At 42.6% G+C, this 42,390-nt stretch carries 39 protein-coding genes, 1 tRNA gene and 1 riboswitch; of the genes, 27 read left to right on the top strand and 13 right to left on the bottom strand.

What is annotated here, in order from left to right:
- From ACYVRA_RS09535 to ACYVRA_RS09510, 6 genes are all read right to left on the bottom strand, one after another.
- On the bottom strand, positions 1-1,655 hold a 1,655-nt coding region (locus ACYVRA_RS09535), incomplete at its 3' end, for a transglutaminase domain-containing protein (protein ID WP_461252460.1).
- A complete protein-coding gene (locus tag ACYVRA_RS09530; RefSeq protein ID WP_461252459.1) occupies positions 1,652-2,995 on the bottom strand; it encodes a DUF58 domain-containing protein in 1,344 nt (447 codons plus the stop codon). The genes ACYVRA_RS09530 and ACYVRA_RS09535, both read right to left, overlap by 4 nt.
- A 2-nt stretch (positions 2,996-2,997) precedes the next feature.
- A complete protein-coding gene (locus ACYVRA_RS09525) occupies positions 2,998-4,002 on the bottom strand; it encodes an AAA family ATPase (RefSeq protein WP_461252458.1) in 1,005 nt (334 codons plus the stop codon).
- Positions 4,003-4,052: 50 nt separating this feature from the next.
- Entirely contained in the window at positions 4,053-4,601 is a 549-nt protein-coding gene (locus ACYVRA_RS09520; protein ID WP_461252457.1) for a TlpA disulfide reductase family protein, read from the bottom strand.
- 49 nt (positions 4,602-4,650) lie between these two features.
- Positions 4,651-5,451 carry a cytochrome c biogenesis CcdA family protein gene (locus tag ACYVRA_RS09515; protein WP_461252456.1) on the bottom strand — a complete coding sequence of 267 codons (801 nt, stop codon included), beginning with the start codon at positions 5,449-5,451 and terminating at the stop codon, positions 4,651-4,653.
- Positions 5,452-5,459: 8 nt separating this feature from the next.
- Positions 5,460-5,816, bottom strand: coding sequence for a helix-turn-helix domain-containing protein (locus ACYVRA_RS09510; protein ID WP_461252455.1), 357 nt, complete (start codon positions 5,814-5,816; stop codon positions 5,460-5,462).
- Between the two features lie 129 nt (positions 5,817-5,945).
- Here ACYVRA_RS09510 and ACYVRA_RS09505 point away from each other — a divergent pair, with 129 nt between their 5' ends.
- From ACYVRA_RS09505 to ACYVRA_RS09460, 10 genes are all read left to right on the top strand, one after another.
- Entirely contained in the window at positions 5,946-6,173 is a 228-nt protein-coding gene (locus ACYVRA_RS09505) for a hypothetical protein (RefSeq protein ID WP_461252454.1), read from the top strand.
- Positions 6,174-6,321: 148 nt separating this feature from the next.
- The gene (locus ACYVRA_RS09500; RefSeq protein ID WP_461252453.1) at positions 6,322-6,714 is read left to right on the top strand and encodes a hypothetical protein; all 393 of its coding nucleotides are present in this window, start codon (positions 6,322-6,324) and stop codon (positions 6,712-6,714) included.
- A 113-nt stretch (positions 6,715-6,827) separates the two neighbouring features.
- Positions 6,828-7,850, top strand: coding sequence for a hypothetical protein (locus ACYVRA_RS09495; protein WP_461252452.1), 1,023 nt, complete (start codon positions 6,828-6,830; stop codon positions 7,848-7,850).
- 10 nt (positions 7,851-7,860) lie between these two features.
- The gene (locus tag ACYVRA_RS09490) at positions 7,861-8,376 is read left to right on the top strand and encodes a hypothetical protein (protein ID WP_461252451.1); all 516 of its coding nucleotides are present in this window, start codon (positions 7,861-7,863) and stop codon (positions 8,374-8,376) included.
- Between the two features lie 17 nt (positions 8,377-8,393).
- Entirely contained in the window at positions 8,394-9,467 is a 1,074-nt protein-coding gene (locus ACYVRA_RS09485; protein ID WP_461252450.1) for a hypothetical protein, read from the top strand.
- Positions 9,468-9,585: 118 nt separating this feature from the next.
- A complete protein-coding gene (locus tag ACYVRA_RS09480; protein WP_461252449.1) occupies positions 9,586-12,159 on the top strand; it encodes a hypothetical protein in 2,574 nt (857 codons plus the stop codon).
- Between the two features lie 136 nt (positions 12,160-12,295).
- Positions 12,296-12,526, top strand: coding sequence for a hypothetical protein (locus ACYVRA_RS09475; RefSeq protein ID WP_461252448.1), 231 nt, complete (start codon positions 12,296-12,298; stop codon positions 12,524-12,526).
- A 236-nt stretch (positions 12,527-12,762) separates the two neighbouring features.
- Positions 12,763-12,915, top strand: coding sequence for an SUMF1/EgtB/PvdO family nonheme iron enzyme (locus ACYVRA_RS09470; protein WP_461252447.1), 153 nt, complete (start codon positions 12,763-12,765; stop codon positions 12,913-12,915).
- Positions 12,916-13,211: 296 nt separating this feature from the next.
- The gene (locus ACYVRA_RS09465) at positions 13,212-14,057 is read left to right on the top strand and encodes a TylF/MycF/NovP-related O-methyltransferase (protein ID WP_461252446.1); all 846 of its coding nucleotides are present in this window, start codon (positions 13,212-13,214) and stop codon (positions 14,055-14,057) included.
- Positions 14,058-14,241: 184 nt separating this feature from the next.
- Complete coding sequence (locus tag ACYVRA_RS09460; RefSeq protein ID WP_461252445.1) at positions 14,242-14,451, top strand: DUF3791 domain-containing protein; 210 nt, start codon at positions 14,242-14,244, stop codon at positions 14,449-14,451.
- Between the two features lie 383 nt (positions 14,452-14,834).
- Here the strand turns inward: ACYVRA_RS09460 and ACYVRA_RS09455 are convergent, their stop codons facing one another.
- Together ACYVRA_RS09455 and ACYVRA_RS09450 are read right to left on the bottom strand one after the other, a co-directional pair.
- Positions 14,835-15,215, bottom strand: a complete 381-nt coding sequence (locus ACYVRA_RS09455) for a type II toxin-antitoxin system VapC family toxin (RefSeq protein WP_461252444.1) — start codon at positions 15,213-15,215, stop codon at positions 14,835-14,837.
- A complete protein-coding gene (locus ACYVRA_RS09450; RefSeq protein ID WP_461252443.1) occupies positions 15,212-15,499 on the bottom strand; it encodes a type II toxin-antitoxin system Phd/YefM family antitoxin in 288 nt (95 codons plus the stop codon). The genes ACYVRA_RS09455 and ACYVRA_RS09450 overlap by 4 nt, the downstream gene beginning before the upstream one ends.
- A gap of 132 nt (positions 15,500-15,631) precedes the next feature.
- Positions 15,632-15,747: riboswitch (TPP riboswitch) on the top strand.
- Positions 15,748-15,850: 103 nt separating this feature from the next.
- Between ACYVRA_RS09450 and ACYVRA_RS09445 the strand changes: the two genes are divergently transcribed.
- The 5 genes from ACYVRA_RS09445 (at position 15,851) to ACYVRA_RS09425 (ending at position 22,325) form a co-directional block, all read left to right on the top strand.
- Entirely contained in the window at positions 15,851-16,900 is a 1,050-nt protein-coding gene (locus ACYVRA_RS09445) for a thiamine ABC transporter substrate-binding protein (protein WP_461252442.1), read from the top strand.
- Entirely contained in the window at positions 16,864-18,561 is a 1,698-nt protein-coding gene (locus tag ACYVRA_RS09440) for an ABC transporter permease (protein ID WP_461252441.1), read from the top strand. Before ACYVRA_RS09445 ends, ACYVRA_RS09440 begins: the two co-directional genes overlap by 37 nt.
- Positions 18,554-19,252 carry an ABC transporter ATP-binding protein gene (locus tag ACYVRA_RS09435; RefSeq protein ID WP_461252440.1) on the top strand — a complete coding sequence of 233 codons (699 nt, stop codon included), beginning with the start codon at positions 18,554-18,556 and terminating at the stop codon, positions 19,250-19,252. The genes ACYVRA_RS09440 and ACYVRA_RS09435 overlap by 8 nt, the downstream gene beginning before the upstream one ends.
- 254 nt (positions 19,253-19,506) lie before the next feature.
- A complete protein-coding gene (locus ACYVRA_RS09430; protein ID WP_461252439.1) occupies positions 19,507-20,505 on the top strand; it encodes a DUF6675 family protein in 999 nt (332 codons plus the stop codon).
- A gap of 95 nt (positions 20,506-20,600) precedes the next feature.
- Complete coding sequence (locus ACYVRA_RS09425) at positions 20,601-22,325, top strand: Na/Pi cotransporter family protein (protein ID WP_461252438.1); 1,725 nt, start codon at positions 20,601-20,603, stop codon at positions 22,323-22,325.
- A gap of 39 nt (positions 22,326-22,364) precedes the next feature.
- Here ACYVRA_RS09425 and ACYVRA_RS09420 read toward each other — a convergent pair whose 3' ends face one another.
- Positions 22,365-24,605, bottom strand: a complete 2,241-nt coding sequence (locus ACYVRA_RS09420) for a DNA translocase FtsK (RefSeq protein WP_461252437.1) — start codon at positions 24,603-24,605, stop codon at positions 22,365-22,367.
- A gap of 159 nt (positions 24,606-24,764) precedes the next feature.
- Here ACYVRA_RS09420 and ACYVRA_RS09415 point away from each other — a divergent pair, with 159 nt between their 5' ends.
- Positions 24,765-25,670, top strand: a complete 906-nt coding sequence (locus ACYVRA_RS09415) for a PDDEXK nuclease domain-containing protein (protein WP_461252461.1) — start codon at positions 24,765-24,767, stop codon at positions 25,668-25,670.
- 229 nt (positions 25,671-25,899) lie between these two features.
- Here ACYVRA_RS09415 and ACYVRA_RS09410 read toward each other — a convergent pair whose 3' ends face one another.
- On the bottom strand, positions 25,900-26,160 hold the full coding sequence (locus tag ACYVRA_RS09410) for a helix-turn-helix domain-containing protein (protein WP_461252436.1): 261 nt from the start codon (positions 26,158-26,160) through the stop codon (positions 25,900-25,902).
- Between the two features lie 1,146 nt (positions 26,161-27,306).
- Here ACYVRA_RS09410 and ACYVRA_RS09405 point away from each other — a divergent pair.
- From ACYVRA_RS09405 to ACYVRA_RS09385, 5 genes are all read left to right on the top strand, one after another.
- A complete protein-coding gene (locus ACYVRA_RS09405; protein ID WP_461252435.1) occupies positions 27,307-27,495 on the top strand; it encodes a hypothetical protein in 189 nt (62 codons plus the stop codon).
- 14 nt (positions 27,496-27,509) lie between these two features.
- Positions 27,510-28,496 (top strand): OmpA family protein, encoded by a 987-nt coding sequence (locus ACYVRA_RS09400; protein ID WP_461252434.1) that lies wholly within the window; start codon positions 27,510-27,512, stop codon positions 28,494-28,496.
- A 10-nt stretch (positions 28,497-28,506) separates the two neighbouring features.
- On the top strand, positions 28,507-30,315 hold the full coding sequence (locus tag ACYVRA_RS09395; RefSeq protein ID WP_461252433.1) for an InlB B-repeat-containing protein: 1,809 nt from the start codon (positions 28,507-28,509) through the stop codon (positions 30,313-30,315).
- A gap of 715 nt (positions 30,316-31,030) precedes the next feature.
- Positions 31,031-31,303, top strand: a complete 273-nt coding sequence (locus ACYVRA_RS09390) for a type II toxin-antitoxin system Phd/YefM family antitoxin (RefSeq protein ID WP_461252432.1) — start codon at positions 31,031-31,033, stop codon at positions 31,301-31,303.
- A gap of 6 nt (positions 31,304-31,309) precedes the next feature.
- A complete protein-coding gene (locus ACYVRA_RS09385; protein ID WP_461252431.1) occupies positions 31,310-31,639 on the top strand; it encodes a type II toxin-antitoxin system RelE/ParE family toxin in 330 nt (109 codons plus the stop codon).
- Positions 31,640-31,696: 57 nt separating this feature from the next.
- Here the strand turns inward: ACYVRA_RS09385 and recQ are convergent, their stop codons facing one another.
- On the bottom strand, positions 31,697-33,766 hold the full coding sequence (recQ, locus tag ACYVRA_RS09380) for a DNA helicase RecQ (RefSeq protein WP_461252430.1): 2,070 nt from the start codon (positions 33,764-33,766) through the stop codon (positions 31,697-31,699).
- Positions 33,767-33,793: 27 nt separating this feature from the next.
- The gene (gene ychF, locus ACYVRA_RS09375) at positions 33,794-34,897 is read right to left on the bottom strand and encodes a redox-regulated ATPase YchF (RefSeq protein WP_461252429.1); all 1,104 of its coding nucleotides are present in this window, start codon (positions 34,895-34,897) and stop codon (positions 33,794-33,796) included.
- A gap of 111 nt (positions 34,898-35,008) precedes the next feature.
- Here ychF and ACYVRA_RS09370 point away from each other — a divergent pair.
- The 6 genes from ACYVRA_RS09370 (at position 35,009) to ACYVRA_RS09345 (ending at position 41,543) form a co-directional block, all read left to right on the top strand.
- Positions 35,009-35,080, top strand: a tRNA-Gly gene (locus tag ACYVRA_RS09370).
- A 311-nt stretch (positions 35,081-35,391) separates the two neighbouring features.
- On the top strand, positions 35,392-36,483 hold the full coding sequence (locus ACYVRA_RS09365) for a class II glutamine amidotransferase (protein WP_461252428.1): 1,092 nt from the start codon (positions 35,392-35,394) through the stop codon (positions 36,481-36,483).
- Positions 36,483-37,988 carry a glutamate synthase-related protein gene (locus tag ACYVRA_RS09360; protein WP_461252427.1) on the top strand — a complete coding sequence of 502 codons (1,506 nt, stop codon included), beginning with the start codon at positions 36,483-36,485 and terminating at the stop codon, positions 37,986-37,988. The genes ACYVRA_RS09365 and ACYVRA_RS09360 overlap by 1 nt, the downstream gene beginning before the upstream one ends.
- 10 nt (positions 37,989-37,998) lie before the next feature.
- Positions 37,999-38,844 carry a phosphoribosylaminoimidazolesuccinocarboxamide synthase gene (locus ACYVRA_RS09355; RefSeq protein ID WP_461252426.1) on the top strand — a complete coding sequence of 282 codons (846 nt, stop codon included), beginning with the start codon at positions 37,999-38,001 and terminating at the stop codon, positions 38,842-38,844.
- The gene (gene purB / locus ACYVRA_RS09350; RefSeq protein WP_461252425.1) at positions 38,837-40,264 is read left to right on the top strand and encodes an adenylosuccinate lyase; all 1,428 of its coding nucleotides are present in this window, start codon (positions 38,837-38,839) and stop codon (positions 40,262-40,264) included. Before ACYVRA_RS09355 ends, purB begins: the two co-directional genes overlap by 8 nt.
- 10 nt (positions 40,265-40,274) lie before the next feature.
- Positions 40,275-41,543, top strand: coding sequence for an adenylosuccinate synthase (locus tag ACYVRA_RS09345; RefSeq protein WP_461252424.1), 1,269 nt, complete (start codon positions 40,275-40,277; stop codon positions 41,541-41,543).
- 235 nt (positions 41,544-41,778) lie between these two features.
- Here the strand turns inward: ACYVRA_RS09345 and ACYVRA_RS09340 are convergent.
- On the bottom strand, positions 41,779-42,390 hold a 612-nt coding region (locus tag ACYVRA_RS09340; protein ID WP_461252423.1), incomplete at its 5' end, for a CPBP family glutamic-type intramembrane protease.

The raw sequence follows: 42,390 nt of genomic DNA, 5'->3' as shown, positions 1-42,390 counted from the left end.
ACGGGAAGTTTGTCGCGTAAAAGAGCAAGCCCGCGAAGATGGGCGTCTGTTTGCAAATTTTCAGCCACAAGATAACCTGTAACGACACGGGAGGGAATACCCGCCAATCTTCCAAGAAGGGCTAGAGTGTTGGAAAACTCCACGCAATCCCCTTCATTGGAATCTGTAATAAAATCTTTTAACGAGGCAATGGAATGATCATCGTCGGGATTAAGATTGTACTGATACTTTGAGAAACTGACCAGTAAAGCGATAATATTTTCCAGCAGTTCATTGCCGCCTTCGCCCTTTACAGGTTGATCATTTTCAGTCTGATTGGAAAATATTGAATTTAAATACTGATCGCCGCTAATAATTTCATTTCTGTCAGACTGCCACATTAACCATGCGTTATGCAAATATTCTTCAAATAGTTTTTTATCGTCTTCATCAAGCGGAATTTCAAGATAAGTAGCAAGAGCGGATTTTTCAAGCGCGGTAAAAGGGCGTGATTTTTTGTGAACAAGCAGAAGAGGATCGCGAAAATGCGTATTTGACACCACCTGATGAATGTAGCGAAGAGGGCCGGTGTCATCGCTTAAAATTACAGGATCAATAGTTATTGGACGGTACGGCAGATATTTTTGATGCAGAGTTGAAAGCGAAAAAACTTCCTGCTTTTCCCTGCCAATGTCATGCTCCTGATCTTTACTGAACCATGTGACAAAAAAACGCTGATTCGCCAAATCATTTAACGGTTCATTTTGACTAACAAGAAACCCTTTAACTGGATCAAGCTGACCGCGGAACACGTTTCCCATGTAGACCGGCTCTCTATCGGACGCGACAATCATCACCATGTATTGTCGCCTTTCTCCCGCACCGTCTCCCCTGCCCGACCAATCATGTTCTGATAATCCGCGTAATTCTCCTTTGCCTTCGCCTTTCGGCCTGGTTCTTCTGCCCTTGCCTCTTTGCGGAAGACCGCGATCGCTATCGGACTGTGAAATTTTTTGCGGTATTCGTTCCGAAGTTAAATTTGTAATTACAGTATTGCGGACAAAATCGGCGGGCAAAACAAACAGCGTAACAATTAATACCGCCAACGCCGACAGAAAAAAAACAAGCCCTTCTTTCCATGATTTGACGCGGCTTTCAGGATACAGGCATAAATAAATAACCACATTGTGAAAAAGAAAAACTGCCGCAGTCCAAACCAATATGAATTGCGTCAGAGCGATACTCTGCCCGGCAATATCTTCTCCTGAGCGCGATAGGGACAGAAGACGCAAACCCACCCACGCTAAAAAGAAAGGCTCAATCGCGGCAATTTTTGCCAGCCTTGAAAAAATAGGCCCCCGGTTAAACAATAAATAAGTAAGCGTAAAACTTACAAGCCCAGCCGCGAAGGGGGCAAACGCGTTGAAATTAAATCCTCCCGCAGTTATTGAAAGCAGCATTAACAGCGAAGCGGAAAGAATCGCCCTTGTACGAAGTTTAATTTTATTATCGGGAATAAAAGCAAGCACGGCCATTAGCGGAATAATTAAAAACCACTGTACAATGCCGATACGGTCAAAAGAAACGGTAACTCCCGGATGAATCAGTATCAACGCGATTACGCTAAAGTAGAAAAATAACCTTAACCAAAATAAAAATGTTAAAGATTTTTTCATATTTTTATCTCCGCGTAAAACATTTCAATTTTTTCCGCTTGAATATTTAACGGCTTTACTTTCTGTTTCATAAACCAGCGTGAAGGAGGAAAAAAACCTTTTGAAACAAAATCTTGAATATGGAGTACTTCAAAATTATCTTCATTGGTTTTTGTTTTCTTTATCAACGAATCAGATAAATCCTTTGAGCTTGTTCGCTTTTTTTCAGCATAATTAGCGGTTGAATCTCCCGGTTGAGTTAAAAAAAGAGTTACAGGTCTTGGGTTACAGGAAAGGAGAAAAGAAGACAGCATAAGATCGCAGGCGGTAGAAAAAACGTACATGTCTCCCGCGCCGGATTGAAGCGCTGTTTCATTTTGCGGAGATACAAAGGATAGGCAGGCAAGCTCTTCAAAAAAAGCGTCAAGGTCATCCTGATCCTCTATTTCCCAATTTTTGCCCGCGCTGTGGACATCAAAAATAAAAGAAGAATTTTGCTCTAAAAGACTGCGAAGAAAATACGAAAGCCTAGCTTTAGAACGGTCTAAAAGCCACAACGATTGAAGGTTATTGTCCGCGTAACCGAAATTGCGAAAATGAACTTCTATACGGCTTACCTTTTCCTGATTATCAGTGGAAATTCGCGTTATAAGCGCGTCAATTTTATCCGAACTTTTCCAGTTAATGTCGCGCAACCGATCCCCCGGCGTATACTCCCTCTGGTAATAGCGCTCAACATCGGCGGAAGGTTTATTGCGCTGGTCTTCCGCTCCCGACTGCGCGTTAATGGCAATTTTTTTCCCAAAACAAGGAGCGCACCTTACATTCACAGTTGAATGTCTTATCTGCCCGCAGGGAAAAGCAAAAAAGCCAAAAATGTCGCGTAACTTACAAAAACCGTCCCCCTGAAAAACTCCAGACATTGGAAAATCAAACGGTATCTGCGCCGTCGTCTCTCCGCGCGGGATTGCCGTCTCAAGCGACAAATGGCAGCCCTTTTTTACTCCGGTAGCCCCGCCGGGAAAAAATTTCCCTCTGATATAAAAGTGCAGGCGGAAAAAAAGCGGGATAGCCGCGTCAAGACCGGTCACAGCCGTATGACTTTCAGTCATGCGCTGACGCTCATCGTCCGCCGCGTTAGCTGTCATTGGAAAAGGCGGCTTCCAACCCGGTTCCATCGATTTTAATTTGCGCGATTTCCACGCGCCAAAAAAGCCAAGAATTAGCAGAAAGAGCAACGCGAAAGAAGCAAGGACTATTTCATAAGAATTGCGGTTAAGAAGCGAGCGGATTAATCCGGCAATGGCGATAACAAGAACGGCTCCGCTGACAGGCGTAAATGGCCGGATAAGTGAAACCACGGCTAACCCCGTTTCGGCTCGACAGGGACTGTGTTTAATATGCTTTCCAACGGCGCTTCCGGCGGTATGGAAGGATCGCGGGTAATTATTCGGTGCGCCATTGAATGTATAAAAATTTCTTTAATTATATCGACTGGAACATAGTCCATACCGCGGCAAAGAGCGAGAGAACGCGCCAGCCGCGAGATGCGTACGCCCGCCCTCGGACTTGCAGGGCTTTCAATGTCGGGATGAACCCTTGTTTGACGGACGCAATTTACAAGGTAGGAAGTAACATCGGGGTGCATCTGCACGGTGTCCACCATTTTTTTCCAGCGGATTAAATCCGCGCTGTCTATGACGCTTGTAAAACTGTCCCACGCGTCAATCTTGCCGTGCCTGTTTATAATTTCAGTTTCATCTTCTTCGCTTGGATAGCCCAGAGAAAGGCGAATCATAAAACGGTCAAGCTGCGGCGTAGGCAGGGGGAATAAATGAACGCCTTTTAAATTCATCGTAGCGATGATAAAAAACGGATCGGTCAATCTATACAATTTCCCTTCGATAGTCACGCTCTGTTCTTCCATCACCTGAAAAAAACTTCCCTGCGTTTTCGGCGTAAGCAAATTAATCTCGTCGCATAACACAAAATGCGCGAACACCGGCCCCTTGTTAAAAATCATCTCTCCCGTATGCCCGATGAAGCGGTTAAACCCAAGTATATCCTGCGGAAGAAGATCGACGGTACACTGGATACGGCTAAACCCTTCCATTTTAACATCGTCACTATTAGCGCCATTTTTTTTCGCGCCGCTTTTCGCCGCTGAATCCTCTGGCCGCCACTTGATAGACTGCGCCAACGCCCGCGCGAGGGAAGTTTTCCCCACCCCGTGCGAATCCGCCAGAATAACATGGCCGCCCGCTATTTGAGCGGCAATAATGTACTCCAATTTTTTCGCGTCTACAGATATTAACTGCTTGATGTGGTTTATCAATAGTTCGATTGATTCTTGTATTTTTGATTCCATGCCTAATAATAGCGTATATTGAAGGGAATGAAAAGATACAAGGAATTTTATTAATTCTGTAAAACCGTTTCAAGGGCGGATATTATTTTGGGCGTGTTCCAATTAATTGAACCGATAATCCGGGCGACTATAAGCCCCCGCCTGTCAATTATGTAGGTTGTGGGGATAGCCTGAACATTGTAATGGTAGCCTGTCGCGCTTTTTTCATCCAGAATTGCCGGAAAACTCAATTTATATTCGTTCATAAAGGCGGATACTTCGCTTCTTGAATCACCAAGGTTTATAGCAAGAATTTCAAATCCTTTGTCTTTCAATCTTTTATAAACCGCTTCCATTGAAGGCATCTCTGAACGGCATGGCCCGCACCAAGTCGCCCAAAAATTAAGAAAAATCACTTTGCCTTTAAACTGAGAAAGAGATATTTTTGTCCCGTCAAGAAGAGGCAAATTAAAATCTATCGGATCAATACCTTCGGACACAACTTGAATTTTGGTTCCTTCAAATGCCTTTATTACCGCGTCAGGAATCTTTTTATTTTGACCGTATGCGCCAACAGCCATAATACAAGCCATTATCAAAATAAATATGCTCTTTTTCATAAATTCTCCCTTAAATATATTATATCAAATAAAATGTTAATTTTCATTATTAATTATCATTTCTTTCTATTTCTTCCTCAGGCTGAATAAACTCGCCATTATCCGTATCATAAACAGTTGATTCCGCATAAGGGGTTTTGCCGGAAAGTTTTGCTTGCCATTTTGACGCTAATATATTAAATGTTTTATAATCTCCTTTAACAATCAAAATACCAATAACAATGAGCAATATTCCGCTGATACGCCGTATTAACGGAAGATAATTTCTTAATTTTGCTGAAACTTTAACAAATGAATTAAAAAAGAACGAGGCCAATAAAAACGGAAGCCCCAACCCGGCGGAATAAAAAACAAGATAAATAACGGCAAGCGGTATGCTTCTCTTATTTGTAGCTAACAGCAAAATGCCCGCCAGCACCGGCCCCACGCATGGTGTCCATCCCGCTCCAAACGCGCCGCCCGCCAAAAAAGCGCCAATAAAACCTTTTGGTTTATTTTTAAGATGGAATCTTTTTTCATAGTTTAATAAAGACAGAAAATCAAAAATGATATTCAACCCAAGTATAATAACGACAATACCGGAAATCAAATTAATATAGTTAAAGACCCCGCCAATTAAAATTATTGTTGAAGAAAAAATAACGCTTAAAACAACAAAAACAACAGTGAAGCCTAAAATAAAACTTACCGTTCTCGCGACAAGTCTGGGCCTATTATTGTCATCACCGGTCATTGGAGAGCCGCCAATAACACAAAGGTATGAAGGGATTAGCGGTAAAACGCAGGGAGATAAGAAGGACAGCACGCCGGCGCCAAAGGCTATAAATATTGACATGGTTTCAGGATTCATAATAATTTTTAATCCTGCTCGTTCTTTAATTTTTCCTGATACTCTAAAGCAAGACGAATCTGTTTTAGAACATAATCCTGTAAATGTTCATCAAGTTTTTTAAAATTGGCAATAACCTCTTCCAGTCTAAAATCACGTCCCTTTTCAAACATTTCCCCTTTTCCGGTTTTAAGCCAGTTCTCGTTTACACCGTAGGTGAAGCAGATCATTTTTAATGTCCGGTCTTGAATTGTGCGAGAATTATGTTCAAGAGCGCTTGCATGAGTTTGGCTTATTTTGAGACCTTCGGCAAATTTTTGTTGAGTTAACCCTAGAGTTTTACGGACTTCGCCTATTCTACGGCTTATCTTTACGTCGCTATCCAACGATAACTTCCTATATTTTACTACTATTCATACTATCAAATTTATGCTTTTTTGGACAGGCTTTTTATTTTCGGCACTTGACAAAATATTACATTGTAATATATTATATATTTCAATGGGTTATATAGAATGAAAGCTATTTCTGTTAAAAAACGAACAAAAGGAGCATCTAAAGATGAACAGGAAAAACTGGATATTTTAACCAGAGATTTTGAAAGACTCGAAGAAAACTGGAAGGAGTATATTTGGGAATTAACCCGAAAACTGGTTGATATTCATTGTGGGGGAGGATTTTCTGTTGAATTTAACGGAAATAATCTTGCGCATGGTGAAATTTCGGGAATTATCCGGCTTTAGCCGGTTTTGGGGCGTATGCCCGGAAAATAAAGTATTTGAGATAAGGAGGTCAAATTAGAGGATAGGTCCTATTTTACCTCGGGCCATAAAAGTCGCCTTGTGGTGATTTTATTTTTATAAGCTCCTAATGGGGCAACAGGAGAAATCGATGAAAAAGAAAAAACTTTTTGCGGGAATAATTAGCTTTTTGTTATTATTCGGATTTGTCGGTGTTGATTTTGCTCAAGCGCAATCGTCTCAAAGTCGTGATCCGCATCATCCATCAAACTCACCTAGAGATGAAAGTGAATACGATAGACGAATTCGGATACAGGAAGAGAACAATGCACGAGAGCGGCAACAACGGCAGCGTGAGGCCGAGCAACAGCGACAAGAAGCCGAAAGACAACGGAAACAACGTGAGGCTGAACAACAACGGCGGGAAGCAGAGGAAGCACAACGACAAGAAGCACAACGACAACGTGAAGCTGAGGCGCAACGGCAACGTGACCGTGAAGCTCTGGAATGGTTTTATAGCTTTACTCCTGATGAGTACAAGTAACGCATGGTGTTAAAGGCAACGTAAAATGTGCCTGTCACATTTGCAATGCCTCACACCAACCATGTGTCAGGCATTGTTTTCTGTCTGACACATGGTTTGAAAAAAGACTCAAGATGAAACAAAAATATTTTTTATTAATAGTACTTGTTTTAATTTGTACTGGTTGTGGTACATTGATTGAAGAAGCAATAGACACTTATAATTATGGTGGTGAGATATTCATCATCACTTTTATTAATAATAGCGATTACGATATATCTTTTAAAAAAAAGTGGTTTATGAAAGATTCTGTCTTAGAGAAAAGGTCTTATGATTGGAAAGGTCCAGTTCCAAGAGTAAAAGAAGTTAAAACTTATGGTAAATATAGAGAGGCTTCAGATTATGATTTTACTTATGATAAAACAAAAGTAGAAATCTACGACAGCCACAGTAATACTCACAACTACCTTGATTATGATCCTTATGGAAGGACAATAGCATTTGTTAATATAGAAGATGCTCGTCCTAATAATTATGGTTATAATAATTATAATTATGATAATTATAATGCTGATAATTATTCTGATATTGATAATTATTCTGAATTTGATAATGATAATCCTATTGATACAAGACTAACAACGCCGGGAGAAATATCCGATCTTGATGAGTTAAATTACGAGCAAAGCAATACAAACACAGGACAAACTAATACAAATACAAGACAAACCGTAAAAACAGTCTCAATACCGTTATATTTAACAGAAAATAGTTCACTAAGTCATAATACGATAACAGCGTATATAATGTCAAAAAACCCGTCAATGTCAAGACAAGATGTTGAAAGGCTTATCAATACATATATTTTGGAAGCGCAAAAAGAAAGTATAAACTACGAGATTGCCATTGCTCAAATGCTTTACGCGACCAAATTTCTTAAAAACAGAAAATTATTAGTTACCCATGATTACATGGGACTTAATAATGGTAATAAATATAACAATATGACGGAAGGAGTTCGCGCGCATATCCGGTATTTAAAAGAAATGATTTCAAATCTTGATGAATCATTGACAACATGGGCGTCCAAAAACATTCAGTATACTAAAAATATTGTAATTATTCTTTATGAGTTAAACAATTATTCTATAAATTAGGAGGAGAAACATGCGCCGTATTTTGTTTGTAATTTGTTTTCTGTTAGTATCATTTTTTAGTTATGCGCAACAAGCGTTACCGGGAACAATAATCGGAAAAATTCCTGATAAAGAATCTGCAAAAACATTCCAAATTCAGGTAGGCGCGTTTAAACTGGATACAAATGTGAATAACACTTTTTTTAGGCTGCAGATTAACGCGCTAAATCCGGTAATTGAAAAAACAAATGAGTTTACAAAGGTAATGATAAGGGGAATTCCCGCAAACCAGGTGTTAAATTATCTGGCAATAGTCAAACAAGCGGGATTTAACGAAGTGATTATCCGTGAGGATGCTCCTAATATTCCCACTATTGAAGTTTCATTGTCTGATGAGTTTTTTAATTCTGAAATTGAATCTTTAATAAATTCCCTTTCAGACGAAGAATTCTTAACATTACTTTCGTTAATAGGAGAATATCCTGAAAAAGATATTTTAGATTTAATTACTTCTATAAACAACACCGCGTATACGGTGAAAAAATAAATTAAGAGGAGTTTTTTATGAGAAAGAGACAATTTACAGCCATGTTCGTGTTATTTTTAATCATGGTGGCAGTATTCGGCATGACAGTTGTTGGGTGTGAGGAAGACCCTGACACCAATCCCGGTGATCAGATACCGGCGGCTTACACTGGTTTTTACAATTACCCTACCGGCAGGCAGGATAACTCCGCGTTATTAACGGTAACCAATAATTATAATGCGCCAGTGCTGTTGTTCCATACGGATTTTACAGCGGATAGCGGGCCGAATAATTATATAGGAACTGTTGGAAATTTAAGCTCAATCAAGGTTAGATTGCCTGATGAAAAATTTTATACCATTGTCGCGGTTGATAAAGCAGACTTTGAAGAAAGGCGTTATCAAGCTTCTCAGTATAGCAGTCTCACGTATCATTCACGCACTCAGCCTTTCGATGTTAAGGTTAATTCCGGCCTAACAAGCGGCAGCCGGCAATGGGTTTTGAATAACAATACTAAATATTGGTGCAAAGTAGTTAAAGTCAGTAATCCGGCAACGGTCTATGCGGTGCTTGCCCCCGGAACAATTCGGGTAACCCTGCCTCTAAATATTGGTGATTATTATGACTATGAACCTATTTTCTTACAAGAAATAAAGTATCAGGGAAAAGTTATCACCTTGTCAGAATTTTCCGACCGCGCTTCAGGCGGTACTACCAATGTGGATACTAATCCTATTTATACATCTAACTTTCCGCTCACCCTCACATTTACAAACCTGAAACCAAATGTTCTGTTAATCAATAATAGCGGACAGACAGTGAGAATCTATAAAACAAAAGTTACACAGTTGACCAATGGAGCAATCGGCGCAGACTGGACAATCGGTTCCGGCTCCAGGGCATTGGTTACAGGTTTTGATGAAGGGGATAAGACTGATGACATCTATTTATGGGCCGTCTCCTGGACTGCCAATAATCAAGACGGCTTTAAACATGTCAGCCAGAGTGTAACGATGAATAAAAATAAAGTATATCAGATAACGGTTGGGGATGGGGCAAACACGATTACGGTTGAAGAAAAAGACGCATCTACAGTTTACGATACGAATTAACAGGTAAAAATAGCGGTTGTATCAATTATACAATCGCAACTTTTAATTTTGGCGTTTAATAATAACCTGCCTTGTCTTTATTGTCAGGACAGGTTTTTAAAATATTGAAGGGGTTATTGTGAAAAAAAACGGACGATTCTTTGTTCTTGATGTAATATGCTTTTTCTTTTTTTGTTTTTATATGCTTGCTTCCTGTGAAGATCCGGTAAGTGATAATGCCTCGTCAAAAGAAACTTTAATAGAGTTCAAAAATCTTGAACAGTTTCCGGTAACCATATACAGCGATTCTTTACGGAACAATGCATTTGCCGATGTTTCAGCTAACAGTACAAAAATAGTCCCTTCAAACATATCGTCAACAACGGCAACGGCTTTTTATCCTACTTTTAACCTTATTTATCCTGTTGGCACTCCTGTTATAAATACCATCACGATTCCATACAACGGGCCGTCTTTTGTGCATAATATTGAAGCGAATAAAACTACAACTGTACCCATTCCCAAACTGGAATCTATTTACGTCAATTCTTCATATTTATTGATAATAAATAAAAGTAATCATTCATTGGCGTTAAGCGAAGGCGGCCCCAATGAAAAAGCCCCTCTTAACGGCGGCTCAACCGTTATCAATTCTGGCGGGAATGCGGCGTACAGTGTTAATCCTGGCGCTGTTTCAGGTTATTCAGTGATGGTGAATACAACTACGCCTATCGCTTTTCCCGCTGACTTCACAGAATTCAGACGAGGAATAATCCATGTTATTACCTACAATGGAACGAACCTTGTCCTGACAGAAGAGAAGTCTGTGCTGCAAACCCTCTCACCCGAAACGCCAGCAAACGTCAGAGTGGAAGATGTATCGCTAAGCGGCGTACAAATTGCTTGGGATGCCGTTTACGGCGCGACTGCGTACCAAGTGTACCGCGCGGCAGGTTCGGCATCAACTTCATACAGCAAGGTTGCAAATGTCGCTACGCTATCATGGACTAATATCGGCCTTGCCGCAGGGCAAATTTATTATTATAAAGTAAGCGCGGTAAGCAGCGCATACAAGGCAAGCGCCATGTCCGCCGTTGTTTCTGCCGTTATGCCTCCTGCCAATGTGCGGGTAACTGCCGCGTCAACTTCCAGTGTCGTGCTTGCGTGGGACGCTTTCAGCGGGGCAAGCGGGTATATCGTATACCGTTCCGATAGCGAAGGCGGGGAATATGCGATAATAAATCCGTTGATAAATGGCACAACGTTTACCGATGCCGCTGTCAGCGCGTTTACAACTTATTACTACAAGGTCAGCGCAATTATTGGCGGCGTTGAAGGTTTGCAGTCAAATGTTATTTCCGCAAGTACTGGAATTAACATTTCTGGCGGTAGTCTTGCAGTAAAACTCGCATGGTTGCAAAGTAACGCGTTAAGCAACAATTTGTACTTCATTGACATTGATGCCGATGAAAGCATCGGCCCGCAGAGCCTGTCCTACAGCGGTAAGAGCGGCATTACAATAACTATGAATGGCGGCGGGGCAATGAAGACTGTAAGCCTTTCATCTAATGGCGCTCTGTTTACCGTTGGTTCAGGCGTTACCTTGACGCTTAATAACAACATTACCCTTAAAGGCATGAATAATAATACTAGCCCACTGGTGTTTGTAAACAGCGGCGGAAACTTTATCCTCAATGGCGGGAAAATTTCTGGTAACACCTTTACCGCATCTTCCGGCGACAGCCACGGCGGCGGGGTGTATGTGAACGGAGGAACCTTTACTATGAACAGTGGGGTCGTCTCTGGCAATACCGCAGTTAACGGCGGTGGCGTGTTTAACAGCGGAACCTTTACCATGAACGGCGGCGCCATATCAGGCAACGCCGGTTCCACATCCGGCAGCGACGCCTCCCACGGCGGCGGAGTGTTTGTGAACGGTGGAACTTTCACCATGAGCGGCGGCGCCATTTCCGGCAATATAGCCGCAAACGGCGGTGGGGTGTTTAACGGCGGAACCTTTATCCTAAGCGGTGGAGAAATCTCCGGCAATACTATTTCCTCATCCTCCGGCAACATCCACGGCGGCGGGGTGTTTACCCGAGGAACATTTACCATGAGCGGCGGCGCCATCTCAGGCAACACCGGTTCCCGATCCGGCAGCGACTCCTCCTACGGCGGCGGGGTGTTTGTGAACGGCGGAACTTTCACCATGAATAACGGCGCTGTTTCCGGCAATACCGTTTCCTCACTTTCCGGTCACGGCGCAGGCGGCGGGGTATATTTGCAAGGCGGAACCTTTACCATGAACGGCGGGGCCGTTTCCGGCAATGCCGTCCCAATTTCAGGCGGCGCCTTCGGCGGCGGGATCTGCGTGCGTGGCGGAACCTTCACCATGAACGACGGCGATATTTACGGCAATAGCGTCTCCCCTGCCCCCAAGGGTTCCGCGCGAGGTGGCGGCGTGGATGTGGAAACTGGAAACTTTATTAAAACTGGCGGAACTATTTACGGTTATACCTCAGGCGATGCCAATAGTAACACGGTACAGGGCAACCGAAGCGGTACAGTAGTGAGCAACTGCGGTCACGCGGTGTACGCTTATATCAACGCAAGCAGCGCTAAGCGCAAAGAAACCACCGCCGGGACATGGGTGAGCCTGTCGTTTAATTACAACAATGGTTCGCCTGTTTTTAGCGGGAGATGGGATTATTAGCCGACGGCGCAACCGTAGCCGCAGGCAGAATAACGGATACAGGGCTGGATTGCAGCTTTAGTATACACATTCGTTGAATGTGATAATTTTATGCGGTTACCCATATTGATAGGGTAACAAACAGAGGAGTTTTTCAATGAAGAAGAAAATTTTGGTTGTAGGCTTGATTGGCTTACTGTTTGCGGGCGGACTTGTTTTAGCGGGGTGCAATACTGCATGTCCTCGTTACAGTAGTGACTGTTCGGTTTCTATTGATTCCACAGGACACATTTATGATGGTTACGCATACTGCGATAATAATGATTGTGCCGTAAGTGACGCAAGGAACAATAATACATACGGTAAACATACTTGTGACTGCCATTAAAAGTTATAATACGGTGATTAATAATGTTTCAAAAACGGTTCGTTTGAACTGTTAAATCAATCTCTCCGCACTGACGAAGGCAGAAAAATATGGCGTTGGGTTAGAGCCAGATAAAATAGGGAGTAACCGCCGATAAGCGGTTACTTCCGTTATTTTAGTATGCAGGAATATTGTGAATAAGCTATTAACTTTAAAGGAAATTGAACAATATACTCAGGCTATCAATTTGAAGCCAAATGACGAAACAGCATATTATTTTCGCGTCAAATCTCTGGGGTTTGTATGATATGCACGGAAATGTATGGGAATGGTGTTGGGATTGGTTTGGAAATTACCCAAGAGAACGGACAACCGCCTCGGAAGCGGCAGAGGCGGCTTTTTCGGTGTAGGATTTGATAAACTCTGACAGCTCATAATTTTGCCTGTGATAAGCCCTTGAAAGTCCGATATTTTTTCAAGTTTTCACCAAAAATGGCTCTTAAATCGCTTTCAGTCATGGAAAATACTAGCTAATATATTGACAAAACTACAAGCATCTATTAGTTTATTATATACAACTATAAGCGGTTATAGTTTTTAAAATTATTAAGGATTATTTAAGGTTAAATGAGTTTTTATAGGAGGTTATGCGCCATATTTTTGAAATTGATCGGAAAAATGACGTAAATACGTTTTGGAAATTATTATGGCTAATAAGGTGTATATCTTCGGTTACGGTGATATTGGAAACAATATCGCTGCAAATAAAAACAATGATTTTGATATCCTTGGCTTTTTGGACAATAATTCAAAATTGTGGAACAAAAAATTGGCAACAGGATTGACGGTATATAATCCTGAAAAAATATTAGAAGGAAATTTTGATGCCGTTATTGTGGCATCTACTGGAGGATTCAAGGAAATTCCTGAACAATTAATGAAAATGGGAGTCAGCCGTGATAAAATAATCCTTGATTACGCTCTCATCCCAACAAAAGGGCGGATTACATTTCTTGAAAAACTCGGTGAAATGTTTGCTGAGAAAAATATTGAAGGTGCTGTAGCCGAAGGCGGAGTTTACCGTGGCAATTTTTCCTGTGAGATTAACCGTGTTTTTCCAGATAAAAAATTATATCTTTTTGATACATTTGAGGGATTTGATGAAAGGGATATGGAAAAAGAAGAAAAAAATAGGTTTTCGGAAAGCAGGGAACAAAATCATTTTATGGAAACCAGCGTGGAATTGGTGATAAAAAAATTACCATATCCTGAAAAAGCAATCATTAAAAAAGGGTATTTTCCTGAAACAGCAACCGGATTGGAAGATTTTTTTTGTTTTGTTAATCTTGATTTTGATTTATATCAGCCGATACTAGCGGGATTGGAATATTTTTATCCGAGGATGGTTAAAGGCGGTATAATTGTAGTTCATGATTATTTCAGTGAAGCATATAAAGGTGTAAAACAGGCAATTAATGAATTTGATAAAAAAGCAGATGGAATAAAATTATTTCCAATAGGTGATGGAATAAGTGTAGGAATATATTGTTAGAATATAGCAGAAATACAGCAAATAATAAAATAATAACAACCTCCCTTCTCTCCCCTTTGTGATCTTTGTCCCTTCGTGTTCTTCGTGTGAGGTCTTCTCGAATAAAATCTAAATCACCTTCACCAACAAATAATAATCCGCCAACATAGTTGATTTAACATGACATCGGTATAATACTGTAATTATGAGCCGTCTGTCGTTCAAGACTTTCTGCATAGAATTATATGCGGATCGCAAATCCATGCCGAGCAATGAGGTATACACTCTCTTTGAAAACAACGGCATACTAAAAATGCTTGATGAGGATTACGAACTGCTACATGGGCATGGATTTGATTATGTAATTAGCGACATTGACCAAATAGTTGTATGTCTTTTCGCTGTTCTGCGATGAAATGGCATCGCTCTCTGTCGTACCACAATAAAAACTAAAAGCATTAGGACGAGGATGGAAGTGAAAAGGTGCGGGGGCCTACCCAAAGATTTCACACAAAGAACACAAAGTAAGAGAAGGACACGAAGAAGAATTAAAGGTTTTTGTCCGTAATCTTATCGTGAAGTCCCACGCTAAACTTTCGGACAAAAACCCCTTTTCCCCCTTTGTGTTCTTTGCGCACTGACGGCGGCCTAAAGACCGCCTTGCTTTTATTTCAGACAGCGGCATTTATTGGTGCTACGCTGTGCGGCATTATTGATCTACACGGCTCGCCGTGCGTTTATTGAGCGTCTTCGTGATCTTCGTGTGATGTCTTCTCGAATAATCTTCTCGAATAAAATCTAAATCACCATTACCAACGAAGAATAATCCGCTAACAAAGAATCACCTGTTATAAGGCGCATTGGAAAAGTGAGAGCTTGCGCCAGCAGCATATGGTCAAACGGGTCTTTATGAATATTAGGCAATTCTAAATATGCATTAAGGCAATCGCCGGTCAGGGGCAGTTCAATAAAATTGTGTTTTTTGGCATTGGCATAGAGTTCTTTTATATTAATGTTCAGTTTGCCGCTTTTTATTTTAATTGCAATCTCCCATAAAGAGACCGGACTAAAAAATATATCTGTTACTTCAGATCCGATTAATTCTTTTATTGAATCAATTCGGTCGGAACCCCAAAAATACCACAATAAAATATTGGTATCCATTAGAAATCTATTCATTTTTTTTCAAACTCCTCAAAACCTTTCATGTTGTAAAATAACTCGATTATATCATCTGGCAACGGAGCATCCCAGCCTTCAGGGAGTTCCATTTTTCCTTTCATGCAGCCAAAAGCCTGTTTCCGCAGTTCTGCCCGCATTTTTGCGGAATCGACCGCCGTAATAATCGCTTCCGGTTTGCCATAGGCTCCAATATAGATGGTTTCACCTGCCGCCGCCCGTTTCACCAGTTTGGACAAGTTTGATTTCGCCTCATGAATGGGGATTGTTTTTATCTCAGCCATTGTATTGCTCATACCATAAACTTAGCCTAGACCGGGCTAAATGTCAAGAGAATTATACCAACAGTTGCATATTTTTGTAGTGTCATCATATAACTTGACACTTTTCTTATTTCCAATTATATATTTATACAACATATCTAACCGGGGTGGTTGCCTGTTTTGGTTTGAACCAAAACACAATGCCTGAGATTAAACCCGTTGAACCTGATCCGGATAATGCCGGCGTAGGGAACAATCGAACCTATAGGTTCATAAAACAAAGGTTTACAAAACCATGGTTGCAGGCCTTTGTTCCAAATTGCATGGGTAACACTCAAATCCGGTTTGTATGAAATATTTTAGGAGTGTACTATGAAGAAAAAAAACAGAACCGGAAGAATCATTGCGGCACGTTATGCGCTGCACATTGTACTTTGCATGACGTTTGCCGTCTTGCTATTGGCGGGGCTTGCAACTTGTAAAAAAGAAAAAAGCGCCGAGCTTGTAATCTGGACTTATGACTCTTTCAACTCGGAGTGGGGGCCAGGCCCCGACGTTTCAAAGGTTTTTGAGGAAAAAACCGGAGTAAAAATTACATGGGTAAGCCACGGCGACGCGGGGGAAATTGTTTCAAGACTGATACAGGAGGGAAATGGTTCTAACGCTGACATAGTTTTGGGGTTTGATCAAAATCTTGCCCCGCGCGTATTAAATTCGGGGCTACTTGAGGCGTACCGTCCAAAAGGAGCCGAAAAAATTTTAAAAGAGCTTGTTTTAGATACTGATTTTCGCATAACGCCATTTGATTACAGTTACTTCGCCATTGTCTATGACTCTCAGGCGGTTGAACCCCCGCATTCTCTTGAAGACTTAACGTCCCCGCAATACAAACAGAAACTTATCCTTATTGATCCGCGCACATCATCGCCGGGGCTTGGCTTCTTCGCGTGGGTAAAGGAGATTTACGGCGCGGGCTGGAAGGATTACTGGCGGCGGCTTCAACCTTCAATACTGACTATCGCCGACGGGTGGAGTACCGCTTACGGTCTTTTTACAAGCGGAGAAGCGCCGATGGTTCTCTCGTACACCACAAGCCCCGGATACCATCTTGAGTATGAAGAGACTGAACGCTACCAGGCCGCTATTTTTACAGACGGCCACGCGATGCAAATTGAAGCCGCAGGGCTTTTGAAGAGCGCGAAAAACAAGGACAACGCAAAGGCGTTTCTTGATTTTATGATAAGCCCGGATTTTCAAAATATCATTCCGTTAACAAATTGGATGTACACGGTAATTGATCTTCCGCTGCCTGATTCTTTCAGGATAAATCCTAAGAGCGATAAGCCTCTTTTGCCCGGCCCTGTTTCCGAGGCTGAGCTTAACGAATGGGCGGCGCTGATGGCAAGCGGCGGACAAAATTAATGACAAAGAAAACTGCCGTCTGTCTTCTGGCTCTTCCGCCTGTACTGGCGGCGGCTTTTTCTTTCATTTTTCCGTATGCCGCAAGTTTCGCGCCGGCGATTCGCGGACTTGTTCTTAGTCTAAAAACTTTTAACGCAGGCAGGGAAATATCCGTCTTAGGAAACACGACTCTCCTCAGCATAACCCTGTTTACTTTTAAGCAGGCTTTTTTAAGCGTGCTTGTTTCGCTGGCTCTGGGCCTTCCCGGCGCATGGTTCATAGGGAACAGCCGTTCCCGTTTTACGCCGTTTCTAAGAACACTGACGGCGATCCCTTTTGCCATGCCGTCAATTTTAGTGGTATTGGGCTTCGTGCTTTTTTTCGGGAACTCAGGCTGGGTAAACCGTCTCTATACGGCTTTGCCTGTCTCAGGCGCGCAACCGTTAAGGATACTCTACAAACCGTTAGCTGTCATTCTTGCCCACGGTTTCTTTAACTTTCCGATTGTGATACGCCTTGCGGGGGACGGAATCGCAAGGGCGCGGCGAGCCTATGCTCCCGCGGCGGCAAGCCTTGGCGCATCTCCTTTAAAAACCATTCTAACTGTGATTTTGCCGCTTACCGTTCCCAGTATTTTAGCCGCGAGTTTTTTGGTGTTTATGTACTGCTTCACAAGTTTCGCGGTAGTGCTTGTGTTGGGAGGCGGACCGGCTACCACTACTCTCGCGGTAGAAATATACCGTTATGCGCGGATTTTTTTAAATTACGGCAACGCGGGATTTCTCGCGTTAATCGAAACCCTAATCGCAGTCTGCGTTTTTCTGACTTATGTTTTTGTCGGGAAAAAATCAATGTCAATAAAAACAAATATTCTTGAATACGCCGAAACGGGAAAAAAATCTGCCACTTCATGGATTGTCATGATCGCCTACTTTATCATTATCGCTTTTTTTGTTCTTGGCCCTCTTCTTTCCATTCCGCTGGAATCTTTTTTATACAGATCTTCCCGCGCGACAGCGCAAGCCTTTAGCATCCGTTGGTGGAGTAATCTTGGCGACACCTGCCTTCCCGCGCTTGGCCGCTCGCTGATACTGGCTTTCTCATCCGCTACAACCGCCTGCGTCCTCGCTATCTTCGCGGCGGGCGCGGTAAAACTCCTTGAAACAAACAACAGAGAAACTTCCCTTGCGTCAAACCTTATCCGTTTCTTTGCCGCCGCTCCAGTAATATCATCGGGCATTGTTTTAGGATTGGGCTGGATCATTCTATATGGAAGAAACTTTTCACGCTCTCCTATCGCGCTTATAATACTTCACAGCGTCAGCGCGATGCCATTCGCTTTTAATTTTATTTCCGAAGGTTTCCGCTCGCTTCCCGCCAACACGCTGAACGCGGCGGCGGTCTTGGGCGCTGATCCTCTGCGCGGGCTTTTAACAACCGCGTTGCCCCTTTCGTTGTCGCGCGCGCGTTCAGCGTGGGGTTTCGCCGCTGCGCTCAGTCTTGGGGAACTAAACGCGGTAATGATGCTTGGCATGGAAGGATGGGAAACTTTGCCCCTGTATATCTACCGCGCCGTGGCAGCCTACCGTTATGGAACAGCCTGCGCCGCGGGAACTCTGCTGATACTTTGTTGCGCCGCCTGTTTTCTGCTCTCAGAGACAGGGAGGGAAAAATATGCTTGAAGTTAAAGCGTTAAAAAAATCCTACGGGGACTTTTCCATATCGCTTGATTTATCCGTTGACGCGGGGGAAACGCTCGCGCTTGTCGGCCCTTCAGGTTGCGGCAAGACTACGACGCTTAACCTTATCGCGGGTATTATTGAGCCTGAATCGGGGAGCGTGATAATTGACGGCGAGGACATTACCCGCCTGCCCGCGTGGAAGCGAAATATTTCCGTAGTTTTTCAGGACTTGGCTCTGTTCCCCCACCTTGACGTTGGCGGAAATATCGCCTATGGCCTCTTTATAAGAGGAGTCCCCAAAAAAGAACGCCGCCTTATTGTCGAGCAAACCCTTGAAATTGTCCGTCTTCAAGGCTATACGGCGCGGCGCATCGACACCCTCTCAGGCGGAGAGCGCCAGCGTGTCGCCATCGCCCGCGCCCTTGCCTCAAGCCCCCGCCTGCTTTTACTGGACGAACCTTTTTCAAGTTTAGACGCGCCCCTGCGAAAAGACCTCCGCAGTGATTTTCTTGAAATTCGCTCCCATTCAAAAGCCCCCTGCGTTTTTATCACCCATGACCGCGAAGAGGCATTGATGCTGGGAGACAAAATCGCTCTTATGACTGACGGACACATCGTAGAAACCGCCGAAGGAAAGGAATTGCTCTCCGCGCCAAAGACTGAGTTTGCAAGACAGTTTTTTAAGGTTTAATCGAAAATATTTCTCACAAAGAACACAAAGGAAGAGGAGATCAAGAGGGGAACCTTCGACCTTCGGTCTCGGTTGAGGTTCACAAAGAAGAGGGAAAAAGGGGTTTCTGTCCGAAGGCTATGCGTAGGCTTCACGATAAGATAACGGACATAAACCCCTATCCCCCTTTGTGATCTTTGTCCCTTTGTGATCTTTGTGTGAGGTCTTTCGATTTGATCCGTATCCATTTATTGTTTTTTTTGTTATAATAATGTATGGACTCAAAAAGAAAAATTATCAATCTGTGTCTTATCACCCTGCTGTTTATAGCCCCGCTCTGGGCGGAGCCTATTCCCGGTGATGAAGAAACCGTCAGTAATGAAGCACTCTCTCCTGATGAAGAGACTCCCCATGATAAAGACTCTCCCTTAAGCGATGAGTTTGTCTATGATGATGATTTAGACGATTCATATATTTTTGAAGCGCCCACGCTCGTCTTTCAAGTTCCCTCCTTTGAGACTCGCTCTTTTGATGAAATTTTCCCAAACTTTTCGAGAAGCCAAAAAAGATTCGTAATGAGCACGGGGCTGAGATTCGCTTTCGAGAAAAACGAGTCTCCGACATTAGTGCCGGATCCGAATTCGGGGGTTAATCTCTTCAATAAAGTCATGTCAAAAAAACCTTCCCATATTATCGAGGCTCTTGTGGTAGTGCCGTATAACAAAAGAGAACTTGATATGCTGGATGTTTACAACGCGTTAGGAAGAATTAAAAACATACAAAACCAAGTGATTGTCGTGAGGGAAAAAGAATATAAACTTTTTACTGATACAACCCGTCTTGAAAGCGCCCAAGTAAGAAAACCAATTCCCGATCCTCCGCCAGCGGATACGCTTCCTTATTCAGAAACAATGTATCTCCGTTTAGTAGACTATTCTATGGGAGACTTTTATCTTAGGGGAGAAATAACGGTAAGCCTGTACGGAATTACCTATAATTTGACTAATTTTAGAGACGTTTCTTATTCAATCTTTAGAATTATGAAAGCGGAAAAATTTATCGCGATAGTTTATCTTGAACCTATAAAAGAGGGTATTCTTATCTATAGCATGTCTGGACTTTATATACCCAACTTTGTCGCAAATAGAATAAATCTTACTTCAAGCATGAATTATAGAATAACCGTTCTTATAAATTGGATTACCGAAGGCCTAAGAAGAGTAGAGGAAGATGAAAGCCAAAACCACCACTTTTTCCAAATGCGTAAAGAATGATTATCCGCGCTCATAAACTGTTCCTTCGGACTAACAGCAAAACTTGACGGCATAGGCACCTTGTAGATAATTCATTTCTCCTATAACATATATACATGGCTATTTTAACACTTTTACTGCGTATGACCGGCGGGCTCTGCATGTTCCTGTTTGGCATGAAAATGATGAGCGACGGGCTTCAAAAAAGCGCCGGCGAGCGTATGCGTAAAACGTTGAATTTCATGACCGGCAACCGTTTTATCGGAGTGCTGACCGGTTTTGCGGTTACAGCGATTATTCAGTCCTCATCGGCGTTTACCGTCATTGTAATATCCTTTGTAAACGCGGGTCTTTTAACCCTTACCCAGTTTATTGGAGTACTATTCGGGACAAATATCGGTACCACTGTAACAGGATGGATAATTTCACTTGTAGGGTTTAAACTAAGCATCGACAGTCTGGCTTTGCCTGCGATAGGCATTGGTTTTATTCTTAGCGTAATAAAATGGAAATACAAACATATCGGCGATTTGCTTGTCGGGTTTGGTTTCTTGTTTCTTGGCCTTTATTTTCTTTCCGACGGAATAGCCAATTCAAATGATATTTTCGATTTTACAAAAATCGGGGCCATCAGAGACAACAGAGTCACCGCGATATTAATCGGCGTGGGCGTGGGATTGGTACTGACGATTATCATTAACTCATCCTCCGCGGCGGTAACATTGATAATGACTCTTGCATTTCAAGATGTCATAACTTATGAGATGGCCGCCGGTATGGTGTTGGGTTCCAATGTAGGGACTACCATTAACGCGGTTCTTGCAGGTCTCGCGGGAAATACTGAATCAAAACGCGCCGCTCTTGCCCATGTTTTGTTTAACGCATTAGGGCTTATCTGGGCGCTTCCGTTATTAATCCCTCTGCTTAATCTGGTTGATTTTATTTTTCCTGGAGACCCAATGGCCGCTGGTCCCGGCAACACTTCAATACCTGTTCATTTGGCGGGACTTCATACTTTATTTAACGTAATAAATACTATTATCTTTTTGCCCTTTGTAAACCATTACGCAAAATTGATCTCTTTAATTATTCCCGACAAGAAACAAGAAGAAAAAAGCGAACATTACAAATTCGCGTATCTGTCCGCGGGCAATACCGATTCTCCTGAACTCAATATCCTTCGCGCGGAAAAAGAAATCAGCGACATGGCGGGAATTGTTTCGTTTATGTATTCCCGCTTTTGCTCAGTGTTGCGCGGTTTGTATGAAGATGGCAGCAATGACAAAGAGAATACGGTTGAATTATGCGCGGAACTGTTAAAAAAAGAGAATTACATTGATGAAATGCGTGAAATACTCAGCAGCTTTTTAATTGAATGTTCCCGCGTAAAACTAAATCCAAAAACCGAAGCCCGCATTTCATACCTTATGCAGGTCATTTCAATGCTTGAATCAATGAGCGATGAATGTTACAGTATCAGCCGCTTGCTGGAGAAAGGCATTGGCAAGAATTACCTGTTAAAAGACAAGGAAATGGACGAGCTTATCCCTTATGTCGGACAAGTTGAAGAATTTTTAAACTTGCTTAAAATCCAGCTTGGGCGTAACCCGTCGTCGGAATATAAACAACGCGCCATTGAAATGGAAGAAAAAATTGACAGAGACCGCAAGAAATTGCAAAAACTCGGGCGCAAGCGCATTGAGGCTGGCGGCAACGTAAAAGCAGAATTGCTTTTTATTGATTTAGTCCGCAGAATAGAAAAGCTTGGGGATTACTGTTTTGAGATTTCAGAAGAAAATACGTTAAAAAAATGGATTAACAATATTATTAATAAAAAGTGATATGTGAACATCTAAAAACTGAAGTTTTTAGATGTTCACTCAAGCTCCCATCGCCCTTATCAGTTCTCTGGGTTTGCTTCCGTGCGCGGGGCCGACTACCCCATTATGCTCCATCTCATCAACAATTCTCGCGGCGCGGTTAAAGCCGATCTTCAGTCTGCGTTGAATGTAGCTGGCGCTTGCCTTGCCTTGCTGATAAACTATTTCCAGCGCCTTTTCGTATAACGGATCATCGCCGTCAGAAAACAGGGAAGCGCCAGCCTCTTCCTCTTCTTCTTCATAGAAAATTTCATCGTCTATGTATTCCGGCTCTCCGAATGATTTTACATATTCAACAACCGCTTCAACTTCTTCTTCGGAAATAAACGCTCCCTGCATACGGATTGGGAAAGGATCGACAACTCCCGAATAAAGCATATCGCCCTTGCCTAAAAGTTTTTCAGCCCCAATCATGTCAATTATAATGCGGCTGTCCGTCTTACTCGCTACCATGAACGCGATACGGCTTGGAATGTTTGCCTTGATAAGCCCCGTAATTACGTCGATTGAAGGGCGCTGCGTCGCAAGCACAAGATGAATCCCTACCGCGCGGCTCATCGCGGCAAGCCTCGCTACCGTGGACTCAAGTTCTTTTCCTGTAGTCGTCATTAAATCAGCGTATTCGTCAATTACCACTACGATATAGGGCATGTGTTCCTGAGCGATATTTTTCTCTTTTACGCGTTTATTGTAACTGCGGATATCGCGCACTCCCATCGAATCAAGGCAGGCGTAACGCCTTTCCATTTCGTAAATACAGTACTGAAGCGCCTGAAACGCTTTTTTTGAATCAGTAATTACCGGCGTCAACAAATGGGGGATGTCATTGTACAATTTCAATTCAACAATTTTCGGGTCAATAAGCAAAAGTCTGCACTCCGCCGGATGAAGCTGGTATAAAATAGAAAGTATTATCGCGTTCACGCAGACTGACTTTCCCGAACCGGTAGCGCCCGCGATTAAAAGGTGCGGCATCTGAACAAGGTCAACAGTCTGCGCCTCTCCCGCGATGTCTTTTCCCATAACGACTGGGATTTCCATTTTTTTATCGGTACGTTGAAGCTCGCCCTCGATAATTTCTTTAAAAGAGACAATGTTACGTTTGGCGTTTGGAACTTCGATACCTACGGCGTGCTTTCCGGGAATCGGGGCGACAATGCGCACGGAGGCGGCGGCAAGGCGCAGGGCGATGTTGTCCTGTAAGCCGACAATTTTTGAAAGCTTTACTCCCGGAGCGGGAAGTATCTCGAACATGGTTATTACGGGCCCTTTTCTTATGCCCGTAACTTCAGCCTGAATATTAAATTCGTTAAGAGTTTCTTTTAACGCGATAGCCGCGTCCCGCGTGGCCTGATCAATAATCCAATATTCGCCGTCCGGGTATTCGTTAAGTATATCCACGGGAACCATGTATTTTTTATGACGAAGATTATTTAACTGTTTGCCTTTATTGCGTACCTGTTCCGCATGAACAGCCGCTGCGGCTTCCGCCTCTTCCAGCGCGCGCGTTACGGCATCGACATCGTCATTATCAGTTTCAATTTCCTCATCAATGTCTGCTTCTTCAATTTCTTCTATATTATCAGTATTCTCATCCGCTTTTATAATTTCTGTTTGAGCGTCAGTTTGAGGTGTCTGTATATTATCTTCAAAAGAGATCACAGGGTACAAATTCTCCGTGGGGTAAACAACGGCGTTTTCATTTACATTAACGTTTTCTGTCTCCGCTGGCGGCGGAAGCAAATTCACGCGGCGGAGCGTCTTTTTTTCTTTAAAGAAAAGCATGCTTCTCAGTATCTGTAAAACCAGCACTTCAATTACGGTAATAGTAATAATAAAAAGACTAAAACCTGTTTTTCCCAAAAAATATAAAAACGATGACTGCGTGGAACGGAGCTCAAAATCGCGGATAAACACATAACCGATGGTAAGAGTTAAAAACGGAATAATCGCCCCGCTTAAAATAAATACCCTGTCAGGCCGCCATTTCTGATCGGCCAAAATAAAAGCGGCGTAAAAAAAGTACAGCGGGATAAGCATTGAAAGTATCCCAAAAGATCGGGCAAAGAATCTTCCCGGCACAATGGGGAAAAAATGAAGCCCAAACAATGCCGAAACAAGCGAAAAACCGAGCCAAATGCCGCAAAATCCCAAAAAAACCGCCGATAAAACGGCTATTGTACGGAATTTAAAGTACCCATCCGCGGAAAATTTTTCTTTAAAATCAGAGAAGAACTTCAATGTATATGCCTCTGATTCATTTTCGGCTTAATTTTGGGGATTTTTTAGAAGAACCTCACACGAAGAGCACAAAGGAAATAATGTGTATACATTTAATCGCTTTCCTGTGCAGTCAGGGCAGGCTGTGCAGAATAGTGGTGAGCGTATACTAATTGGAATATTGGCAGACGAATAGTAGAGCAGGAACAGCAGGGAAAAGAACGGGCAAATTACGGAGATCAGCTAATTGTAAATTTATCTCGTTATCTAAATGATACATTTGGCAGAGGCTTTTCAGAGGCAAATCTAAAGAATTTTAGGCAATTCTACCTTACATGGTCAAATGACTCAATTCGCTACACACTGTGTAGCGAATTGAGTTGGTCACACATCAGACTTATTATGCGTCTTGATACTGAAAAAGCTCGTAAATATTACCTTAATGAGGCACGATCGCAGGGATGGAGTGTCCGGGTTTTGGAGCGGAATATCCATACGAATTATTTTGAAAGGCTTATTTCTTCGCAAAACGCTGTTTCCACAGCAGATGAACAAGATAACAAGGTTTTAACTGAAAACTTTATAAAAGACCCTTATGTCCTTGAATTTCTTGATTTACCTGAAAATCCCACTCCGAAAGAAACCAGTCTTGAATCGGCAATTATCAGTCATTTACAGGATTTTCTGCTTGAAATGGGCAAGGGTTTTTCTTTCGTTGGCAGGCAATTCCGTATAAGTACAGAAACAGCGCATTTCTACATTGATCTTGTTTTTTACAATTATTTACTAAAATGTTTTGTAGTCATTGATTTGAAAACTAAAAAACTGACTCATCAAGACATCGGACAAATGGATATGTATGTAAGGATGTTCGATAATTTGAAACGCGGCGAAGATGATAACCCTACTATCGGAGTTATTTTATGCGCGGAAAAAGATGAAACTATAGCAAAGTATTCCGTATTATCAGAGAATGACCAATTATTTGCGTCTAAGTACAAATTAATTCTTCCTACAGAAGAAGAATTAACCGCAGAACTTGATAGGAATGTGCGCTATCTGCGCGAAACACGGGATGATTTATAGGTGTCGTGATAAATAACTTTCCTAAAAAGTGTTGCATACCTCCTTCTGACCGCGGCGCGGACGGGGCTGTCCAAGAAGTAAGAAAATAACCACGGAGTACACAGAGAACACGGAGGAAGAAAAGATTTTCGTACCAAAACTTCGTGTCCTCCGTGGTTAAAATTCTTTTTGGATAATCCCACAATCCGCATGGTATCAATTACCTAATAAGAAAAGTGGTGTCACCTTACTATTTTTGGTTAAGTTTTTGGTCTATGATAGCGAGGATGGATTTTTGCAGGTTTTCAATAGCTTTTTCTGCCATGCCGGGCATATAAAATAGCTCATGGGGTTCAATTTCTAAAGCGGCGGCAAGGCGTTCAATCATTTTGGCGGAGGGGAATTTTCGGGCAAGTTCGACCATTGCCAGATAATGCGTTGAAATTCCCGCTTTTTCCGCTAGATTTTCTTGCGTTAAGCCCAGTTTTTGGCGGTTCAACTTCAAATTCAAGGCTAAAACCTCTTTAATACCTTTCATTTATGGTAACTTTGCCTATTAAGCCATTATAAATTGTTTATCACTCTTAACGCTTTCCCTAAAACCTCTTCCCCTCTCCTCTACACGATGTATGCCTAAAGAATTTATTTAGTACAGGCGGGCAGGCTGCGCACGCTGTAAAAACTTCGTAAGAGTCCGCCTACGAGCCTTTCGGCGACTAAACAGCGGTAGGTAGAAAACTTTATCTAGGGTACGTCGCCGAACTTTTATTCTCTGAATTTTCTTTGTTTTATCCCAAAGTCTCTCCGGCGGGGAACGCCCGAAAGATGTTTTTACATCGCACGCAGCCTGCCCGCCTGTACTCAAGGATTTTATTGGGCATACATCTTCTAACGCTAGTAATCTTTTAAATCGGTAATAAGGCATTGCGTATTCAAGTTATTACCTAAAAGATGACTTTTTTAGTCTTTATTTTAGAAAAAACCCAAAATTCCCCTTGACAAACTTACCCCAAAAACCGTAAAATATTCTTAATGAAGCAAAAAATAGCTATTAATACTCAATTTCCGACACAAAAACATCAAATGTTAATATACCCCCCCCCCCCCCCACCCCCCACCCACCCCCACACCACCAATTTAATCATCAATATTTTTTTTTTTTTTTTTTTTTTTTTTTTTTTTTTTATTTATTTTTTTTCTTTATTTTTTTTCTTTTTTTTTTCAAATTTTTAACTTAAAAAATAATTTTTTATGCTTTATTTTAAAAAAAACCCCAAAATCCCCCTTACAAACCTACCCCAAAAACCGTAAAAAATTTTTAAAGAAGCAAAAAAAAGCTATTAAAACCCAATTTCCGACACAAAAACATCAAATTGTTAAATACTCCCCCCCCCCCCGGCGTGTTCAAATAGCGTAACATTTTATCATTTTTATAATAATTTTTTGTTTTCTCGTTTCTTTGCTATGAAAGGTAACAAGTCTTTATCCCTCTTTTCTATTTCTATATTTATTTACAAATCAAAATTAGAAGGAATTTTTCACAGTTACTCAGGTTTGGGGATATATACGCTCCTTGTCAAATTGAAAAACACCGCGTATGCGGAGTTTATATGCTGGCGAGCATTGTACGCCAATATTTCATCATAGGAGGACAACGATGAAAAAAACAGTAACTGACCTTATGGTTATAAGCGATGATCCAAAAACTCCGGCAATGGTTAACCGTAAATGGCTTCCAATGACGGCTTTTAAACAGGCTTATTATTACACATACTCATTTGAAAAAGGAAACCTGATGTTGGAACTGGAAGATTTTCTGCCCAAAGCGGCGTTTGTAAAACAATAAGGTTTGGTTTAACAATGATTATTACATCAACGCCTGTGCCTATAAAGCGTGTTTTTATATTCTTGCTTTTCTTCTTTTCTTTGATTAGCAAAGTAAATGCCCAATCAAAACTTGATGCCTTTACGCAGAACGTGGAAGTACCGTATTTTTCGGTTGGCGGAGGGGTTGGATCAAGCAATATTCTTATCAATGGAACATCATTCGGGTTTCTTGTTGACTCTCATTTCCTTTTTATTCCCAATTTAGCTGCGGGAATAAAAACAGGGATAAACTTCAGTTCTGATAAAATAACCGCTTTAGAAACACAGACATACGCCCGTTGGTATTTTTGGCCCATTGAAATACGGCAGGAATCTTATTGGAACCAAATTAATATTTTTTTACAAGGCGGTTTAGGGATACTTGCGGCCTTTAAGGGGGGTGAAGCGCGGGATTCCCGCTCATCCATTCTGTTTGACGCAACAGTCGGAGTAAGTATACCGTTGGCTTCCAACTGGCATATTGAACCTTCATTGCGGGCTGGGTACCCGTTTATGGTCGGATTTGCCGTTACGGCAGGATATAAGTTTCCATTGCAAAAGACTAAATACCGGGAAGTTCCGCCCATTGAAATTATCAAGACAATAAAAATAGCTTCGGTTGAATATATCATATTTGCGGCAAATATATCGAAATATAACGAAGGGCTTGACGCAAGTACCAAATCACTTAACGAAGTGATTATAAATCAAGTAACGCAGACGCTCAAAGAAAATCCTGGATTCCTGATAAGATTGGCAGGTCACGCCAATCCGATTACAAACGATCCTAAAGAAGCCACGGAACTTTATAGGCTTAGCATGGAGCGGGCGAATGAAATATCTCGAATTCTCAAAGCAAAGGGCGTAAAAGAAGAGCAGATAGTTGTTATAGCGCATGGCGGCACGCGTATAGTTACCAGTTCACGGGATGAGTGGAGCAGAAATCGCCGGGTTGAGTTAATAGTTATTCAGGTTGAATAGGAGTAAAACTATGAAATGTAATACAAAAAAACATGTGTTAATTCTGATGATATTGATATGCGCTGAGGTCACTGCCTGTAAAAACAATATTATGGAAGAATGGTGGAGCGTTTCCGTTGAAGAACCCGCCACTTACACCGTTACTTTTAATGCTAACGGCGGAACTCCCGCCCCCGCGAAACAGACGGTGAATATCGGCGGCAAAGCGACAGAACCGGCATCCATGACCAAATCTGGGAATACTTTCGGCGGCTGGTACAAGGAAGCGGCTTTTACAAACAAATGGAATTTCGCAACAAACACGGTCAGCGCCGACATTACTTTATACGCACAATGGAATCCTGTAGCGGTTGAAAAACCCACCGTTTACACCGTTACTTTTAATACTAACGGTGGAACTCCCGCCCCCGCGCAACAGACAGTGAATATCGGCGGCAAAGCAAACGAACCGGCAGCTATGACCAAATCTGGGAATGTTTTCGGCGGCTGGTACAAGGAAGCGGCTTTTACAAACAAATGGAATTTTACAACAGACACGGTTAGCGCCGACATTACCTTATACGCGCAATGGAATTCCGCAGCGGCGGAATTATACGTCAACGATGTTTTGCAAATGCAGGCAAAACTGCCTGAGTTACTCGCATGGATTAAAGGTAACACGGCAAACAACACAAACTATGAAATACGCCTCGGCGAAAACGCTTCACTACTGCCGACGGAAGGGCAGTTCAACTATCCCGGCAAAACCGGTGTAAATGTTTCTCTTATCGGAACTGGCGCGGAACGAACAATTACTCTTACCAACAATGCCAAAGGTTCGCTCTTTGAAGTGGGTACCGGCGTTACCTTTGTTCTGAACCAGAACGTTACTCTGAAAGGGCACAGTGAAAATACTAGCGAACTGGTAAAGGTTTCAAGCGGCGGAACTATGATCATGAAGGACGGAGCAACGGTTAGGGATAATGTAAATACAAGCGCACCAACCGCTACCAGTACATTTGCAGGCGGAATATTGGTTATAGGCACATTAATTATAGATGGTGGTACTGTCGTTGAAAATAAAACTAATGACTGTGGAAGCGGAGTATGTGTCACTGGTACTTTTACAATGAATGGAGGTTCCATATCCAATAATAAAGCAATAAAAATAAATGTGAATAGTGATTTGGGTGGGCCTGGGGGTGGGGTATATGTATACGGGGGTACTTTTACAATGAATGGAGGTTCCATATCCAATAATGAAGCCTATGGCGGCGGCGGGATATACATAGACGGGAGTACTTTTACAATGAATGGAGGTTCCATATCCAATAATGAAGCCTATGGCGGCGGCGGGATATACATAGACAAAAGCACTATTATTATGAATAGCGGAACTGTTACAGGTAATAAAACTACTAAGGATGCGGGGGGCGGGATAGCTGTGTACTCCGGCACTTTTACAATGAACGGCGGCTTAATATCCGAAAATGAAGCCCCATTTGAAGGCGGCGGAGTAGTCGCATACAAAGGCGCTTTTACCATGAAAGGCGGCGTTATAAGCAAGAATAAAGTAACTGAAAAGCTCAGCACATACATTGTCGGAGGAGGCGGTGTTTATATATCTGCAACAGATGGCGGAGGTTTCACAAAAACCGGCGGTATTATTTATGGTTCCGACGCTTCCGGCGGCTTGGCAAACACTGTTGTGGAACGATATTTCAACGGTGGTGACGCTGTTTTCGCATATCAAGGCAACAATACCGGCAAGGTTCGTAACAGAACTCTGTACGAATCTGACAATATATCCACAACAAATTGGAGCATTGGCTGGGAATAAAGTTGGTTATGACTATAAAACGCAAAGGAGTACACGCACTTGTAACTGGTAACGAATTTACATAGTATACCATGCCTTGCAAGGTACGCTAGATATGTGAGATCACAGTAGCAAAATGCTTATTAGCGCTATAAGATGTATGCCCAATAAATTCCTTGAGTACAGGCGGGCAGGCTGCGTGCGATGTAAAAACATCTTTCGGAAATTCCCCGCCGGAGAGACTTTGGAATAAAACAAAGAAAATTCAGAGAAAAAACGTTCCCTGACCACTTAAATGCGATAAAGGAATAGTTTTATTCATTAAGAAAAAATAATAAATGAGTTAAGTATTTATAAATTTATCGTAATTTCGCATTTAGGTGGTCAGGGAAAGGCTCGTAGGCGGGTTCTTCCGAAGTTTTTACAGCGTGCGCAGCCTGCCCGCCTGTACTGAATAAATTCTTTGGGCATACATCGTGTTACCACTAACAATAAATTAATATTATTCACGACGGTACTTTTTTTTAATGTGTTTTAGCGGTCATGCAGTGAACAGGTAAAATTTCTTTAGTGAATTTTACCGGAGAAAATTCCCTCAGAGTCGAAAAAATAATACTTGACAACATGAACTAAATTTGGTACTATAAAAAAGTTATGGATTCTCTCCGCATTACGGAGACTTCAATATAACTGGATTATTAGTTGTAAGTTGTCAGGAACAAATAGGGAGTAAAAAATGCTCAATTTAGTCGAGGATATTAAATCAATTTCTTATGTCAAATCACATACTGCCGAAGTAATGAGGCAAGTTGAAGAAAAAAACAATCCTATGGTTATAACTCAAAATGGTGAAGCAAAAGCTGTTTTAATGGATGTAAGACAATATCAAAATATTATTGATACAATAAATTTATTAAAAATCTTATCCATTGGAGAAAATGATATAAAGAACAAACGTGTTTATACTCATGAACAAATACAAAAAAAAGTAAAAGCAATTCTGAAATAAATATTTATGGAAATTGTTTGGTCAAAAGACGCTGGCGATGAACTATTGGAAATAATTTCTTATATAAAAAACAACACCGGAAAAATAACCGCAGAAAAAATATTCAAAAAAATTGACGATGGGGTAAAAAAGGCTTCAGAGAACGCGGCAGGAAGAAGAATAGCTCCAATGTTAATGAATTTTGGCATAAAAAATATTCATCAACTAAACATAAGTCCATGGGCAATTTTTTATAAAGTAGAAAATAATGAAATGAAAATTATTTCAATAATTGATCAAAGAAGAAATTTAGAAGAAATACTTTATAAAAAAATATTAGATGGAAAAATATTGTAAGCGCAACAACATATATGCACCAATAACTTTCGATAAGATGAATAGGCAGTCAATAATTTATCCTCCGCAATATTCCCTAATAAGCTCCGTAAACGCCTCTCCGTACTTTTCCAATTTTCTTTTCCCCACGCCGTTCACGTTGGAAAATTGAACAAGAGAGACAGGCATTTTACGGCACATATCCCTCAGATTCGCGTCATGAAAAACCATGTACACGGGAACCGATTCTTTGGCGGCGATTTCTCTCCGCAATTTTTTCAATTTATCAAACAGAACATCGTCAATATCCGCAGACGGGTTTTGTCTTTTTAAGAATTTCGCGTTGTCTTGTTTCGACGTTTTTTCATAAGACACATTTTGAGCGTTTAATAGTATCGAACCGCTTTGCTTCGGTAATTTTTCATAAGACACGTTTTGAGCGTTTAATAATATCATGCCGTTTTGCTTCGGTAATTTTTCATAGGACACGTTTTGAGCGTTTAATAATATCATGCCGCTTTGCTTCGGTATTTTTTCATCAGACGCGTTTTGAGCGTTAATGAGTTTTACGTTTTTTTCTTGACGTGATTTTTTATCGGAAACTTTTTCGCGCTCTTTCGGCAGTTTCATTAATACGCGTACTTCTTCATTGAAAATTTTTTCCGCGTTGCCAAGCGTTACAACAGGATACTCTCCTTCTTCCACCAGCAAAAAAGCTTTGTCAATCAGGTGATCAATGATAAGGCGGATCCTTTGCGCGCTTACGCTGGACATAATCGCGTAGGTGCTGAGGGTGTCAAAGCCTAAGCGGAGGATTTTTTCGTTCTTGCTGCCGCGCAGAATGTCAATTATCATTGTCTTCCCAAAACTGCGGCTTCGCTGTTTCAGGCGGTATACGCAGGAAACAATTTTTCGCGCTTCCACGGTAACGTCGGCCTCTTCAAACTCAGTCAGGCAGGTTGAACAGTTGCCGCAGTTTGCAGGAGCTTTTTCGCCGAAGTAGGCAAGCAGGCGGCGGCGAAGACAGTCGTGTCCCGAGGCGTAAAAAGTCATCTGTTTTAACAGTTCCAGATTATGCGCCTGCAATTCTTTGTCAGCGGGTTCTCCGTTTTCGTCATTGGTTATAAGATACTTGTTTATCTGCACATCCTGACCATTGTACAAGAGTACGCAGTCCGCGGGAGAACCGTCTCTCCCAGCGCGTCCGGCTTCCTGATAATAGCTTTCAATGTTTTTGGGCATATTGTAATGAATGACATAGGACACGTTTGATTTGTCAATCCCCATGCCGAAAGCGTTAGTCGCTACCATCACCGTTTTTCTGTCGTAAATAAAATCATCCTGATTTTTTCTACGTTCCTCGTCGATAAGGCCGGCGTGATAACGGGTAGCGTTAAAACCGCAACTAAGAAGAAAATCGCAGGTTTCTTCCACTGTTTTTCTGGTAGCGCAATAAATGATGCCGCTTGCTTCTTTTCGTTTGTAAAGACATTCCAAAAGCGCGGTTTTTTTGTCTTTTGGTTTTTGCACTTCAAAATAAAGATTAGGCCTGTCAAAACCGGTGTTTATAGAAAGGGGATTTCGCAGAGCCAGCATTTTGCGGATGTCTTCCCTCACGTTGACAGTCGCTGTCGCGGTAAAAGCCGCGACTACGGGACGCGGTTTAATGCTTTTGATAAAACCCGCTATTTGCAGATAACTCGTCCTGAAGTCATGCCCCCACTGCGATACGCAGTGCGCCTCGTCAACGACCACAAGCGGGATACTGTTAGCTGCAAATTCAGACGTATCAGTCCTTTGCAGGCGCTCGGGAGCGATGTAGAGCAGTTTGATTTCACCACTTGTTATTTCATCCATCGTCTCCATGTATTCCCTGCCGCTTAAAGAACTGTTTATAAAAGCCGCGCCGCATCCCGCTTCTTTTAACGCGCTGACTTGATCCTTCATCAGTGAAATCAACGGTGAAATAACGATGGTCATCCCGTCGAGCATAAGGGCGGGTATCTGATAACAGAGAGATTTTCCCGCTCCGGTCGGCATCACCGCAAGCGCGTCAGTTCCCGTAAGAATGGCGTCTATAACTTCTTCCTGCCCCGGGCGAAAAGAAGAATAGCCGAACTTTTCCTTGAGTATTGTAAGTTTGTCCATAATTGCTCCAGTGTTACAGTTTCTGTGTCAAACGTTAAACTTAAAGAAAATAACATCTCCGTCTTGAACAACATAGTCCCTGCCTTCAAGACGGTATCTTCCCGCTTCTTTAATTTTCGCTTCCGTTCCATAAGTAAAAATATCTTCGCAAGTGTATACTTCGGCTTTTATAAAGCCCTTCTCAAAATCCGTGTGAATAACTCCCGCCGCTTTTGGAGCGGTATCTCCGGCACGGATTGTCCACGCCCTGCACTCGTCTTTTCCTGAGGTGAAAAAAGTTCTTAAACCAAGTAATTTGTAAGCGCTGTGAATGAGGGCGGAAAGCCCCGTCTCTTCCAACCCTAAGTCTTCTAGGAACGCTTTTTTTTCTTCGGGATTTTCTATGCCACAAAGGTCGGACTCAAATTTTCCGCAGATGCAGACGGCTTCGGTTCCTTCGCTTTGAGCGCGTTTTTTCACGGCCTCCGTGCAGGCGTTACCCGATTTAACTCCGGCTTCATCGACATTGCACACATAAAGCTGTGGCTTTGCGGTGATAAAATGACAATCGTAAATCGCGGCTTTTTCCTCATCGTTCAAACCAAGCGAGCGGATTGGCTGCGCGTTTTCAAGGGCGGGGCCGATTTTATCGAGTATCGCAATGACAAATTCGGAGTTTTTCTTTTCGGCTTGATTTTTTAAAGTTTTTTCCGCCCGCTCGCGCCGTTTGGCAAGAGTCTGCAAATCGGCAAGCGCCAATTCAATGTCAATTGTTTCGATGTCGGACGCGGGATCGAGCTTGTCGCTTACATGGATTACATCGGCGTTTTCAAAACAGCGGACGACATGGGCGTAGACGGACGCGTCGCGTATATGTGAAAGAAACTGATTGCCAAGCCCCTCACCCCTTGACGCGCCTTTTACCAATCCGGCGATATCGACAAATTCAACAGTCGCGGGTATTGTCCGCTCAGGGGTAAAAATAGCGGATAATTTATCAAGGCGAACGTCCGGGACGTTGATGGTTCCGACATTAGCCTTGACGGTGCTGAACGGATAATTTGCCGCCTCAGCCGGTGTGGAACATAACGCCGAAAAGATAGTTGACTTCCCCACATTGGGCAGCCCTAGAATACCGCAGTTTAACGCCATGAGGCATTGTAGCATATTGGGGGAATATGTTCAATTATGGCATATCGGCAGCCCAAAATCACCTTTCCGCCGCTTGACATATTTTTTAACTTTTGGTATGGTAAAAAAAGCGCGGGAATAGCTCAGTGGTAGAGCGCGACCTTGCCAAGGTCGATGTCGCGGGTCCGACTCCCGTTTCCCGCTATAAATTATAAATAACTGATTAAATTGATATTTATAATTATTTAGGAAATTGCGAGTAAACGTGGGAGGCGGATCATACAATCCGTTCCTTACGACAAGCGACCCGAAGGGGCGCATGGCGCGGGTACGACTCCCGTTTCCCGCTTAAAATCTTAAATAGCTGCCAATTAAATCGTTATTTTTGATTTTTTGAAACAACGAGTAAGTGCTAAAAATCATTATTTTGAACAAAGGCGTTTATCAGATGATGCTGGGGTCAGCTGGATTCCGCTAATATCCTCTGATAAGCGCCTTTTTTTGGAGGTTGCTTTATGCAGAATGAAGGGCAAGTACGGATACCATCCGGCTGCGCCATATCAGGCATTATTGACAAAACGGGGCGGCGCATGAGCGGCGAGGCGATGATTAAGTCCATTTCCGTCATGCACGACCGTTCTAACGGATTGGGCGGCGGTTTTGCCGCTTACGGGATTTATCCCGAGTACAAGGATTATTACGCCTTGCATCTATTTTACGATTCCGTATCAGCGAAAAAAGAGTGCGAAGAATTTTTAGAAGAGCATTTTGACATCATCAATCTTTCAAAAATTCCAACGCGAAAAATAAAGGAGATTACCGACGAGCCGCTGATCTGGCGCTACTTTGTAATTCCACTGCCGACAAAACTCGCCGACAGCCAGCTTGACGAGAGGGAATTTACCGCCAAATGCGTGTTCAACGTCAACACAAAAATTAACGGCGCTTATGTCTTTTCAAGCGGGAAAAACATGGGCGTGTTCAAGGCGGTCGGCTTCCCCGAAGACGTAGGGCGTTTTTACAAGCTTGAGGAATACGAAGGCTGGTGCTTTACGGCGCACGGGCGTTACCCGACAAATACTCCCGGCTGGTGGGGCGGCGCCCATCCGTTCTCGCTGCTTGATTATTCCGTTGTGCATAACGGCGAAATATCTTCCTACGATACCAACCGCCGCTCTATCGAAATGTACGGCTACAAATGCACTCTCCAGACCGACACTGAAGTCATCACCTATATAATAGATTATCTGCACAGAAAACAAAAACTTACTTTTAGCGAAATCGCTTCGGTCATAGCCGCTTCATTTTGGCAGACCATTGAAAAGCAGCCGCCGAAAGAAAGGGAGACTCATGAATTTTTGCGCGTAATGTTCAGCGCGCAGCTAATAACTGGTCCGTTCTCGATACTTGTCGGCTTTGACGGCGGACTGATGGCGTTAAATGACAGGCTTAAACTGCGGAGCATGGTGGTCGGGGAAAAAGACGATCTTGTTTACATGGCGAGCGAAGAAGCGGCTATCCGCATAATTGAACCGAACCTTGACAATATTTGGGCGCCAAAAGGCGGCCAGCCAGTCATCGTTTGTTTGAATGGAGGGCATGCATAATGGCAATTAATTTTTTATATCCCGAATATGAAATGATAAGGAATTACGACAGATGCATTGTCTGCCGCGCCTGCGAGCGCCAATGCGCCAACGAAGCGCACGAATATATCGCCGATTTGGAAAAAATGTTATGCGACGATACAAAGTGCGTAAACTGCCACCGCTGCGTTTCCCTCTGCCCTACCCGCGCCCTCAAAGTTATAAAATGCGGCAACACCTACAAACTTAACGCGAACTGGAACAGCAAAACTATCGATGAAATTTATAAACAAGCTGACTCAGGCGGCGTACTGTTGTCGAGCATGGGCAATCCTGAAAATTATCCCGTGTACTTTGACAAAATACTTTTAAACGCCTCGCAGGTTACAAACCCGTCCATAGACCCGTTACGCGAACCTATGGAGACAAGGGTGTCTCTCGGCGCGAAACCTGTAAGCATAGAACGCGACAAAACCGGCAGAATAATAAACAATCTGCCGCCGCAGTTACACCTGTCCATGCCCGTAATGTTCTCCGCGATGAGTTACGGTTCCATAAGTTACAACGCGCATGAAAGTTTGGCTCGCGCCGCAGAAGACCTCGGCATTCTTTACAACACCGGCGAAGGCGGTCTTCATGAGGATTTTTATAAATATGGAAAAAACACTATCGTGCAAGTCGCGTCGGGGCGTTTCGGCGTTCACCCGCAATATTTAAACTCAGGCGCGGCGGTTGAGATTAAAATGGGTCAGGGCGCGAAACCGGGTATCGGGGGGCATCTGCCGGGAGCGAAAATTGTAGGCGACATTTCCCGCACTAGAATGATTCCCGAAGGGACAGACGCGATTTCTCCAGCGCCGCACCACGACATATATTCTATTGAAGATTTGCGCCAGCTTGTCTTCTCTTTGAAAGAAGCCACTAATTATCAAAAACCGGTAATTGTAAAAATTGCCGCTGTCCACAACGTAACCGCGATCGCGAGCGGCATAGCCAGAAGCGGCGCTGACATAATAGCCATTGACGGCTTCCGCGGCGGTACGGGCGCCGCGCCTACGCGCATACGCGATCATGTCGGCATCCCGATAGAGCTTGCGCTTGCCGGCGTTGACAAACGGTTACGCGACGAGGGCATCCGCGACAGCGTGTCCATAGTCGCGGGCGGCAGTATCCGCTCAAGCGCCGACATTGTAAAAGCGCTCGCTCTCGGCGCGGATTGCGTTTACATAGCGACATCGGCGTTAGTCGCTCTTGGCTGCCACCTTTGCAGAAGCTGCCACGCCGGAAAATGCAACTGGGGTATCGCCACTCAGGTTCCCGAACTGGTCAAACGCCTGAACCCCGATATCGGGTACAAACGCCTCATCAATCTTTTAACGGCATGGCAGCATGAAATAAAAGAGATGATGGGCGGCATGGGGATTAATTCTATTGACGGGTTAAAAGGAAACAGGTTAATGTTGCGCGGAGTCGGATTAAATGAAAAAGAACTGGAAATTTTAGGCATCAAGCACGCCGGGGAATAAAGGAGATAAAATGAAAAAATTAATCAGCGGAAAAGTAAGGGAAGTATACGAAATTTCAGACGACAGGCTTGTCATAGTTACGTCGGACAGGATTTCTGCGTTTGATGTCGTCATGTCAAAACCCGTACTCAATAAGGGAAAAGTTTTAACAGCCCTTTCTTTATTTTGGTTTGATTATACAAAGGACATTGTTCCCAATCATTTTATTTCAAGCGATTTAAAAGATATGCCTGAACATTTTCAAAAGAGCGAATTTGAGGGGAGAACGATATTAGTAAAAAAACTGAAAATACTGCCGTTTGAATTTGTCATTAGGGGATATATGTTTGGAAATATGTGGGAAGCGTATTCCAAGGGAAGAGAATTCTGCGGTCAAAAAATAGAAGGCGATTATAAGTTAGCTGAAAAGCTCGACATCCCTCTTTTTACCCCTTCGACAAAAGCGCATATAGGGCATGACGAGTATATTTCTATTCAGTTTTTAGCGGACAAGCTTGGCTCTCATCTGACAAAAAGAATAGAAAAAATCTCCCTTGAACTTTACAACACCTGCTACAATTACGCCCATAACAAAGACATTATTATCGCCGACACAAAATTTGAATTTGGTCTTGATGAAAACAACGACCTCTTTCTTGCGGACGAAATATTTACTCCCGATTCAAGCAGGTTTTGGAGCCTCCCCGATTATCAAATTGGAACTTCGCCAAAAAGTTACGACAAACAATTCGTGCGCGACTGGCTTCTCAATAACAAAAAAGATGGCGAAATGCAATTTGACAATGTGCCTGACGACGTGTTAAACAAAACATCTGAAATTTACGCTGAATGTTTGCGGAGGCTGGTTAATGCCTGACCGTTACGAAAATCCCCTCTGCAAAAGATACGCAAGCGCGCAAATGCAGTTCATATTTTCGGACGACAATAAATTTTCAACTTGGCGAAAATTGTGGATCGCGCTTGCGGAGAGCCAAAAAGAGCTGGGGCTTGATATAAGCGCCGAGCAAATTGACGAAATGAAGGCGCACATTACGGACATCAACTATGAAACGGCGGCAAAAATTGAAGCTGAGACAAGGCACGACGTGATGGCGCATATTCGCGCCTTCGGCGAGCAATGCCCTAAAGCGAAACCGATTATCCATCTGGGCGCCACTTCCTGTTATGTGGGCGATAATACCGACATCATTCAACAGCGTTACGCGCTTTTGCAAATAAAAAAACTGCTTGTAAACACGATAGCTAAACTCTATGATTTCGCCGCCCAATACAAATCCCTGCCCTGCCTTGCCTTCACTCATTTTCAGTCCGCCCAGCCGACTACGGTAGGGAAACGCGCAACGCTCTGGATACAGGATTTATTATCCGATCTTGAACAACTGGAGTTTGCGCTTAACAACTTAAAACTTTTAGGCTGCAAAGGCACAACGGGAACAGGCGCAAGTTTTCTTTCCCTTTTTGAAGGCGATCATGAAAAAGTAAAGGCTCTCGATAAAAAAATAGCCGAAAAAATGGGTTTTGACAAAGTATATTCGGTTAGCGGGCAAACCTATTCAAGAAAAGTCGATTATTACGCCTTGTCCGTCCTTTCCGGCATAGCCCAAAGCGCGTATAAATTTTCAAACGACATCCGCCTGCTTTCCCACCTTAAAGAAATTGACGAACCGTTTGAGGATACTCAAGTAGGTTCCTCAGCAATGGCATACAAAAGAAACCCGATGAGAAGCGAGCGCATAGCTTCCCTAGCCCGTTATGTGACAGTTGACGCCCTAAATCCCGCGCTTACCGCCAGCGCCCAATGGCTTGAGCGCACACTTGACGATTCCGCAAACCGCCGCATATCAATCCCCGAAGCGTTCCTTGCCGCAGACGCGATACTTTCGCTTTACATCAATATCGCGGGCGGCCTAAATGTTTATCCCAAAGTAATAGAAAAACATTTAAACGAAGAACTGCCCTTTATGGCTACTGAAAACATTTTAATGTACTGCGTGAAAAAAGGCGGCGACAGGCAGGCTCTCCATGAAAGGATAAGGCTTCACTCCGTTGAGGCGGCAAAAAAAATAAAACTGCAAGGCGGGGACAATGATTTAATCGCCCGCATTTTAGCGGACTCATCTTTTGGAATTACCGAAAAAGAAATGAATAATCTGCTTTCCGCTGAGCAATTTACAGGCAGGGCAAAAGAACAAACGGAAGAATTTTTATCTGAGGTTAAAACTGTTCTGGATAAGAATAAAGAGTTTTTAGGCGTAGACGTTAAGATAACGGTATAAGGAGGAATATATGCTTACAGCGGTAGTCGGCATAAATTGGGGGGACGAGGGCAAAGGCCGCATGGTCGATTTGCTTTCTGAAGGTTACGAGGTTATCTGCCGTTATCAGGGCGGCAATAACGCGGGTCATACCGTCATCAATGACAGGGGAAAATTTATTCTAAACCTTTTGCCGTCAGGCATCCTTCGCGAAGGAACTGTAAATGTTTTGGGAAACGGCATGGTGGTAGATTTGGAACATCTGTGCGGCGAAATTAAAGCGTTAAAGGAAAAAGGCATTAAGGTTACTCCCGATAATTTAAAAGTCAGCAACAAGGCTTTTATTTGCCTGCCGTATCACAAGACGCAGGACATACTTGAAGAAGAACGGTTAGGTGATAAAAAATACGGTTCTACCCGCAGAGGAATCGCGCCCGTATACGGCGACAAATATATGAAAAAAGGGATAAGAATAGGCGATTTGTCTGACAGCGTAACTTTAAAACAAAGGCTTTCGGACATTCTTGAATGGAAAAATATGACATTTAAAGGCTACGGTTCAAGCGTAAAGTTAGACGACATGATGAATTGGCTGTCTGAATATGGGGCGCAAATAAAATCTTATATCACCGATACTACTGATTATTTGTCAGCGGCTATAAAGGCAGGCAAGAACATTTTGTTCGAGGCGCAATTAGGCGCGTTACGTGACATTGATTACGGCATTTATCCCTACACTACGTCGTCTCAGGCGCTTGCCGCTTACGCGCCCATAGGGGCGGGAATCCCCGGCGTTAAGCTTGACCGCGTTGTCGGCATTATGAAAGCCTTTTCAAGCTGCGTAGGCGAAGGCCCGTTTACAGTGGAAATGTCAGGAGATGAAGCCGTCGCCCTACGCGAAGCGGGAGCCGAATACGGCGCTGCGACCGGAAGGCCGCGCAGAGTCGGCGCGTTTGACGTGCCAGCAAGCAGTTACGGAGTGCAAGTACAGGGAGCGGACGAACTCGCGCTGACAAAGCTTGACGTGCTTTCGTACCTTGAAAAAATTCCCGTCTGCACAGAATATGAAATCGACGGTGTAAAAACCGCCCGTTTCCCGTCAGGCAGCGCTCTTGCAAGAGCAAAACCTGTATATCAATATATGGAAGGTTTTAAAACAGACGTATCCAAATGCCGTAAAGCAGAAGATTTACCGGACGCGGCTATCAAATATATCCGGTTTATTGAAAACGCCGTTGGCTGTCCGATAAAATACGTATCCGTCGGCGCGGGTCGCGATGATTATTTAGTATTAAGGTAAATTATTTCCCAAAGACTTCACACAAAGGTTAGAAGATCACAAAGAGGGAAGAGGTGGTTTTTATCCGCAGTCTAAGCGTGAGCTTCACGATAAGATAACGGACAAAAACCCCTGATTTCACTTTGTGTTCTTTGTCTCTTCGTGATCTTTGTGTGAAATTCTTTCGAAGAATTTTTAAAAACAGTCAAGCAAAATGAGAGATTTAACGTTTTGGCTGTAACTAACGTTTTTGCTTTTATATATTTTTTATTGATTCATATAATGTTGGAAACATTGACATAACAAATATTTGAATTACAGTTGCTATATTTATTATAAAATGTCCAACCATTATCGGTAATGGGTTTCTTTTATGGTAATAATAAATACAAAATATAATTGTTAATGGAAAAAATGAAATAAATCTATAAATTATAAATTTTGTATCCAACAAAAATGGTATAAAACTGTGTTGTAACGCATAAAAAAACGCAGGGAATAATATTGCCATATATTTGTTTTTTATTTGATTAACTCCAATTCCTAAATATAATCCATCCTCAGCTATTGTTGTTGTAATTGGAAGGATAAATATATTAATTATTGATAATGCTATTGGTATCGGGTGCAACATCATTACCGGCATATACGGAAATATATCATAACAAATAAATCCTGCTAAATACATTCCAGAAAATCCAATGCTCAAAGTTATTATTGAAACAAAAATAACAGTCCATATTTTTGTATTTCCTTTCTTATAATTTATTAAATCCAAATATTTTATTTTTTCTTTTTTACATATACACAATAGAATTATTATTGTTATTATATTGCAGAAACTTACCAGTATAGACCACAAATAATT

Source organism: Treponema sp. R8-4-B8, from assembly GCF_054786175.1.
Note: the sequence above shows the minus strand (reverse complement) of the source record. Positions and strands in the feature narration are given on the sequence as shown.

Bases quoted from the DNA above. Each gene is read 5' to 3' on its own strand.
- ACYVRA_RS09390 (WP_461252432.1), top strand. From the start codon at position 31,031: ATGCTCAATTTAGTCGAGGATATTAAATCAATTTCTTATGTCAAATCA.
- ACYVRA_RS09500 (WP_461252453.1), top strand. From the start codon at position 6,322: ATGAAAAAGAAAAAACTTTTTGCGGGAATAATTAGCTTTTTGTTATTA.
- ACYVRA_RS09490 (WP_461252451.1), top strand. From the start codon at position 7,861: ATGCGCCGTATTTTGTTTGTAATTTGTTTTCTGTTAGTATCATTTTTT.
- ACYVRA_RS09520 (WP_461252457.1), bottom strand. From the start codon at position 4,601: ATGAAAAAGAGCATATTTATTTTGATAATGGCTTGTATTATGGCTGTT.
- ACYVRA_RS09505 (WP_461252454.1), top strand. From the start codon at position 5,946: ATGAAAGCTATTTCTGTTAAAAAACGAACAAAAGGAGCATCTAAAGAT.
- ACYVRA_RS09400 (WP_461252434.1), top strand. From the start codon at position 27,510: ATGATTATTACATCAACGCCTGTGCCTATAAAGCGTGTTTTTATATTC.
- recQ (WP_461252430.1), bottom strand. From the start codon at position 33,766: ATGGACAAACTTACAATACTCAAGGAAAAGTTCGGCTATTCTTCTTTT.
- ACYVRA_RS09430 (WP_461252439.1), top strand. From the start codon at position 19,507: ATGGACTCAAAAAGAAAAATTATCAATCTGTGTCTTATCACCCTGCTG.
- ACYVRA_RS09525 (WP_461252458.1), bottom strand. From the start codon at position 4,002: ATGGAATCAAAAATACAAGAATCAATCGAACTATTGATAAACCACATC.
- ACYVRA_RS09355 (WP_461252426.1), top strand. From the start codon at position 37,999: ATGAAAAAATTAATCAGCGGAAAAGTAAGGGAAGTATACGAAATTTCA.
- ACYVRA_RS09345 (WP_461252424.1), top strand. From the start codon at position 40,275: ATGCTTACAGCGGTAGTCGGCATAAATTGGGGGGACGAGGGCAAAGGC.
- ACYVRA_RS09485 (WP_461252450.1), top strand. From the start codon at position 8,394: ATGAGAAAGAGACAATTTACAGCCATGTTCGTGTTATTTTTAATCATG.
- ACYVRA_RS09360 (WP_461252427.1), top strand. From the start codon at position 36,483: ATGGCAATTAATTTTTTATATCCCGAATATGAAATGATAAGGAATTAC.
- ACYVRA_RS09470 (WP_461252447.1), top strand. From the start codon at position 12,763: ATGACGAAACAGCATATTATTTTCGCGTCAAATCTCTGGGGTTTGTAT.
- ACYVRA_RS09385 (WP_461252431.1), top strand. From the start codon at position 31,310: ATGGAAATTGTTTGGTCAAAAGACGCTGGCGATGAACTATTGGAAATA.
- ACYVRA_RS09440 (WP_461252441.1), top strand. From the start codon at position 16,864: ATGGGCGGCGCTGATGGCAAGCGGCGGACAAAATTAATGACAAAGAAA.
- purB (WP_461252425.1), top strand. From the start codon at position 38,837: ATGCCTGACCGTTACGAAAATCCCCTCTGCAAAAGATACGCAAGCGCG.
- ACYVRA_RS09425 (WP_461252438.1), top strand. From the start codon at position 20,601: ATGGCTATTTTAACACTTTTACTGCGTATGACCGGCGGGCTCTGCATG.
- ACYVRA_RS09445 (WP_461252442.1), top strand. From the start codon at position 15,851: ATGAAGAAAAAAAACAGAACCGGAAGAATCATTGCGGCACGTTATGCG.
- ACYVRA_RS09455 (WP_461252444.1), bottom strand. From the start codon at position 15,215: ATGAATAGATTTCTAATGGATACCAATATTTTATTGTGGTATTTTTGG.
- ychF (WP_461252429.1), bottom strand. From the start codon at position 34,897: ATGGCGTTAAACTGCGGTATTCTAGGGCTGCCCAATGTGGGGAAGTCA.
- ACYVRA_RS09435 (WP_461252440.1), top strand. From the start codon at position 18,554: ATGCTTGAAGTTAAAGCGTTAAAAAAATCCTACGGGGACTTTTCCATA.
- ACYVRA_RS09460 (WP_461252445.1), top strand. From the start codon at position 14,242: ATGAGCCGTCTGTCGTTCAAGACTTTCTGCATAGAATTATATGCGGAT.
- ACYVRA_RS09405 (WP_461252435.1), top strand. From the start codon at position 27,307: ATGAAAAAAACAGTAACTGACCTTATGGTTATAAGCGATGATCCAAAA.
- ACYVRA_RS09365 (WP_461252428.1), top strand. From the start codon at position 35,392: ATGCAGAATGAAGGGCAAGTACGGATACCATCCGGCTGCGCCATATCA.
- ACYVRA_RS09465 (WP_461252446.1), top strand. From the start codon at position 13,212: ATGGCTAATAAGGTGTATATCTTCGGTTACGGTGATATTGGAAACAAT.
- ACYVRA_RS09475 (WP_461252448.1), top strand. From the start codon at position 12,296: ATGAAGAAGAAAATTTTGGTTGTAGGCTTGATTGGCTTACTGTTTGCG.
- ACYVRA_RS09495 (WP_461252452.1), top strand. From the start codon at position 6,828: ATGAAACAAAAATATTTTTTATTAATAGTACTTGTTTTAATTTGTACT.
- ACYVRA_RS09515 (WP_461252456.1), bottom strand. From the start codon at position 5,451: ATGAATCCTGAAACCATGTCAATATTTATAGCCTTTGGCGCCGGCGTG.
- ACYVRA_RS09450 (WP_461252443.1), bottom strand. From the start codon at position 15,499: ATGGCTGAGATAAAAACAATCCCCATTCATGAGGCGAAATCAAACTTG.
- ACYVRA_RS09395 (WP_461252433.1), top strand. From the start codon at position 28,507: ATGAAATGTAATACAAAAAAACATGTGTTAATTCTGATGATATTGATA.